The organism is Nonomuraea wenchangensis (assembly GCF_900111685.1).
Classification (GTDB): Bacteria; Actinomycetota; Actinomycetes; order Streptosporangiales; family Streptosporangiaceae; genus Nonomuraea; species Nonomuraea wenchangensis.
In genome coordinates this window covers 56285-112418 of sequence record NZ_FOHX01000014.1, presented here as the reverse complement: position 1 = coordinate 112418, position 56134 = coordinate 56285, and the positions used below count along the sequence as shown (strand labels likewise).

Here is a 56134-nt window from a genome sequence, read left to right as displayed (position 1 = left end):
CGTCCAGTTGCTTCGCGCTGGCGATCGTCCTGTGCCTGCCGGAGACCAGGACCCTCTTCAAGTGGGTGCTGGAGCCACGCCTGACCTGGCTCTACCGGCGGCCGTCGGCCAAGCTGAGCGCCGGAAGTTAGGCGAGCGTTCCACCCGCGTTCACGCCTGTGACCGGGTGGGCGCGGAGCATCGACACATGCGCGCATGTGTCGCCACCACCGTCCACCATCCCGAGGACGCCCGGATCATGCACCGGCAGATCCGGGCGCTGCTCGACGCGGGCCACGAGGTGACCTACGTCGCGCCGTTCACCTACCACAACGTGACCCCGGCGGCCGGGCTCACGCCGGTGGACGTGCCGCGCCGCGCCTCGCTCCGGCGGGCCCACTCCGCACTCAGGCGCGCGCTCAAGGACGCGGACCTGCTCGTCGTCCACGAGCACCGGCTGCTGCGGGCGCTGCCGCACCGGCGCCCACCGGTCGTCTGGGACGTACGCGAGCGGGTCACGCCCCGCCGCCTCGCCCGCGCCGAGCGGCGGCACCGGATCGTCACCTCCGCGGACGTGCCGGAGGCCACGTTCGTCGCCGCCGAGCCGCCGCCGTCCGGTGACGCCCGGGTCGTGCACCTCGGCCGCCTCGCCGCCGACCGCGGCGTGACGGAGCTGATCGCCCTGGCCGAGCGCCTGGCCCCGTACGGCGTCCGGCTCGACCTCATCGGCCCGGCCGAGCCCGGCGTGCGCCCGCTGCTGCGCGACGCCCAGCGGGTCGGCCTGCTCGACTGGTACGGCTACGTGCCGCTCCGCCACGCCCTGCGCATGAGCGAGGGCGCGCTCGCCGGCCTGTCGCTGGCGGACGAGACGGTGCCGTGGCTGCCGACGAAGATCCTCGACTACATGGGCCGCGGCCTGCCGGTCGTCACCACTCCCCGGGGCGCGGCGCCGGTGGAGTCCGCCGGGTGCGGCCTGGTCGTGCCTCGGGACGTGGACGCCGTGCTGAACGCCGTGCTCGACCTCAAGGAGGACCCGGCCCGCCGGGCCGAGCTGGGGGCGCGCGGGCACGCCGAGGCCAGGCTGCGTCACCACTGGCCCGACCACGCGGCGGCCTTCGTGCGCCACGCCGAGTCATGGGCGGGCCTCGGCGCCGCCCGCGTCCTCACGCCCGGGGTAGGCATGAGGGGCGCGGCGGGAATGGCGGCCCGGCGTGGCGGTTGATGTACTGAAGCCATGGCATCGCAACTGATCCAGGGCCGGACGGTCGAGTTCCCCGTCCGGGTGCGGGACGCGCAGGTGTGCAGTGCCGTCTACCCGGTCCGTGCCGACGCCGCGCGGGCGGTGATCGCCTACTCCGGCCTCGACGTGGCCGAGGCGCTGCCCGGCAAGGCCGTCTGCGTGCTGCTGTTCGTCGACTACCGTGACGGCGACCTCGACGCCTACCACGAGTTCGGCATGGCGTTCCTGGTCCGGCCGCCGGGCGTGGCGGGCTCCGCGGGGCCGGCCGAGGTGCGGCGGGCGGGGGTGTTCGTGCACTGGCTGCCGGTGGACCAGGGGTTCACGCTGGAGGCGGGGCGCACGCTGTGGGGGTTCCCGAAGGAGCTGGCGGACATCGACCTGCGGCTCGGGTCGCCCTACAAGCGGTGCGTGCTGCGCAAGGACGGCCGGCTCGTGCTCGACCTGCTGATCAAGCCCGGCGTTCCGGTGCCGGGGGCGACGGCGATGGCGCCCATGGACGCCTACACGCACCGCGACGGCGTCACCCGGCGGGTGCCCTGGTCCGTACGGGCTCAGGGCGCGCGGGTGCGGCCGGGCGGGGCGCTGATCCGCCTGGGCAACCATCCCATCGCCAAGGAGCTGAGCGAGCTGGGGCTGCCCAAGCGGGCGCTGTTCAGCACGACGGTCGCGCGGGCGCAGATGAGCTTCGGCGAGCCGTCACCGGCCTGAGACGGACGGGCCTCAGGCGGGTCGGGGACGGACTGCGGGGCCGGCTCGGACTGCGGGACGGGCTCAGACCGCGGACGGGCTCAGACGATCGGCGGGCGGCCGAGTTTGACCATGCGCCACGCCGTGCGCCAGGCCATAGGCCGCCGCTCGCCGGCGGGCGTGCGCAACCCCTCGGCGAAGCCGCGGAACCACGCTTTGATCGCGGTCGGCGAGCGGCGCTCGCGGATGAGCGTGAGCACGACCCAGTTGGTCAGGTAGAGCACCGCCAGCGGCCACGGCAGGTTGCGCCGGGCCAGCCAGACCCGGTTGCGGGCGTTGAGCCGGTAGAACTCCGCGTGCCGGGTGGGCGGCACCTGCGGGTGGTACATCACCGTCTCGGCGTCGTACTCGATGCGGTAGCCCTCGCCGAGCAGCCGCCAGGCCAGGTCGGTCTCCTCGTGCGCGTAGAAGAACCGCTCGGGCAGGCCGCCCACCTGGAGGAACGCCGAGCGCCTGATGGCCGAGGCGCCGCCGAGGAACGTGGTGACGGGCGAGGAGCGCTGCGGATCGCCGGCCCGCAGCCTGGGGACGTGGCGCCGCTGGCCGATGCCGCCGTCGGGGTCCATCACCCGGAAGGAGATGACCGCGAGGTCGGGCTCGGTGGCGAAGCGGTCGCGCACGTGGGCGACGACCTTCTGGTCGGCGTACCAGCCGTCGTCGTCGAGGAACAGCACGACGTCTCCGGAGCACTCCTCGACGCCGCGGTTGCGGCCGGCGGGGATGCCGGTGTTACGGTCGAGCCGGATCGATTTGACGACCGCGGACGACCCTTCGGGTGGCGTCGCCGACACCTCGGGCACGTCGGCGCCATTGCCCACGATCACCACCTCGACGTCGCCGTCGATCTGGTTGAGCGCGGACTCGACCGCCCGGTTCAGCTCGGCGACCCGGTTGCCCATGGTGAGGATGACGCACGAGATCTTCAACGAATCACTGTCCTGACGCGTTGAGAACACGGGCGGAGCATTCTTTCATGATCACCGAGTCTGGTCGCATGGTCCTGAATCTAGGGTGAGCTAAGCGTATCGGAACCGAGGGTGAACCCCCACCGAACCGACGACGTCCGATCAATACGACGGACGAGCGGCCGTTACGGTTCCGACATCGGATCACGCCAGCCGCCTCGATGCCAGGATGCTGACCAAATGCAGGACGACTTGTAGGCAAGCGGCGACGAAGCAGGCCACCAGCAGCACCCTGGTCGCCGCCAGGTCGCCCCGCACCGCGTCGATCACGGCCGTCGCGAGGGCCAGCAGCGACAGCTCGATCGGCTGCACGATGCGGTGGAACTTCGTGGCGGACAGGATGCGCCGCCCCAGCCCGAGCAGCCCGGAGCGGAACTGCACCGCGCCCGACTCCCCCGCCGCCGGCAGGCCGCCCTTGGCCCGCGCCACCTCGACCAGGTCGGTCTCGGCCTTGATGAGGATGGCGCCGAGCGCGGCCCCCACCCCCAGCACGGTGTACCAGTCGGGCAGCACGGCCGAGGCCCGCCAGCCCAGCCCGGCGAGCACGGCCGCCTCGGCGAAGTAGGCCCCCACCCGGTCGAGGTAGACGCCGGTCAGCGAGGTGCGGCCCGTCCAGCGGGCCAGCTCGCCGTCGGAGCAGTCGAGCAGCAGGTAGACCTGGATGAGCAGGGCGGCGGCCACGGCCGCCCAGAGCCCGGGGACCGCGATCACGAACCCGGCCAGCACCCCGGCCACCGTCATCACCCAGGTGAGCTGGTTGGGGGTGACCCGGGTGCGCGCCATGAGCCAGGTGACGTAGATGGACAGGCGGCGCATGTAGAGCACGCCGGCCCAGTGCTCGCCGTTCCTGCGCTCCAGATGACCGGCGGGCTGGGCGACCCGCCGCAGGTCAGCTACCGAAGGTCCGGACATAGTCCGCCACCCGCTCACGGATCTCGTTGTCCTGCATGCGGAGGTGCTCCAGGATCGTGTAGCGGCCGGGACGGGTGGACGGAGCCAGCGCCACCGCCTCGGCGAACTGCTCGACGCTCAGCCCGATGTCCGCCGGCACCACCGGCAGCTCGTGCCGGCGCAGGCAGTCGGCGATCTGCCTGGCCCGCGCCTCGTCCTCGCGGAGGAAGAAGCAGAAGACCGTGGCGATGCCGGCGAGCTCGCCGTGGTTGGAGGTGCCGGGGAAGAGCTGATCCACGGCATGCAGGATCTCATGGTCGCCGCCGCTCGCGGGCCGCGACGACCCGGCGATGACCATGGACATGCCCGACAGGATCAGGGACTCGGCCAGCACGGTCAGGAACGCGTCGGACTCGATGCCGTCCTGCCGGCCGACGAGCGCCTCGGCCGCGGTGCGCGCCATCGAGCAGGCCAGGCCGTCTATGGGCTCGCCGCGTTCGACGTTGCTGAGCTGCCAGTCCTCGATCGCCGACAGGTTGCTGACCACGTCGCCCACCCCGGCCCTGACCAGGGTGGGGGGCGCGGCGTGCACGAAGTCGAGGTCGACCAGGATGGCGAGCGGCATCGGCACGCCGAACGAGCCCTTGCCGCCCTCGTAGACGAGGGAGGCGGTGGGCGAGCAGATGCCGTCGTGGGAGAGGTTGGTGGCCACGGCGACCATCGGGATGCCGGCCAGCGAGGCGGCGTACTTGGTGGCGTCGATGGTCCTGCCGCCGCCCACGCCGACCACGACCTCGAAAGCGCTCTTGCGCAGGTCGGCGCCGAGCGAGACGGCGGCGTCCACCGTGCCGTCGGACACCCGGAACACCTCGGCCTCGTCGAGCTGCGGGGAGATCAGACTCTCTATGTGGTCGCCCTGCCCCGGGCCGACCGCTATGGCGACCCGGCCGGAGGTCGCCACCCTGCTGTCGGCCAGCAGAGCGCCGAGCTCCGCCACGGCGCCCCGCCTGACCTGCATGGTCAGCGGCGCCGGCAACATCCTCGCGAGAAGCGGCATGCCCGGCTCCTCAGTAGCGTACGGCGATGGTGCGGGCCTTGGCCAGGTCCTCGTGGTTGTCCACCTCGACCCAGTCGACCTCGCCGATGGACGCCGCGTGGATGGTCTCGCCACGCTCGACCAGCTCCTGGTAGCCGTCCTCGTAGTAGAGCTGCGGGTCGCGCTCGAAGGTGGCCTTGAGCGCGTCGGCCAGCCGCGCGGCGGCGGCGGGGCGGATCAGGGTGGCGCCGATGTACTCGCCGTACGCCTCGGCCGGGTCCATCAGCTTGGTGATGCGCCGCAGCGAGCCGCCCTCGTCGAGGGTCACCTTCATCTCCTCGTCGGCGAGCTTCTTGACGTTGTCGACGGCGAGCAGGATGTCGCTGGTCTCGGGGGCGGCCAGCAGCGTCTTCTCGACCGAGACCGGGTGCACGGTGTCGCCGTTGACCAGCAGCGCGCCCTGCGCGAAGTGCTCGCGGGCGCACCACAGGGAGTAGGCGTTGTTCCACTCCTCGGCCTTGTCGTTGTGCACCAGGGTGAGCCTGACGCCGTACTTCTCCTCGAAGCCGGCCTTGCGCTCGTGCACGGCCTGCGCCGCGTAGCCGACGACGATCACGACGTCCCGCAGGCCCACCTCGGCCAGGTTGCGCAGCGAGATGTCCATGATCGTGGTTTCACCGTCGACCGGCACGAGCGCCTTGGGCAACGTGTCGGTGTAAGGCCGCAGGCGTCGTCCGGCCCCAGCGGCCAGCACCATTCCCAGCAACGTGCACTCCTCAGTCGAGCATGACTACATGTGGGCCAAAGGTTAGTTGCCTTTGGGCCCTCCGCGGGTAATCCGGTGTCAGTCTTGCGTTCGCGCATCGGTCGCCTCCACCCGTACGGTGGGCGCGGCGAGCCAGCGGGTGAGGCTCTCCCAGCCGAACAGCCCCCACAGGTAGAGCGCCAGCAGCGTGTAGCCCACGGTCAACGGCCCCATGAGCGCGACCAGGGAGACCACCATCATCCGGCCGTCCCAGCCGAGCCCGGCCGTGGCCAGCCACGAGGGCGGATGGACCCGCTCCCGCAGGCGGTAGACCAGATCGTAATGATGGAAGGCGAGCGCGCCGAGCAGCACCATGATCAGCAGCGGGTGCAGCCCGTGGGCGAACCCGACGGCGGCCACGAAGGTGTACTCGATCAGCCGCAGGATCGGCGGCACCAGCCAGTCGAAGCGGCCGTCGTGCGGATGCGTGCTGCCCGGACCGGCCAGCAGCAGCGTGACGGCGGGCGCGAAGACCGCCAGCCCGTCGGCGCCGGCCACGCCGAGCAGCAGCAGCACGCCGGTGACGAACGTGCCGGCCAGCACCGGCGGCAGCGGCGGCAGCTGACCGGCCACCAGCAGGCCCATCGCCCGCGAGAGCGGCCCGTCGTCGCGCTGCGCGACGACGGCGCTCCTCGGCACCGGCGCCATGTGCACGGGCCTGGCCACCCGGCCCCCGGCCTGTCTCCCCGCCGGCCTCCCCATCGGGCTCCTCATCGCGCCGACCTCGCCATCCGTCCGACCAACTGGTACGTCATAGCAACCCCGCCCCAGGCCAGCAGCGTCACGAACGTCGTACGCGCCCCCCATCCGGCGGCGGTGACGCAGATCAGCGCGGTCCGCTCGCCGATCGGCAGCACGATCATCCGCTTGAGCCAGCGCACGACCGGCATCCGCTCGACCCGCCGGGCGAGCGCGAGCAGGCCACGGGGCGAGGCGGCGTCGGCCGACTCGCGCAGCGACCGCGCCGGGCGGGACCAGGACGCGCCGCCTGCCCCGTCCGCGCCCGCCGCCGCGCCGGCGAAGGAGTGGGCCATGGCATGCCGGACGACCTGGAGGATCATCGCGGCCACGGCCAGCCGCCAGACGCCGGGGCCGGGGACGCCGAGGGCCAGACCGGCGTAGACGAGGTATTCCTTCAGCCGGTCGGCCATGCCGTCCACCCACGCGCCGAGCGGCGAGAACGTACGGGTGTAGCGGGCGAGCTGCCCGTCGAGGCAGTCGAGCGCGAACGACAGGTAGAACAGCACCGCCCCCAGCAGGAGCCCGCCCGGCGTACCGGCCGAGAACCACACCGCCGCCAGCACCGCCAGCCCGACCGAGATGCCGGTCACCGTGTTGGGGGTGAGCTTGAGCCGGGCGGCCGGCCTGATCAGGTGGCGGGTCCAGGTCGAGACGAGGAACGTGGCGAAGAAGCCGTCGTCGTCCTTGACCGAGGTGTCCAGCCGGACGCGGTCCTCGTCCACCTCGGCCAGCCGCGCGACGGCCACGTCGGCGGCGTGCTGCCCGGCGACCCGGTCGGCGTGCAGCGGCCCGAGCGGGGCGGCCCGGACCTTCACGCCGCTGCGGACGAGCCCGACCAGCAGCAGGTCGACGGTCTCGACGGGGGTGACCGGGCCGAGCTTGCCGGTGTCGGCCAGCTCGGCCAGCTCCTCGGCGACCTCGGCGAGCGTGCCGAGGTCGGGCGCGGCGACCTGGAGCAGGCCGCGGAAGGTGGCGTTGGCCTCGGGCACGGTGTGGAACGAGCTGCCCGCGGCCACGACCGTGCCGCCCTCGACCCGGACCGGCGGCCGGAGCGGGCCCTCGGCCGGGTCCAGCGCGACCAGCGCGCCCGTGTCGTGCGCCGGATGGTCCAGCAGCAGTGCCAGGGCCTCGGTGTGGGCCACGAGGTCGGCGGGCACCAGGGCGAGCGCGCTCACGGCCGTCCTGGCGATCTTCGCGACGCCCCTGAGGTCGGCCGCGAGTCCGACCCCCTGCGTCAGCACCTGCACGTCGCGGACGGGCAGGAGGTCGAGCTGCGTGCCGAGGCGGTCGAGCAGCGTGCCGTCGGAGCAGGAGAGCCTGCTCGCCGGCGTGGTGGCGAGGACGACGGCCGCCGTGGCCGGATGGTCGTGCCTCGGATCGTCGTGCGCGGTCAGCGAGTCGGGCAAAGCGCAGGTCTCCTACCGGTCGGGCGGAGGTGCGTGGACTTGAGGGGTGCGTAGCCTCAGCGTAGCGACCGGTCAACGCGATATCACGGAACAGGACCGTTATGCCGGTCAGGTGACCCCGTACACCTCGTCCTTGGTGACCACCTCTTTCGTCCCGCAGGCGGGGCAGCGGTCGAGCCTGGGCAGCAGGACGCCGTACCAGCGCAGCACGCTGAGCTCGTCCACGCCGGCGCCCATGGGCGGGAGGTGGGCGTGCGCGGCCTCGCGCCGGTTGATCCACTGGAACATGGGGGCGACCAGGTCCTGGTTGAGGCCGCGGAAGGCGGGCGAGGCGTCGCCGAGCAGTTCCAGCAGGGCCAGTTTGGCCATGAGCAGCGCGATCGGGATGACGTCGGTGGACAGGCCGGGCTGGGGCAGGACCGCCCGGTCGGTGTAGGAGAACCGGGCGGCGTCGGCCTCGCTGCTGATCTCGGTGTCGCCGGCCTGGCCGGGAAGCGAGTCGACGAAGCACTGGTAGCAGGCGGTCAGTCCGGGGATGACGCGCTGGACGATGCCGCCGTACGCGCGTTGGAAGACCCCGCCGAGGATCATCGGCAGCTCGTTCTGCAGGCAGAGCCGGTTGATCAGCAGGCGGCTCTCCCGCGTGTCGGTGGCGCAGATCACCACGTCGGCGCCGAGCTTCCTGATGTGCTCCAGGACCTCGTGCTTGGTGTCCCCGTTCACGTGGAGGGTGCTGGTCACCACCTCGGCCGCGGGATTGTGCCGGTGCACCAGGTCCCGCATGGCGAGCGCCTTGAACCGGCCGACGTCGTTCAGTCCCAGCTCGTGGCGGGAGACGTTGCCGGGTTCGAGCCGGTCGTGGTCGAGGAGCAGGAAGCGGCCCACGCCCGCCTTGGCGAGCTCGCGGACGATGAAGCTGCCGCCCGAGCCGAGCCCGAGCACGGCCACGGCGCGGTCACGGAGCACGTCCGTCTCGAAGATGCCGCGTACGCGGTCGAAGAGGTCCATGGAGGCGGGGATGACGGTGCTCTCGACCTCCTCGCCCGGCTCCCCGCCGGTCACGCGGTAGCACCGCACGCTGTCCGCCTCCACCTGGCACACGAGCACGGCGTCCTCGACCGGCGCCGAGGGGGCCGCTCCGCGTACGACCACGACGTCGGTGCCTTCGGTGCCGTCGATCACGCCCAGGTCGCCGTCGTCGAGCCGGCGCAGCGCCAGCCGGTCCGCCCCCGCCGACAGGGCGCTCGCGTGGACGACGACGTGCCGCGGGGCGCTCATGCGGCGAACGCCTTCATGTCCTCGGCGTCGATCTGCGGAACCATGTCGCCGGCCCGTTCCCCCGAGGAACGCACCTCCCACTTTCCGGTCTGCGGGTTGAAGACCATCTGCTTCCCGCGCGGCATGGTGCCCTTGGCGGCCTGTTCCATGAACGCGCGAATGTCGTTGTGTCGATCAGAAGCCACGGGGCTACTTCCTTTCAAGCGTCCATCAGGAATCGGGAAATGGGGCTGCCGTCCTGCAGGTGGCATTCGTACGCGGTCACCCAGAGCATCGCCTTGCGCACGATCTTGACGATGGAGATGGCGGCCGACCACATCTCCGGGCGGTAGGTGCAGACCTTCACCCAGCCCTCGCGGTCGCTCGCCCAGGTGTGCATCTCGTGGCTCGTCCCGTAGGCGACGATGGGCTGCGTGTAGCCCATGAGGGGAAGGGGCTCGGTGACATAGGTCGTCGGGCACTCGTCGGGATATCCGGCGGGAAGGTAGATGCGTATCCCATAAGGGTGGCCGGTGTTGCTGTGATAAACGCCGTAGACGAAGGTCCTGCCGAACGGGTTGAAGAAGTCGAAGCCGGGAAACTGCTGGAGCAGAGCCTGGCGATCGGCGGCGAGGCGATAGCGCTGCCATTCATCCCATACCAATGGTCTCCCCTTACTCTCACTGCCCCCGAAGGTTCTGAATTCCCCACTCGAAGACCTCGCGCAGGAGATAACGCTCCTCCGGCCCTCGGGGGACCCAGTCGAGGCTCTGCCGGTGCGCCTGGATGGACGCCGCCCACACGAAGGCGTATCTGCCGTCCCACGCGAGGATGTAGCGGAAGTCCGCGCGGTGGCGGTGGCCGCGGACGACGACGCAGATGAGCTGGTCTCCCATCGGGCACAGCTCCGCCATGTGCCCGCTCCCGTGCAGCAGGGGGTTGAGGTACTTCTCCAGGAAGACGGTGGGGTCGGGGATCGGCTCCCGCCGGGGGTCACCGGCCGGGCCCGGCCGCGCGGCGAGGTCCGCGGCCGGTGCGCGCGGCTCTTCCAGGGCGGGGCGGGCCGGCGTACGCGGCTCCTCCAAGGCCGGGCGGGCCGGCAGGTCCTCCCGTTCGCCCACGGGCCCGCTCCCCCGCCGCGCCGTGGAGGTGCCGAGCTGGTAGCGGGTCCGCGCCTGGGAGCCGGCCTCGCGCAGCAGGCCGGGCCCGATGCCGGAGGGCAGTTCGAGCCTGGCGGCCTCCTTGCGGATCGGGCTCTCCCCCGGGATCACGGCGAACGAGGCCGCCGCCCGCTCCGACCTCGCGACATCGGGATAGAAGAACGGCGTGAGCCGGACGACGGCGTCCCCGGAATGGTCGCGCCGCCAGGGCAGCCGCGGGCGCTGCGGCGCGGCGGTGCCCTCCCCGTTGACGAAGTTGGCGAGTATCTCCACGTGACGGAGCCGTTCGGCCTTGGCCGCGAGCCCCCGGGCCCGGCTGAGGTCGCCGGAGCTCGGCTCGAACAGGCCGATCCAGTGGTGGGAGTGCCACATGCCGAGGCTCTGCAGCCCGAACGTCGTCCACATGCCGTTCTCCATGGCCCTCGCGACCTCGGGGTCGAGCTCCAGCGTGGCCTCACTGCGGACGACCTGGCCGGCCGGGCGGGTGGCCAGGAAGACCGTGGCGCTGCCGCCGTGGCTGAAGAGGCCGTAGAGGCCGCCGCCGGTCTCGATGTCCTGGTGCTCGAACGTCTCGTCGCAGATGGTCTCGAGCTCGGACTCGTAGATCCTGATGTGGTAGTGGTCGGTCATCGGAGGCTCTCCACGATCTCCAGAAGGGTGCGGTCGGGTGACCACCCGGACGCGTCGAGGTCCAGGCACTCGCCCTCGGCTCCTGACTGCACGAGCACCAGAGGAGGCTCCGCGGGGTAGGCCGCGGACACGACGAGGGCGACCTGGCACTCCTCCAGCTCGACGATCACGGCCACCTGGCTGTCGGTGAAGGCCGCGATCTCGGGGGCGTATCCCGCGTGGATCAGCTCGCCGAGCTCGGTCTCCATCCGATAGCCGAACACCTCGCCCGCCGGTGGTGCGGGCACGGCCGCGGCGGGCGCCACCGCGGCGTCCGGCACGGCTCGCAGCACCTCGTCGAGCAGGCCGGGGTCGTGCACCCCCCGGATCCGCCAGTGCTGGTCCAGGCAGGCGAGGACGAACCAGGCCAGCACCGCGGCGACCACCCTGTCCGCCGGCTGCGGGGCGGCCGACAGGTCGACGTACTGCCAGGTCGGCAGGTCGCCGTCGCCGGGCCGGCTGTGCATCGTTCCAAGGGGCGGGTCCCATCCGAAGGTGGCCACCCGCAGGCCGAATCCCGAAGCGCCGTCCACGGCCGGGAACAGCGCGTTCAGAAAGGCGAAGACGGACAGGCGATCGCCGTCCCTCTCGAAATAGAGAATGATCGCGGGACGCCCGGGGAACTCCAGCGCGGCGATCTCCTCCGCGCCCACCGATCCCGTGATCGTCCGCGGCACGCCGTTGTCGGAGACGAAAGAACCGGTGCGGAGTTTCGCGAACCGCGGGAAAGCCGTGACGCCGCGAAGAGCCTCGTGAACGAGTCCGGGGATCCGGTGCCCGGCCAGTTTCCCGCCGGGGGCGACCGGCGAGACCAGGACCGACGGGAGCGAATTCGACGTCGTCCGGTGCAGCCTGCCGACCACGCCGAGCGGGTAGTGCGCATTCTGCAGCCGATAACGCTCAAGAAAGAGACCGCGTTCGTACTGCTCGCGGGAATGCGCCTGAAGGGTCGCCGCCAGCCGCTGCTCGGCCACGCTGTCCAGCGAGGCCCGCTCCGCGGCCGCCCGTCTTTCGCCGGCCCTGTCGATGATGAGTTCCGGGATTTTCCCCGCCAGCCCGCCCAGGACGGAAGTAATGATCGCCACGAGCCATTCCATCGTTCCCCCACCCGCCGCCGGACGGAGGCCCCCCTGCCTCACGGTGACGCCATATGTATCACAGCCATCACGCTGAGTCAGCTGAATAATCGGAGAATGTGGAACGGTGCAAATTCCGGCCGTCCGGAATGGCGGGCGGGCCGCCGCCCGTCCCGTGCCCTGCCGCACCTGCCCTACGCTCGCGGTATGGATTCGCGGTCGGTTGGCGTGCTCCTGGCGGGCGGCGTCGGGCAGCGGGTGGGCCTGGCCCTGCCCAAGCAGCTCGTCGAGGTGGCGGGCAGGACGATTCTCGAGCACTCGCTCGCGGTCTTCGAGTGCGCGCTGGAGATCGACGAGATCGTGGTGCTGATGACGCCCGGCTACACCGACCGGGTGGCGGAGATCGTGGAGCGCGGCGGCTACCGCAAGGTCACCCAGATCGTGGAGGGCGGCGCGAGCCGTTCTGAGAGCACGTGGCGGGCGTTGCGGGCGCTCGGCACCGAGGAGTGCGACGTGCTGCTGCACGACGCCGTACGGCCGCTCCTGGAGCCCCGGATCATCTCCGAGTGCGTCCGGGCCCTCCGCACCCACCAGGCCGTCAACGTGGCGATCCCGAGCTCCGACACGGTCTTCGTGGCCGCGCCGGCGGCGGACGGCGAGGTCGTCGGCGAGATGCTGGACCGCGCGGTGCTGCGGCGCAGCCAGACGCCGCAGTGCTTCAAGCTGTCGGTGATCAGGGAGGCGTACGAGCGGGCGTTCGCCGACCCGGAGTTCGCAAGCCGCCCGGCGACCGACGACTGCGGCGTGGTGCTGCGCTACCTGCCGGAGGTGCCGATCCACCTGGTGGCGGGGAGCGAGCGCAACATCAAGGTCACCCATCCGGCCGACCTGCGGATCGCCGAGTTGCTGTTCAAACTGGCCGCAGAGGCGTAGCAACGGCATAAGGGCGCAATCGCCGCTATCAGGGCACGCGACAGACGGGTACGTGGACGGCGCTTGACCCTGAGCTTGTTACCGTGCGATCACATGAGGGGACTCATCGTGATCGCGGCGCTGCTGGCCTCCTACCCCGTCCTGCTGGCGGCGGCGCTCTGGCCGGCTCCGCTGGTGTTCGGGGCGGCGGCCCTCGTGTCCTACGCCGCCGAGTACGCCGCGCCACGCCTGGCCCGCCGCCCGCTGGAGCTGCTCGCCCAGGTGCACCTCGGCGTCACGATGCGCTTCGCGGCCCGCGAGACGGCGGCGCTGCTGCTGGTGGCGCGGGCGGCCGGCCCGGACTCGGCGTGGTCCGGCGTGTGGGCGGCCGGGCCGGAGTCGGCGTGGTTCGTGGCGCTGGCGGTCTCGATGTTCGGCGTCCACGGGATGCGGGCCCTGCACACGACGCTGGCGCTGCGGCTCAGGCAGACGCTCAGCCGGATGCCGGTCACCACCCGCAACCTCGACGTGTCGGCGCTGCGCATCCCCAAGCTGCCGCCGGGCTGGCTGGGCGACCCGCGCGGCCTGCGCTTCCTCTACCTGGACGCGCTGCCGGTGCTCGGGGCCGTCTGGGGCGCGGTCGCGGCCTGCTGCGGGGCCGCCATGGCGATCGCCCTGGGCGCGGCCGGCGCGCTCGCGCTCCTCCCGTACGTGCGCCGCACCCGCCCCCTCACCGACCGGGTCCGCGTGCTGGAGGTCGTCGGGGCCCAGGTGGCCGCCTACCGCCCCGAGGTCATCCTGTACTTCTCCGGCGCGACCGCCGCCGCCTACCAGGCCCGCATGTGGCTGCCCGTGCTGGAGCGCATCGACCGGCGGGCCATCGTGGTGCTGCGCGAGCGCGGCATGGCCAGGCACCTGGAGCCGTCGTCGCTGCCGATGGTCTGCATCCCGTCGTCGGCCGACCTGATGAGCTTCCGCGCCCTGTCCAGCGCCAAGCTCTGCCTGTACGTCTCGAACGTCGGCCGCAACGTCCACATGCTGCGCATCCCGACGCTCCGCAGCGCCTTCCTCAACCACGGCGACAGCGACAAGGAAGCCTCGTTCAACCCGTTCTCGCGGGTCTACGACGAGGTGTGGGTGGCCGGGCCCGCCGGCCGCGACCGCTACAGGAAGGCCAAGGTCGGCGTACGCGACGAGTGCGTCCACGAGGTCGGCAGGCCCCAGTTGCAGGGCATCTCGACGGAGGGGCCCGGCCTGCCGTACCGGACCGTGCTCTACGCGCCCACCTGGGAGGGCTGGAACGACGACCTGTTCCACACCTCGCTGATGACGATGGGCCCGCGCATCGTGCGGGCGCTGCTGGAGCACGATCCGCCGCTGCGGGTGATCTACAAGCCGCACCCGCTGACCGGGCACCGCGACAAGGCGGCCCTGCGGGCGCACCGGAGGATCGCCGCCATGATCGAGAAGGCCGAGCTGGCCAAGTCGAAGGCCCGGCATCCCTCGCGGGCCGAGGGGCCCGCCACGTACGTCAGGCACCTGGTCGTCACAGGCCCCGAGCCGCACCTGTACGCCTGCTTCAACCAGTGCGACCTGCTGATCAGCGACATCTCCAGCGTGGTCGCCGACTTCCTGGCCAGCGAGAAGCCGTACGCGGTGACGAACGTCGCGGGGCTGCCCGAGCACGCCTTCCACGAGCGCTATCCGAGCACCGAGGCGGGCGTGCTGCTGGGCGAGGACCTGGCCGGCCTCGCGGAGTTCCTGGACGGGGAGGACACCCTGGCCCGGGCCCGGGTGAAGCTCAGGAGCTATCTGCTCGGGCCGGAGTATCCGGATGCGCTGACCCGCTTCAACGCGGCGGTGGAGCGGGTCCTCACGGGGTCATGACGATCCTGGTGGCCTCGCCAGCCTGCGCGGGCTGGTGAGGAAGCCCCAGCCCCAGGAGCAGTGCATGGCGGCGTACACCAGCGGGAGCCGCACCCGGGCGGCCATCGGCAGATGGCTGCCGGTCACGGCCGAGCCGGCGACGATCGCGAGGGCGTAGCCGCCGGGGATGACGAGCCCCAGCGGGAAGAACGGCGAGACGACCAGCCCGAGGATCATCGCCAGCACCGCGGCGGGCGGGGCGAGGTAGCGCAGGTTGATCGTGCCCTCGTGGGTGCGCGCGACCACCCGCCGCCAGCGGCCGTAGTGGAAGTACTGCTTGGCGAGGGCCTTGACGTTGGGCCGCGGCCGGTAGGAGACCCGCATGCGCGGCTGGAACCACACCAGGCCGCCGCTCTGGCGGATGCGGTGGTTCATCTCCCAGTCCTGGGCGCGCTGGAAGTGCTCGTCGTAGCCGCCCACCCGGTCGAGTGCCGAGCGGCGGAAGACGCCGAGGTAGACGGTGTCGGCGGGGCCCGCGGTGCCTCCAACGTGGAAGGCCGCGGCGCCCACCCCGATCTTGGAGGTCATCGCGCAGGCCACGGCCTGCTCGAACGGGCTGATCCCCTCCGCGGCCATGACGCCGCCGACGTTGTCGGCGCCGGTCTCGGCCAGGGTCTCGACCGCGATGCGCAGGTAGTCGGGGGGCAGCATGGCGTGCCCGTCGACCCTGGCGACGATGCCGCTGCGGGAGGCGGCGATCGCGGCGTTGAGCGCGTTGGGGGTGCGGCCGGTGGGGTTGGGCACCACGGTGACCCGGCGGTCGGACGCCGCGATGGCGTCGGCGACCTCCTGGGTGCGGTCCTGGGACGGGCCCACCGCGAGCACGACCTCGATGTCACCGGGGTAGTGCTGCGCGAGGACCATGTCGACGGCCTCACGAAGGTGCCGCTCCTCGTTGAGGACCGGCATGATGACGGAGATGGGGGGCCAGGCGCGCGTCTCCGCGGGCGCGTGCGGCGAGTCGGGGAACTGCTTCATGGCGGGGCTCACGCTACTGTACCGGCGAGGGAGTCGGGCAATCGAAAGCCCGATCCCCGGGGTGAGCTGGGAGGGGACGGGGCATGCACGACCCGGGCGAGGAGGAGGACGCCGGAGTGCTCGTGGGCGGCGACGCCTACGGGGGCGTCAGGCTCACGCCCAGCCGCGCGCGCAGGCCGTTCAGACGCAGCGCCAAGGCGCGGCGGCGCAACGTGCTGGTCGCCGGGTTCCTGTCCACCTGCGTGCTGGTCACGACCGGCGTGGTGTGGGCGACCCCGCGGCAGATCGGCACGGTGGACGCGGGCGTCGGCGAGTCGGTGGCGCGCGGCGGCGCCGAGAACATCCTGCTCGTCGGCGTGGACAAACGCGACGACCTCACCCGGCAGCAGCAGAACCGCCTCAAGCTGGGCCGTGAGGTGGGCCAGCGCACCGACACGATGATGGTGATCCACCTGTCGGAGGACCACCGCCAGGTCACGGTGGTGAGCCTGCCGCGCGACACCTGGACGACGATCCCCGGCCAGGGCGAGCACAAGATCAACTCGGCTTACCAGTTCGGCGGGCCGAAGCTGGCCAAACAGACCGTCGAGGCGGTCACCGGGCTGCGGATCAACCGCTACATCGAGGTCAACATCCTCGGCTTCATCGACGTGGTCGACTCGCTCGGCGGCGTCACCGTCTGCACGCCCGTGCCGATCGACGACCAGAAGATCGCGCTCAACCTGGCCGCCGGCACCCACCAGCTCGACGGCGTGCAGGCCCTCCTCTACGCCCGCACCCGTGCCACGGCCCGCTCCGACCTCGACCGCATCGACCGCCAGCAGCAGGTCATCTCGGCCCTGCTCAACCGGGCGCTGAGCGCCGAGACGCTGAGCAACCCGGCCAAGCTGGCCTCGTTCGTCAACTCCACGCTGGGCACGGTCAAGGTGGACCCGGACGACGGCCTGGTCGACCTCGCCGTGCAGATGCGCGACGTCTCGCTGCAGAACGTGCGCTTCGTGGACGTGCCGCTGGCGGACGTGAACTACCGCGCCCCCACGGGCGAGTCGGCGGTGCTGTGGGACAAACCGGCAGCCAAGGACCTGTTCACCAAGATCGACAACGACCAGGACGTCACCAAGCCGACGCCCACGGTCGTCGCCACGCCCTCGGCCAAGCCCTCCGCGATCGCGCCCGGCAGCGTCACGCTCAAGGTCAAGAACGGCACGCTCATCACCGGGCTCGGGGCGCGGACGAAGGCGGGGCTGGTCGCGTACGGCTTCAAGGTGCCCGACGAGCCCGGCAACACCGACAAGAAGGACTACAAGCGGACCCTCATCCGCTATCCCGAGGGGCAGGAGGCCGCCGCCCGCGTGGTCGCCGCCGCCGTTCCCGGCGCGGAGCTGAAGAAGGCGGACGTGAAGGGCATCGAGGTGATCGTCGGCAGCGACCAGCCGAAGATCGCCAAACAGAAGACCTCGTCCGACGCCACTCCGAAACCCGCTGTTACACCAACCACCAAAACGGCAATGCAGAACATATGTAAGCAATAGGCATATCTTTTCGCTCGTCGGGCAGGTCCTGGTCATGGTGGTCAGATACTGGCGGGAGGACCCCTGCACCGTCCTGCACGTCGTCGGCGACCTCGACGTGGCCGCCGCTCCCCGGCTGCAGGCCGAGCTGGAGCAGGCCATCGCCGAGGCCGACCCCCCGAACCTCGTGCTCGATCTCAGCGAGGTGCCGTTCTGCGACTCGGTCGGCCTGGGCGTCCTGGTCGCCACGCTCAACCAGATCCAGCACATGCGCGGACGCCTCATCCTGGTGCTGGCCCCCGGCATGATCAAGCACCTGCTGACGATCACGAACCTCGACCGGCACTTCGAGACCACGGACTCGATGAACGCGGCCCGTACGGCGCTCGGAACGGCGGCCTGACCCGCTTCCTCCCGTGCTGGATACTCGGTGTCGGCCGGGTGTTCCGCAACTGCTGGAGGAAGCCGTGAGACTTGGCGTGATGTTCGACAGGGGCCTGCCGCCCGAGCGGCTCGTGCCGTTCGCCAGGGAGCTGGACGACAGCTCCGCCGACGACCTGTGGGTGGTCGAGGACCTCGGCTGGGCCGGCGGCCTCACCTCGGCCGCCACCGCCCTCGCGGTCACCTCCCGCCTGCGCGTCGGCATCGGCATCACCCCCGCTCCCCTGCGCAACCCGGCGCTGCTGGCCATGGAGCTGGGCAACCTCGCCCGCATGCACCCGGGGCGGCTCGCCGCCGGGATCGGGCACGGCGTACGGGAATGGATGCGGCGGGCGGGGGCGGCCCCCGCGTCGCCGCTGGCGCTGCTGGAGGAGACGATCACGTCCGTACGCTCGCTGCTGCGGGGCGAGACGGTGACGCTGGAGGGCCGGGCGGTCCGGCTGGACGGGGTCTCGCTCGTGCACCCGCCCGCCACCGTCCCGCCGCTGCTGGCCGGGGTGAAGGGGCCGAGGTCGCTGGCGCTGTCCGGGCGGGTGGCGGACGGCACCATCCTGCCGGAAGGGGTCGGGCCCGCGCAGCTCACCGCCATGCGGGAGACCATCGGGGCCGGGGACGGGCACGAGGTCGTGATGTTCACCTTCCTCGGCGTCGGCGACGGCTACACCGTCGATCGCGGGCTGATCGAGGAGCAGGCGGCGTTCCTGGGGGTGGCGCCCGAGGACGTGGTGATGGCGACCGGGACGGCCGAGGAGGCCGCCGAGCGCATCAAGTGGCTGGCGGCGACCGGGGCGGACACCGTCGTCGTACGCCCGCTGGACCTCGCCGACCCGCTGCGGCACGTCCGGGCGCTCCTGGCCGCCCTTTAGCCGGGTTCGTGGCCATCTGGCCGATGGTGGTCGGTCAGATGGCCGATGAGGGCGGCGGGCGCCCGCCGCGAAGATCGAGCCCATGACGCGACTCGCTGCGATCGCAGCCTCCACCGCCGTCGCGGCCCTGACGGCTCTCACCACGGCCGGATGCGGCGGCCTCGACGCCGAAGAAGTACGCGCCACCCGCGCGTTCCCCGTGACCGGCGCCGAGCTGAAGATCGTCTCCTCGCTGGGCGGCGTCCGCGTCCTGCCCGGCACGGCCGGCTCCGTCCAGATCGAACGCTGGGCACGCGGCAAGGCGGCCCGCGAGGGCAACGCCACCTGGTCCCTGCGCGACGGCGTGCTGCGGCTCGGCGCGGACTGCACCATGATCGTCGGCGACTGCGGCGCCCGCTACCACGTCAAGGTGCCGCCCACCGTCCACGTCACGGTCGAGGCCCCGGACGGCGTGATACTCAAGGAGCTCAAGCAGGACGTGGACGCGGTCTCGCGCGAGCACATCCAGGTGGACACCGCCTCGGGCCGCCTGCGCCTGCGCAGCGACGGCCCGATCACCGGCACCGGCCTGACCTCGGCGGCGGTACGCGCCCGCACCGTGGACGGCGCGATCGACCTCACCTTCGTCACCGCCCCGGCCGACCTGGACCTGGAGTCCGCCGACGGCCGGGTGACGGCGACGGTGCCGAAGGGCTCGTACGCGGTGACCGCCCGCAGCAGGGACGGCTCGGCCGCCTCCGAGGTCAGGAACGACCCGAAGGCGTCCGCCGCCATCGTCGCCCGCAGCGGCACCGGGAACGTCCGGGTCCGCGTGCGGTGAGCGTCAGTTCGGCGACTGTCACTCCCATACGGCGGCGTACCTGCCGCCCTCGGCGTTCACCTGGACCGGGTGCAGCCCCTTGCCCTTGAGCTGGTCGAACCGGGCCTGGTAGCCCGCCGCGCTCATGTCGATGTAGTGCGCCCACGACTTGAGCCCGTCCTTGCGCCACACCGCCGCGTACGTGCCGTCGGGCGCGACGGCGACCCTGACCGGACGGAAGCCCTTGTCCTTCCTGGCGTGGAACTCGGCCTCGTGGAGTGAGCGGCTCTGGCCGTAGGTGAAGGACCAGGCGCCGCCCGGGTTCGTGGCCCAGACCGCCACGTAGCGGACGTCGTCCGACGTGCCGTACGCGTCCACGGAGGTCAGGGCGAGTCCCTGGCCGGTGGCGTACTTGTCGGCCGCGGCGAACTCGCTCCCCGTGAGGTGGTGGCGAGCGTAGAACTTGCCGGCCTTCTTCTCGAAGACCGCTGTGAACACCGCCGAGCCCGCCGGGCCCGTCGCCGACACCGACACCGGCTGGGCGCCCTCCTTCAGCGCGGCGTCGAAGCGCTGCCGGTAGTCGGAGACCGACAGGCCCTGCCAGACGCTCCACGACGACGACCCACCCTTGGTCCAGATGGCGGCGTACCGTTCGCCGTCGGAGACGTTCACGGTCAGCGGGCGGTAGCCCTGGTCCTTGAGCCGGCGTACCTGCTTGACGTTCTCGGCGGCGCTCACGTCGTGATAGGCCACGTAGGCGGGCGCCGTCCGCGCGCTCGCCGCCGCCGGAGCGGCGCCCGAGGCGACGAGCACGGAAACGACGACGGCGATCTTGCTCGTGGTCCGCATGACCCTCCCCCTGCATGACGGAATGCTCTAGTTGATCAAGAGAATGGGCACGACCCTAACAGCGATCGGCCGTACTAGATCTCCACCGTCTGGAAATCGTCCGGCACCAGGCAGCGCTCGATGTGCCCGGCCTCCACCTCGGTCCCCAGGTGCGTCAGCACGAACGGCAGGCCGGGGAAGCGCTCGCGCAGGGCCTCCACGTGCGCGACCTCCATGTGCCCGGCGGCCGGATGGTGCGGGCCGTTGCACTCCAGGATGAGCGTGTCGCTGGCCGCCGCGATCGCGTCGAGGCCGGGGCCCGGCCGGGTGTCCCCCGAGTAGCCGACGGTCGCGCCGTCCCGCTCGAAGACGTACCCGTAGCAGTCGAGATGCGCCACGTGGTCCACCTCCACGGCCCGGAACCTGAGCGGGCCGGCCACCTGCCACGAGCAGTCCACCTCGACGTAGCGGATGTCGAGCTTCTCGTGCGCCTCCTCATGGATGCCCGGAACGCCGGCGACGTCCATCATCGTCCGAAGGAACTGCTCGACCCTGGGCGGCCCCACCACGTGGAGCGGCGTGGCGACGTGCCGGTGCAGCAGTTCGAGCAGCAGGAAGGGCCAACCGAACGTGTGGTCGGCGTGGAAGTGCGAGATGGCCACCACGTCGAGGCCGGCGGCGTCGATCCCGCATCGGCGCAGGTGGGGCAGCGCGGTGGGCGACGGCTCGACCAGGATGTGGTCGTCGAGCACGAACCCGTTCCAATAGCGCTCGATGCCCTTGAAATTGCCGGTCCCCAGAAATGTGACCCTGGTCAATACGCACCCCGTCGTTTCCGTTCCGAAGAAGCTCACACCGGATATACGGGAGAGAGGCCGGCTTCAGCCTTTTCCGTACGCGATCAGCTCCACCTCATAGCCGTCCTCGTCCGCCAGATAGGCCGCGTAGTGCCGCTCGCCGCCGGCGTACGGGTGCCGCTCGGGGAAGAGCAGCGTCCAGCCGTGGGCGGCGGCCCGCTCGGCCAGGGCGTCCACCTCGGCCCGGCCGCCCGCGTGGAAGGCGAGGTGGTTCAGGCCGGGACGCAGCCGGTCGTGGCTGCCGGCGGTGAGCGCCGGCGACCGCTCCAGCACCAGGTAGGTCGTCCCCAGCCGCCAGCTCCGCCCGTCCGGCCACTCCTGGAACACCTCGTATCCCAGCTCCGTCAGCAGCCACCCCCAGCTGCGGACCGCGCGGCCGAGGTCGGGCACCCAGATCTCGACGTGGTGCAGGGACCCGGTGACGGGCTCGTTCGCGTCCTCCATGCCGCGACCCTAACGACCCCGCCCGGCCTTATCATCCTCGGATGATCAGCCGATCGGCCGTGACCTGTCTGGTGGTGGCTCTCGCCGCCCTCGCCCCCGCCTGCGGCCTGACCCTGGAGAGCCGGTCCCCCGGTGTGGTCCCGCCGGGGGCGAGCGTCCAGGGGTGCTGGTGGACGTGGGCGCACTCCGCGGACGACAGCGTCAGCCCCGTACGCGACACCACCGGCGAGTTCTGCGACCACGACCAGCCGGAGGACCTCTGGTTCCTGGCCGGCACCCACGGCGGCACCGTCCAGCGGACCTGCCGGATCCCGGCGGGCAGGCCGCTCGTGTTCCCGCTGGTCAATTTGCAGGGCGATGCCGCGGGCTGCGCCACGTTCATGGCCGCGGCCGAGGGGAAGGCCGTCCTCGACGGCAGGCCGGTCGAGCCGGAGCGCCTGGACGAGGCCGACGTCACCGTGGCCGGCGTAGGGACCGTCCACGCCTGCGGCCTCTGGGTACGCCTCGCGCCGCTGCCCGCCGGACCCCACACGCTGACCATCCGCGGCTCGTCGGGCACCTTCCGGACGGGCGTCGACTACCGGCTCGTCGTCGAGTCCGTCCCGCAGGCCTGACCCCCTTGATCAGTCGATGCCGTTGGGGCAGAGGAACGACTTGACGCGGGCGGGCGCGGCCGCCAGCAGCTTCGAGCCGTAGTCGCGCGAGCAGAGGTTGCTGCCGATGTCGCCGTCCAGGAAGCGGGTGGCGTCGCGCGTGGCGATCAGGTCGATGCCGCCGACGCTCGGGGAGTCGATCCTGGCCGCCACCCACTTCCCCACGCACAGCCGGGCCGCGACGGCGGCGTCCGGCGGCAGGCTGCCGCCGTTCAGCGCGGCGACCTGGCGGAGGATCGAGCTCTCGGACGCGCACGGGACGGGGGCGGTGGAGCGGCGCGCGCCGGCGGTCGGCTGGTTGCGCGGGGCGGACGTCTTCTCCGGGGTCTCGGTCTCCTCGGGGGTCTCGGTCTCCTCGGGGGTCGTCTCCTCCTCCGTGGGCTTGTCCGTGGTGGCGTCGTCCGTGGGCTCGTCGCTCGTGTCACCGCCCGGGGTCTCGGTCTCCTCGTACGTCGCCGTCGCGGTCGGGCTTTCGCCCGGGCTCAGCAGCGCCTCCAGCAGTCCTCGTCCGGAGCTCGCCGCCAGCGCCGCTCCCCCGGCCACGACCGCCACGACGGCGACGGCCACCGCCGCGGCCGCCCATCCCGGCACCGTCAGCCGTTTGCCTGGCACCGCCGGAGGCGGCAGGACCCTCGTACGCGTCAAGGGCAGGGTGACCGGCGTCGGGCCCGTGCCCGACGTGATCGCGGCGATCCGGGCGAGCACCTCCTGCGCGGGCGGCCGGGCCGTACGGTCCTTGGCGAGCGCGCTCCGTACGAGCCGGCGGATCTCCTTCGGCACCCCGGACAGATCGGGATCGACGCCCATGACCCGATAAGCGAGGACATCGGGAGCCCCGGTGCCGAAGGGCGGGCGCCCCGTGGCCGCGTACGTCATCAGCGCGCCCCACGCGAACACGTCGGCGGCGGCGTCCGCCTGGTCGCCCCGGTACTGCTCCGGGCTGATCCAGCCGGGCGTGCCGATCAGCGCGCCCGTGCCCGTGAGCCCGCTCTCGTCGAGGGCCCGCGCGATGCCGAAGTCCAGGACCTTCGCGCCGGAGTCCGCGAGGATGACGTTCCCGGGCTTGAGGTCGCGGTGCACGATGCCGACCCGGTGGATGTCGGTGAGCGCCTCGGCGATGTCCACGCCGAACGAGAGCAGCCTGTCGGGCGGCAGCGGCGCGTTCTGCTGGACGTACGTGCTGAGCGTCGGCCCAGGAACGAACTCGGTGGCCAGCCAGGGCGGCATCGCGCCGGTGTCGGCGTCCAGCACCGAGACGACGCAGCGCCCCCGCACCCGCGACAGCAGCTCCACCTCACGCACGAACCGCGCCAGGAACTGCGGATCCGCCGCCAGCCCCGGGTGGATGACCTTGACCGCGACCCGGGCGCCGTCGGCCCCGATCCCCGCGTAGACGACCCCCATGCCGCCCGCGCCCATCCTGCCCACGATCCGGTAGGGGCCGATCGACTCGCGCTCGTCCATCGTCAGGGGGCCGAAGCCGCCGGAGTCGCTCATCCAGCGATCTTATTGTCGCCTCTCCGGCCATTGCCGCATGATGAGGCGATGCGCTCATCGCTTTCCCCAGAAGGCGCGAATGACTTCCGCGACCGCGCGCAGCACGCGGGCGCGCTCGCCGGGGGTGCATCCGCGAATGGCGATGGCGACCATCAGCACGGCCGCGAAGGTCACGCACATCGGCAGCAGCATCAGCGTCTCGGGTTTCATGGGCGTCAGTTCAGCGTGGGCTTCGTGCCGGGTGAAGACTTGTTGGAGGGGTTGGATCGGGGATCTGAATTCCCAGCTCACGGCGCTGTCCGAGGGTTGCGGAATTGGACGCGTTGGATTGGACCGGGCATATGACGGCGCTGGGGCGTCAGCTGAGGCTGCTGGAGGAGCGGGCGAAGGCGAAAGTCCCCGGGCTGGACCGTGTGGAGGCCATCAGGGAGGCGAACAAACGGCTCTCCGAAGACCAGCGGCTGAAAGGAACCACGGTCTCGCAGTGGTTCGCCAAAAATCGGGTGCCGAAGGATTTCCCGCCGCTGTGGGAGCTCGTGAAGGTGCTGCTGGAGATGACCGAGGGCGAAAAGGAGCAACCTTGGTGGAACGCCCGGCGAGCCTCCTGGCATGAGCTTTGGGAAGAGGCCGCCCGGCACAGATCGCCCAAGGAGCCCGCCCCGTCGAACCCGCCGGTGATCAGTCTGCCTGCCGAGCCTGAGGGGTTCGTGGGCCGTGAGCGTGCTGTCGGGAAGGTGCTGGCGGCACTGGACGAGCGGCGGACAGTGGTGCTGACGGGCATGCCCGGGGTCGGCAAGACCGCGTTGGCGCTGCGGGTGGCCCACGAGGCACTGCGCAGTGGCCGTTTTCCCGGCGGCGCGTTGTTCGCCGACCTCGACGGTTACGCCGCGGCACCTGGATCCGCGCTGGAGGGCCTGCTGTGGCCCTTGGGCGTGCGCGACCTGCCCGCCGGCGAGGCCGCGCGGGCCGCGACCTTCCGTTCCACCTTGGCCGAGCGCTCCGACGCGCTCCTGATCGTGGTCGACAACGTGGCCTCCGCCGCCGCGCTTGAGTCACTGCTGCCCGGGCTCGGTGGCCATCGGGTCCTGGCCGCATCCCGGCACTCACTGCCGTCCCTGGCCGGCGCCTACACGTACGAGCTCGGCGTACTGACGGTCGATGAGTCGATCGCGCTCCTCGCAACCGCGTTGCGCCTTGCCGACGAGAGTGACCTGCGCATCGAGGAGAACGCCGAGCAGGCCCGCCGCCTGATGCGGCTGTGCGGACGGCTGCCACTGGCCCTGCGGATCGCCGCCGCCCTGCTGAAAGGGGACAGGTTCGGATCGCTCGCCGCATTGGCCGACGACCTTGCCGACGAGCATGGACGGCTGGACAAGCTGAAATACCCGGACAAGAGGCAGCGTGGAGTTCGGGCGGCTTTTCGGTTGTCGTACCGACAGCTGCCGGAGAAGCTGCGGCGCCTGCTGGTGCTGCTGTCCTGGAATCCGCGTTACACGGTCGACGAGGACATTCTCGAACTCTGGCGTCTCACCGGCACCCCGGTGAAGCCATATCTGACGACCGAGGGCGCGGCGGTGCTGTGCCGTACCACTCCACCGGAGATCCGGCCGCACCTTCTGGAATTGCGCCGAGCCCATCTGCTGGAGCAGCACAGATGGGAGCACGGCATTCCGCCCGAACGATGGCGCCTGCACGACCTGGTCATTCTCTTCGCCCGCGAGCGTACGGACAAGGACGGGTTGCGGGAAGAGGCCGGCGAGGCGATTCACCGGTTCCTGCACTACTGCCTGGAACAGGACTTCGCGAACGACAGCCAATTGCACCTCGAGGCGGACGGAGTGCGTTTCGCGACCGTCAGGTTCCACGAGGAGCTCGGCTGCTTGGTGCTGGTCCCGACTGGAGAGTTTCCCGAGGGTCTGGTGCCCGGTGGCACCTGGAACGACGAGCATCAGGTGTGGATTCCGGCCGACAGCGAGGAGGCGCGGGCGAGTCTTCGGGCGGCCTGGAAGAAGGACATGGAACGGCGTTGGGCCGTCCGCCCTTTCGCGGCGCGATGCGGGCACATCCAATGCCGGCTCAACGCGGAAAGAGAGCTGCTCGCCGTCGTTCAGCTCCTCAAGAGGACATTGAGCGGCCGGCGTATGGTCCGCGAATTGGTCTGCGAGGACCACCACTATGCGACCGTACGGTTCGACGAAGGGCTCGGCGTCTACGTGCTCAAGGTCGAGCAGGACGCCGTGGACGGCATTCCGGAGATGCGCAGGCTGCTGGACCGCGTGCTGGATTGGGACGAAAGCCATCAGCTTTGGCTGTTCACCCCCAAAGGATGACAGGCCGCTTGTAGCCCGGTACCGCGCTAAGCTCGCGTGCCGTGCCTTCAGATCATTTATGGCGAATTATCAGGATTGGCTTAGTAGGTCTGGTTCTTGCGGCGACCGTCGCGGGCCTGGTGTTCGGCGACGACTTGCTTTGGACGGCCGTCCAATGGGCGCCCCCGTACGGCGAGCGCGCCGGACTCGACACCTCGACGACCCTGATGCTGCTCGTGGCCGCCCTGGTGAAGGCCGCGTTCCTGTGGTTGATCCTGCGCGCTCCCCTGCCGGGACCGCTGGACCGCCGGGCGAGAGCGCTGCGCCGGCTGCTGTATCTGGCGGTGGCGTACGCCCTCGTGCTGTGGTACCCGATCGGGCTGCTCCCCGACGCGGTCGACACGGCATCCCAGCTCGCGCTGTGGACCGCGATCGACGTCCTCTACCTGCTCGTCATCCGCTGGCGGTCCCGCCTTTTGCGCGCGGCAGCCGCAGCGCTGTTCGCGGTCGAGCTGGCCGGGGTGGCCGACCAGCTGCTCGACGACCTCGACCTCCCTCAGGTCCACCTGGGCGAGGTCGTCGGGCTGGGCTTGATGCTGGGCAGTGCGGCGGCGACCGTCCTCACGGTCGTCGGGCAGTGGCGCGACGGCCGATGGAGCCGCGGCACGCTGATCGCGGGGTGGGCGTCCATGGGTGTCTACGCGCTGGTGATCCCGCTCAACCTGCTCGCCGGACCGTTCCCGGGCGGCGTTCTGGTGTTGCCGATCATGCTGGACGCGATGGGGCTCGTCACCACCGTGTGGATGGCGGCGACCGCCCGCGAGTTGCCCACCGAGAACTCCGTACCGGATCTTCCGCCCGGCAGACTGAGGGTGATCCGCGTCGCGGTGGCGACCGTGGCCGTCCTCCCGATCATCGCGATGATCCACCCGGAGCAGGCCGCGCACCTCACCTACACCGGCTGGTCGATGGACTGCTATGACCGGCCCAGCTTCGGCGACCTGAAACCCGCGAAACGCGACGCCACGTTCCTGTGCGTGGCGCGAGGCATCGACGGAGGAGGCCCGCCCATGTTCCCGGACAGCATGTCGGACCAGGCGATCCTCGCGTACGGGCGGGAGCTGTGCCGGGCGAAGGACCGCGACGAGCAGGAGGCGATCCTGACGCGCGCCGGGAGCGCGCGGCCGTCCTGGGGCGTGGACCCGTGGGACCTTGTCTACGTCTGCCCCGAGATCATCGGCGCGACCCATCCCGAACTGCTGCGCTCGACCGAGGAGACGCAGGCGGCGAACGACGCCTACATCGCCGAGGAGAACGCGAAGTGCCGCGACCCATGGCCCCGGACGAAGGGCGTCGTCCAGGCCACGGCCAATTACTTCCTGTTCGTGGACGGCGATCCCGGCTATCTGGTCCACGACCCTGGGGACGAAGCGGCCGAGGAGGAGGCGGACGAGCTGTACGGCGGCGGCGACGACCTCGTCACCGTCGATGGCAGCTCCGCGCTCGTCGGGCACATCGCGGACGTCTCCGACCTGTGCCTCACCGTGAAGGCGTTCCGCACCGCGCCGCCCCGGCGGACGGCCGGGTGGCAGGAGGTCGAGGAGGTGCCGATCGTCAGCCGCACCGGCCGGCTCACCGTGCCGGAGATGGACGGGGGCGAGGTGGGCGCGGGCGCCCCGATGCCGAATCTGGCGATCAAGGGCAAGGGCCGCTACCGGCTCCGCGTCTACGTACGGACCGACGCCGCAGGCGAGGAGCAGCACCTGGTCGTCGTGTTTCCGGGTACGTCGAAGAAGAGGCTCACCCTGAAGCCGTGAACGGCAGTGATCTTATCGATCGACACCGTTCGCCGGCCTCCCGAACATTCCGGTATTCGGGGTACCCGTCTTCCGCGCCATCCCACTGGTGATGGGTGTCATCTGCATGGCCTTCGGGTGGTACGTCGTGGCCGGCGCCCCGGACGCCGACCACTTCGTGGCCGGGCACGTGACGATCGCCCTGGCCGCGATCTGCTACGCGCTGTTCACCACCGCGGCCACGATCATCCGTCAGTTGATCTCCCGCTACGGCCGGGCCTGGCAGTTCATCCTGCCCCTGACCGGCTACGCAGCCGCTCTCATCGCCGTCGTCTACGGGATCGTCATCCTCACCCGGGGCGCCGAACCCCAGTACGTCGTGGCCGGCCACGTGATCGTCGGCATCGGCCTGATCAGCAACTGTGTCAGCACCGTGGCCGCCTCCTCGACCCGCTTCACCCTCATCCCGGTCAACGCCGCCCGCACGCCGGAGGACGAGCCGCCCGACGAGGCGTACTCGCCGGTCACGGGCAAGGCCCTCATCGCGGTCCCGGCCCTCTGCGCCCTCGCCGGCTTCGTCTACGCCTTCGTCCTCATGGCCAAGGGCGGCGGCACGAGCGCGGAAGGCGGCGCCTACTACACCGCCGGTCACGTCCTCTTCGGCCTGGCCGCCATCTGCGCCAGCCTGATCGCCCTGGTCGCCAGCATCGTCCGCCAAGTGCGCAACAGCTTCGGCGAGCCCGAACGCTACCGCTGGGGCTGGCTCGTCATCGTGATGGGCACCATCGACATCCTGCTCGGCGCCTACGTCCTGGCGAGCTCCGACCACCCCTACCGCATCGCGCCCGGCTGCATCCTCATCGGCCTGGGCCTGGTCTGCTACAGCATCCTGTCCAAGGCCCTGCTCCTGGCCCTGGTCTGGAGGCAGTCCTTCCCCCTGGCCAACCGCATCCCCATGATCCCCGTGGTCACGGCGCTGACCTGCCTGTTCTTCGGGGCCTTCCTCTTCGAGGCCGCGGTCACGGACCCGTCCTTCTTCATCCCCGCGCGGGTCCTCGTCGGCCTCGGCGCGGTCTGCTTCACCCTCTTCTCCATCGTCTCCATCCTTGAGGCGGGGACGTCGAGCTGAGCCGCGTCACGAGAGCGCGGGAGCGGGAGCCCGGCCGTACGACGCCGCGGACCGCAGGAGGACGACCGAGTACAGTAGCCCCGCCACCGCCGACGCCACCGCCGCGACCAGCACGGGGACGCGCACGACGCCGTCGTGGCTGAGCGCGATGAAGGTCGGCCCGGACAGCGTCGCCACCCCGCACCCGGTCCAGGTCATCACGACCGCCCAACCCGGGTGGCGGCCCACGAAGCCCCGCGCCCACGGCGTGACGTACCCGACCGCGACGAGGAGACCGGTGACGGCCAGCACCGTCCGCTGCGCCGGACTCTCGAACCCGGCCGGTCCCCCGCCCTCGGGACCCGTGACCGCCCAGACGATCAGGGCCAGGGCGTAGCCGAGCAAGGGGACCGCGCAGCTCCCCGCGATCCCCCGGCCGGCCGGGGGCCGAGGCCCGGTGGCGAAGGTCCGGGGCCAGCGCTCCATGGCGTGCAGCAGGACGAGAACGGCCAGGCAACAGCCCATCACCCCGAAACCGCCGTAGATGACGGCGAACACCCACCCGGCCAGCCCGTCCCCGCTGCCGGCGGGCGCCGCCGTACCGGTGACCCCCTGGACCAGCAGCCCCGCCGGGAGGCCGAGCACGATCGGCGCCAGCAGCCCGGTGGCGACCCAGGCGGGCACCAGCAGCAGCCAGGCCGGCAGGCGATGACCGATCGGCCGCCCCAGCACCACCGCGAGGGCGATGGCGGCCAGGTCCATGGCGACGGTGATGTAGTTGCCGACCACGTGGCGCGGATCGTTCATCAACGCCTGGCCTCCGGCGTCGGTGATCCCGATCGTGGAGCCCGCCAGCCAGGCCACCTTGAAGATCAGGTACGGCAGGCAGGAAGCGACCGCGACGACGAGCACGGTGGTCCTTAAGACGCTTCTGTTCATGATCCACTCCCCCAATTAGAGAACGTTCTCTAGAACAACCGTAGCGGATACACTCACGCCGATGGCCAGGAGTCCTTCGTTCACCCACGAGCAGATCCTCGACGCGGCGCGGGACGCGGCGTACGAGCACTGGCGCTCGGCCACCGTCGGCCACGTCACCGCGCTGCTCGGAGCGCCCTCAGGCTCGATCTACCACCGCTTCCCGTCGAGGGACGTGCTCTTCGGGACGGCGTGGATCCGCTCCGTCAAGGCGTTCCAGGCCGGCCTGACCACGGCCGCCGACACCGACGAACCCATCGAGGCCATCGTGCGCACGGCGCTCTGGATCCCGGCCTTCTGCCGCCGCCACCCGCGCGACGCCCGCATGATGACCGTCTTCCGCTACGCCGACCTGGTCGCCACCGGCCCGCCCCAGCTCCAGGACGACCTCCGCGACCTCAATGCCCCCGTCGTGGCCCACCTGCGACACCTGACCGAACGCCGCTACGGCCGGATCACACCGCACGGCATGGAAGTGATCGCGCTCGCCTGCCGCGACTCCCCTTACGGCATCGTCCGGCCGATCATCGGCGAGCCCATCCCGGCCTGGATCGACGACGCCGTACGCGTGACCAGCACCGCCCTCGCCCACCTGAACGACTAACCAACTACGCTCGCGCCCATGCGGAAAGTTGGCGTGGCACTGACAGCACTGCTGGTCCTGACCGGATGCGGGCAGAACGCCGGCGAAGGCGGCCTGAAGGACGCGATGGCCGCCGTCTCAGGAGAGGGACCCGCCGCCGCGTACTTCGAGTACGGCGAACCGGCTTGGTGGCGCGACCTAGGCGTTAAGGCAGGCGCCGAGCAGGCCCGCCGCTGGTTACCCGCATCCGTCTCCGGCCTGGGCAGCCTCGCCACAGCCGCAGCGGCCCTGCCCGAGGCCACGGGCATGACCCCCACGGCCGGTACGCGGGCGATCTCCATCGGCGTGCCACCGCAGCAGGCGTTCCGGTTCGACGGTGACGTCGACGCGGACGCCGTACGCGAGAAGCTGGCCGCCCTCGGCGCCAAGCCTCGCGAGATGGGCGGCCACGACGGCCTCTCGTTCTCCCCCGGCGACGAGATCGACCTGTCCCGGGCGCTCGTCCCCGGCGTGACCAACCAGCTCAACCAGGTCGTGGTCACCGACTCACTGGTCGCCACCGCCTCGGCCCCCGACCCGCTCACGTCCGTCCTGGGCGGGGACGCCACGCTGGCCGACAAGCCGGCGTACGCGGCCATGGCCACGTGTCTCGGCGACGTCGCCGCCGCCACGATCATGACTTCGCCGAGTAAAACCGTCACCCTGTACGGGGTGGGGCTGCGCCGCCCGGCCGACCTGAACGACCGCCCCGTCAACGTCATCTGCGTCCTGCCGGCGGCACCCGCCGCCGCCGACGTCGAACGCGCCCTGACGACCCGCCTCACCCCGGCAGGGACGTACGGGAAGCATGCCGCGCAGATCGCGCACGACCGGGTCACCTCGGACGATCACACGGTGCTGCGGGCCGTCCTGACGCTGAACGACACCACGAACGCGATGTTCGCCAACCAGATGCTGGTCCGGGGCGACCTCCAGACCCTGACCACCTCATGAGGCAAGGCCCACGATAAGCACCGACGCAAGCGCGCCAGGCGCGCACGCTGCACTGGCCCGCCACGACAGGTGACGCTCAGAGGGTCGGGCCGCGCAACGGCACGAGCCCCCTACCTTGTGTGCATGCAGCCCGGAGCCGGACGGTGGGCGACGCCGGCGAGCACCCGGTCGAGCTCCGCCAGCGAGTCCTCCAGCGCGGCGCGCTGGTCCGGGGCGCGGGCGATGTCCAGGGCGATCTCGCAGATCCCCCCGTACAACAGTGAGGTGGCGGGGTCCAGCGGCCGGTCAAGGATGCACCCGGCCTCGATCGCGATGGCCAGCCCGCGCCGCATCTGCTCCTTGCATCCGGCCTGGATGTCTCGCATGGCGGACCAGCCGAGCGCGCCCGGCGCCTCGACCAGCGTGATCTGGCGTACGGCGGGTTCGAGGGACGCCTCCAGCAGGCGCCGGCAGCCCGCCGACACCCCGTCCCACGGATCCCGCTGGGCCTGGAACGCCTCCCGGACGATCATCGCGAGCGCCTTCTGGTCCGCGGCGTAGACCTCGCGGAAGATGTGCTCCTTGTTGCTGAAGTGATGGTAGAACGCGCCGCGGGTCACGCCGGCCCTGGCACAGATCTCGTCCACCGCGGTGGCGGAGAAACCGTCGCGGACGAACAGCTCGCGGGCCGCCGCGACCAAGGCGCTCGTGGTCGCCTTGGTGCGCTCGTGCTGGCTCCGTCGCACATGCGTGTTCTCTGCCACCCGCGTATCTCCTCCTGCTCTCTGCACCCGAGGTTAGAAGAACATACGTGCCTCCAGGGCCCTCACGGGTGCCCGTGCAGGTGGAGCAGCGGCAGGACCTGGCCCGCGACCTTCTCCAGCGCCGCGTGATGGTCGTCGGCGGCCGACCGGATGATGACGTGCCGGGCTCCCGCCCGGATGTAGGCGTTCAGCCATTCGGCGGCGTCCGAGGGCCGGCCGGCGAACATGGCCTGGATCTTCGCCACCGCCTCCAGCGGGGCGTTGTAGTAACGCTCGACACTCCTCCGCAGGAGGACGCGCGCCTTCGCCGGGTCGTCGTCCAGGGACACGGTCGCGTACAGGGCGCTGGTGACCGGGCGGGCCGCCATCCGCCCGATGGCGGCCCGCTCGCGGGCGTAGTCCGTGACCGCGGGAGGATAGGGCAGCCAGCCGTCGGCCAGGCGCGCCACCCGCCGCAGCGCCGGTTCGCCGCTGCCCGCCAGCCAGATCGGCGGGCCGGCCGGACGCGCCGGCATCGGCGCCAGGGTGACGTCGCGGAAGTCGAAGTGCCGTCCCGTGAACGACCCGCCTTCGCCGCTCCACAGCCGCCGCATCGCCTCGATCGACTCCTCAAGCCGGCTGACACGGCTCCTGAACGGTACGCCGATCGTGTCGAACTGCGCCTCGGTGCCCGCGTTGGGGAAGCCGCCGCCCATGCCTACGATCAGGCGCCCCCCGGCGATCCGATCCAGGCTGGCGAGCTGGTGCGCCAGCAGAATCGGGTGACGGAGCGCGGGCAGCAGCACCGCGGTGCCGAGCGTGAGCCGCCGGGCCGCGACGGCCACGGCGGACAGCAGGAGCAGCGGATCGACACGCGGCCGGGTCAGCGGGCTGTCACCGGCCCACACGGAGTCGAACCCGAGTGTCTCGGCGTGCCGGGCCAGGGCGATCATCAGCGCCGGATCGTCATCGCCGCGTACGGCCTGGTCACGGGTCGGCAGCAGGTAGCCGATCTTCACCTCGGCCATCTCAGGCCCCGTCCGGCTGCCGCAGCAGGACGCCCGCCAGCGCCCGCGGCGCGGTGACCATGGCGTCATGCCCGGCGTCCAGGACGGTGACCGCCCAGCCGTGCTCGCCGGCCAGCCGCGGGAACGGCATGGGACCGCCGGGCGTGCAGAGCACCGCCCGGCACGCGATCGTGTCGACGGCCCCGGACAGCCGGGTCGGCTCGGAGAATGTCCGCCGGGGATGGGCCGTCAGCAGGGGCTCCAGCCATGCCACCTGATCCGGTTCCGTCACGCCGACGGCGGCTGCCGGAGCGGGCGGGATCAGGCCGTTCGCGGTGACCGACTCGATCCAGTCGAGAAAGAACGCGGGAGCCAGATCGTCCAGCGACTCCCCGTCCCGGCCCGCCCAGGCGTCGACCATGACGATCTCGGAGACCCGTTCGGGCATGCGGTCGGCGGCCTCGCGCACGACCAGGCCAGCGTAGCTGTGCCCGACGAGCACGACGTCCCGCAGGTCCTCGTATCTCAGCAGGCCCAGCAGGTCGTCCACGTGCGTCCGCAGGCCGATCCCGGGGCCGGCCAGGTGGGCCCGCTCGCCGAGACCGGTCAGCGTCGGAGTGTGGACCTCATGGCCGGCCTCCCGCAGCCGCGCGGACACCTGCCGCCAGCACCAGCCGCCGTGCCAGGCCCCGTGAACCAGCACGTACGCCGTCACCGCGCCACCGCCGCCGCCCGCTCCCGCCAGGCGGCGAACCGCGCCGCCGCCTCGGCGGTGGACAGCCCGAGCTGCTCGCACATCTGGTGGAAGTCGAAGAAGAACCGCTCGTGGGCGACCAGCCCGTCGCGCACTCTCCAGTGGCAGGCGAACGGCAGCGCGAAGGCCCTGCCCGTGGGCTCGATCCCCACCAGACTCTCCACCATGGTGGCTCGGATCGTCCCGGCGCCGACGACCAGGTCACCCGTCGCGACGAGATATTCGAGCTCCACGCCGTAGTCGGGAAAGGTGCGCAGGAACGCGGCGGTCTGCCGGGCGACCTCGTCGATGCCGGTGGCGACGGCCTGGAACGCGATCGTCTCGAAGACGGTGTCCGGGCTGCAGTACCGCAGGGCCTCCCGGACATCGGCGCGGCTCTTGGCCCGCGCGTAAGCCCGGACCACGTCGGCCGGTGTGGGGTGCTGTTTCGACACTGCTCCTCCTCAGTCCGTCTCGCCGACGGCGAGCACGACCTTGCCCCTGGTACGCCCCGAGCCGAGGAGATCGTGCGCCTCGGCCGCCTCCGCCAGCGGGAACACCCCGTCGACGTGCACCTTCAGCCGCCCCTCGGCCACGAGGCCGGCCAGTGCGTCGAGCCCGGCGCCGTCGGGATCGACGAGGTAGGCCGCGGCGCGCACGCCGAGCTCGCCGGCGCGCTCGTACAGGCCGGGGGTCCAGGCCGCCTGCCCGCTGACGAGGACGCCGCCCGGCCGCAGGCACTCCAGCGCTCTGAGCCCGGCCTCGCCGCCGAACATCTGGATGACGACGTCCATGTCCCGCGCGACGGCGGACACCTCCGTCGTGGTGTGGTCGATCACGTCGTCCGCCCCCAGGCCGCGGACGAAGGCGTGTTTGGCGGCGCTCGCCGTACCGGTCACGTGGGTGCCGCGGGCTTTGGCGATCTGGACCGCCAGGTGCCCCACGCCCCCGGCCGCGCCCACCACGAGGACCCGCTGTCCGGGGGCTACGGCGGCGACCTCGGTGAGCATCTGCCACGCCGTCAGCCCGGCGAGCGGCAGCGCCGCCGCCTCGGTGAAGCTCAGGCTCTCCGGCATGCGGGCGAAGTGGCGGGCGGGGGCGGTGACGTACTCGGCATAACAGCCCGCGGCCCGGGGGAACCACGGCATCCCGAACACCCGATCGCCGGGACGGAACCTGGTCGTGCCGTAGCCGATCCTCACCACCGTTCCCGCGACGTCCCAGCCGTTGATGAACGGCAGGTCGAGCACCCGGTTGTACGCCTGCCCCCGGCGCGTGAAGACGTCCACCGGATTGACCCCGGCCGTCATGACCCTGACCAGCACCTCGCCGAACACCGGCGCAGGCTCCTCCACCTCGACCAACGCCATGGTCTCGGCCTCTCCCCACGCCGACTGCTGCATCGCTCTCATGCCAACGCAGGTTACATACGTACACCATGTTTGTAAATGTGCGCGAAGAGGTGCCCGCGTGCTGTGTTCGCTGGCAGGAGAAGGGGGTGCGTCGTAGCCTGAGGAGGTCACCTTCCGGGAGGCAGGCTGTGGACGACGGCACCAGCGGTTCCAGCGCACCGGCACGCACGATCGGCCAGCGCATCCAACACCTGCGTGAACGTCGTGGCATGACCCGTGAAGTCCTCGCCGGCCTGGTCGGCAAGTCCGAGAGCTGGCTGAAGGCCGTCGAGCACGGCCGCCGTCAGCAGAATCCCCGGCTGCCGATCCTGCTGCAACTCGCCGAGGCACTGCGCGTACGCGACCTGAGCGAGCTCACCGGCGACCAGTCCATACCTGTCCGGATGTTCACCGGTTCCGGTCATCCAGCGCTGAGCCCCGTCCGAGAGGCCCTCAACGCCGTGCCGATCCAGCCGGGCGGCACCGTGCAACCACTCACCAGCCTCCGGGCGCGACTCGATGCGGGGTGGCGGACCAGGCACGCCTCTCCCGATCACCGCACCGCCCTCGGCAAGATGCTGCCCGACCTGATCCGCGACGTGCAACTGGCCGCCTGGATGTACCGCGGAGAGCATCGGCGGACCGCGCAGGCGCTGCTCGCGGAGACGTACGGCCTGACGCAGATGTTCCTCGCCTACCAGCCCGCGCCCGACCTGCTGTGGCGGGTGGCCGATCGGGCGTTGATCGCCGCACAGGAGTCGGAGGATCCGCTGGCGTTGGCGTGTGCGGTGTGGTTCCTCGTACAGGCGCATCGGGACGCGGCCGACTTCGACGCCGCGTACGAGATCAACAGCCAGGGAATGACGGCTATCGAGCCGCACCTGGATGACGCCCCGGCCACTGACCTGCTCGCCATGTGGGGGGCGCTGTCGTTCGAGCTGGCGTTCACGGCGGCACGTACGGGTGACATCGGCGAGGCGTGGCGGCATTGGGATGAGGCGGCGCGGGTCGCGGACCGGCTCCCCGACGATTACTACCAGCCCTGGACGTCGTTCTCGCGAGTGATCATGCGTCCGCACGCCGTCACCATCGCGGTCGAGCTTCATCAAGGCGGGGAGTCTGCGCGGCAGAGCGATCATGCCGAGGCGGTGCCCATCCCCTCCCGTCCGCGGCGCGGCCGGCACCTGATCGAGGTGGCCCGCGCCCACCTGCTCCAGCGAGACCACGCGGCGGTCCTCGGTACGCTGCAGCTCGCGCACCAAGCCGCACCGGAGACCATCCGCTACAACGGTTACGCGCGCCGGATGACCCTCGACCTGTGCGAGACGGGTCCGGCGAATCTGCGGCCGCAGGCGCGCGAGCTCGCGGACCATATCGGCCTGATGACCTGACGGCGCGAGGGGATACGTAGCGTATCCATTCGCTCACGCTACGGCCTTTACGGTCGCGGCATGTCACTCGAACAGGTCCCGAACGAGCACTACAACCTCGACATTCTCTGCGCGACGTTCCCCGCCTGGTCGCTGTTCCGCAGCGACGCGGGCGTGTTCTAAGCGACCCGGCGTGGCGTCCACCTCAGGGATGCCGATATCGACAAGGGGCTGCGGCAGACCGTGAGCGCGGACGACGCGGAGGTCTTCGTGTCGCTGCTCCGGGACCGGACGCGGATGGTGGTGGGGTCGTGAGCGACCGTCGGCCTCCGCATGCCGACTATCACGGTCCGCACGTGGTGCCGCCCCAGGCTGGCGCTGTGCGCGTGAAGTGGAGACCGAGCCGGCGTCGAGCTGACCGGCTGCGGGTCCGCGACCACACGTGCGCGTGTACGTACCCTGTGCTCGAGTTGTGCGCGGCCGGCGGGTTGTGGTTCGTCCGGTGTCATCCCGGTGGGGATTCTGAGGGCGCCCTGGAGAGTGCATGGACGTCCGCTCCGGCCGCGCGTGAGTTGTGGGCGCAGATCCTCAGTGGTCAGGCGCGGTGAGCGGACTCTCGGTCGCGAACTCGCGACTCCGTCCCTGAAGCCCGGTACACGAGGTTGAGGGGGCGAGAGGGCCCGCGCCGCATGGAAACAACCCGAGCTGCATGCTCTATGCGCGAAGCGCCCCGCCCCTGGGCTTCACGCGCCGCGTCTGCGCCCACATGGGTTTGGGTGCTGTACCCGCCTATAAGAACTGCCCGAGTCTCAGGCGCGAAGCCCCCCTCTGCGAGGACCGTGCCTTTGGGCTGGGGGTTCGGGGGGCTGTGCCCCCCGGTGAGAATTGCCCTATCGAATTTCGATAGGTTGAGCAATGGTTTCACACGTAGAGTGGGCGGCGGTTTCGTACCGTGGTGGGACGCCGCCGCCCGCATGGCGTTCGCGCGAACCGTCTTGATCTTGTCTAAGTCGGCCTCCGGAGACGACGCTGGAGGAGCTCACCGAGCCCATCACTCGAATGATCACGAGGTCAGGCGTCACCCAGCGACAGAACGTCCAGGGGCAGGAAGCCGGTGCCGGCCATCGGGCCCGTACCGCGCTACGAACCCGACCGGGCCTGCTGATCAGGTACGCCCGCGGCCTGCCGGAACCGGCCCGGTGATACACCGTACTCGCGGCGGAACGCCCCGGCGAAGGCGAATTCCGTCGAGTAACCGACCTGCCGGGCGATCGCGGCCAGCGACGCGTCGGTCTCCCTGAGCAGGCGCGCGGCACAGTTGAGCCGCCAGCCGATCAGATACGTCATGGGCGGCTTACCGACCTGCGAAGTGAAGCGCCTGGTGAACGTCGTCCGAGACATGCCCACCATCTCGCCGAGTCGCGAGACGGTCCACTGCGTCCGCGGACTGTCATGGATCGCGTCCAGGGCGGTGACGATCGCCGGGTCGGTGATCGTCGGCCGGCCTTTCGGGTGCTTCTCCTCCAGCCATTGGCGCAGCACACTGACGAGCATCAGATCGAGCAGCGCCGACCGCGTGACCTCGGTGCCCGGCTGTGCCAACGACTCTCCTTCGACGAGCAGGCTGATCAACGACCGCCACTCAGGGTGCCGTTCATGGTCTGGAGACACCACGATCAGATCCGGCATCCCGGTGAGGTACGGGTGCACCTGCCCGTGGTCCAATCGGTAGGAGCCGCAGAGAAACTCGAAGTCGGCGGGGCCTGGGGCCGACTGGTCCAGATTCATGACATTCAGCGGCATCTCATGCAGAGCGCGCCGGGTGATGCTGAGCCCGTGGTCCGCTCCGGCAGGGACCAGGACGACATCGCCGGGACGCAGGGCGATGGGCGGCGCGTCGGCGCTGATGAGCCAGGCACTGCCGTCGAGGACCAGATGGAAGCCGCTACCGGGCTGGCCGCCCAGGCGCAGACCCCACGACCCCTGCTGCCGGAACCGCCGGATGGCCCGCCGGCCGACCCGGAGGCTGGAGACCGCCTGGCTGATCATGTCCACCCTTCGATGCTAACCGTCACAGACTCGTATTCACCCGCGCCAACGGCGTATGGCCGCATAGGTGGGTGCCTGGTTCAGTGGGTCGATATGACGAGACGTACGACCGGACCGTGGGATTGCGTCGTGGTCGGCGCGGGCGCCGCCGGGCTGAGCGCCGGGCTCACGCTCGCCCGAGCACGGCGCACCACGCTGATCATCGACGCCGGACAACAGAGCAACCTGGCCGCGCCGGACATCGGGGGCCTGCTAGGACATGATCGACAAGCTCCGGCGCGGTTCTACGCCGCAGGGCGGGTGGAGCTGGCGGCGTACCCGTACGTCGAGTCACGGCCGGGAGAGGTCGCCCGAGGCGAGCATGAGGACGACGGAGGCTTCGCGGTGACGTTGAGCGACGGCCGTCGCGAGCGGGCACGGAGCATCGTCCTGGCGCCGGGCATGGACTACCGCTACCCGCGGCTGCCCGGCATGGACGAGCGATGGGGAAGCTCGGTCTTTCACTGTCCGTTCTGTCGCGGTTGGGAGGTCAGTGATCGCCCGCTGGGTGTGCTGGCGGACGGCGCGGTCGGCGTACACGGAGCGCTGAACCTGCGGGCCTGGAGCGATCGGATCACGCTGCTGACCAACGGCAGCGGCAAGCTGACCGATGAGCAGCGTGAGCGGCTGGTCGCCGGTGGGGTGGGCGTCGACGAGCGGCCGATCGCCGCTCTCGACGGTCCGGGCGCCGAGCTGCGGAGCGTGGTCTTCGCCGGCGGCGGCGAGCTCGCCGTCGGAGCCCTGCTGGTGAAGACGGTGCTTCACCAGCGCTCGTCGCTGGCCGGGGACCTCGGCGCGACCGTGATCGAACCGGACGAGATGCTCAGCGTCGAGGCGATCAAGGTGGACGCGATGCAGCGGACCGGTGTTCCCGGGCTGTACGCGGCGGGGGACGCGGCCACCTCGGTCCCGCCGTCCATGGCTGCCGCCGTCGCGTCGGGCCACCTGGCCGGCGCGAGCGCCGCGGTGGGCCTCGCCGCGGGCTACTGAACACCTCGTGCCACCGGCCCGCGGTGACACGAGGCACGTCGTCACCGCGAAGCGGGGCAGCCGCGTACGGCGTAGGCAAGGAACTGGGTCACCTCGCGCTCGTCGACGTTGTCGTCGGAGCCGATCACGAGCGTGCCTTCTTCTGGCAAGGCGGCGTCCCGTCCTTCGCCCTGTCCCGCGAGCCCGTCGCCGAGGCCATCTGCTTCGCCCTCGGCCAGCCGGCCGACGTCGACCTCAACACCCTGACCATCCGGCCGGTCGGCCAGCCCGTCTGAGGCAAATCTGACATCCTGTGACGTCGCTGCCGGTCGTGAGCCGTGGTGTTCCCAAAGGACTCGATATTGTCGCTGACAAACAGAAAGCCCCTGACGGCATAACGCCTGTTCAGGGGCTTCCACATGCAGAGCCGACGTGGGGGATCGAACCCCAAACCTTCTGTTTACAAGAGACTTCGAGACTGTCCACCGACGTCCATCGCCATCATGGACGCCTGCTCAGAGCCTTTCCTGGAGCGTTCCTGCTCCAGAAGAATCCAGGGTTGTCCACGGCGGTTGTTAGCATCCGCGTCAGCAAGATCACTCACCTCGGCGCTGTGCGTCGATGCACGTCTCAAAGTAGGGTTTCTGGCCGAAGTACCTCGCTGCGCAGGATGCGAAGGATCTCGCCGACATCTGCATTGTGGTTCGTCTGACGTCGCAGTTCCTTGCGTACAGCCTCGGTCACCACGTCGGACAGGATTACCTGGGCCAGGGACTTGGGCGACGTCGCGGCGCGAGCCCTCCACAGGTCGTCGATCAGGCGGCGTTTGAACGCCTCCTTGGTCAAGTAGAAGAGCGCGTCCGTCTTTGCGCTCAGACCGGTGTCACTGAGCAGGTCCACTTCAAGGGCCAGGTCGATGACCACGGGGAGGCCGGCGGTCATGTGGTAAGCCTGCCACACTTGTCCATTGGACAGGATCATCCACTCAACGCCCTCGTTCACGGCGTACATCTGCACCTGCCGCAGATGTTTGGCGTTGAGCTTCTGGCTGCAGCGCTTCACCTCGATGAAGGCGACGAGTTGTTTGTCAATGCGAATGCCGTAGTCGGCGAATTCGCCTTTGACCTGATATTCCGTAGTGAGATCGTCGTACTTGTCGTAGCCGAGTCCTGCGCACAGGAAGTCGGTGATGAGCAGCCGCGTGTCTCCTTCATTTGCATCACGCGCTATAAGATCGGTCAGCGGCTTGGAGTAGCGCCGTATCGCTGCTCGAACGCGGTCCCGTGCGTCCGTCTCCCACTTCGGGGCCACCCGGGTCCCCGCCGGCTTCTTCGTTGGGGCGTTTACGACTTCCCTGGCGACCTCAGCCTGCTCGTTGCCGACGATCGTCTGTCCGGACTGCTCGCTCATGCCATCCACCCGCCTATCCAGTAGGGACAAGGCAGGTTAGGTCCATTCGGAAGATCAACACATTGACTCGTTGAGATCGATACGAAAATGACTCCATGGCGTCACTCTGAGTGCACAGGACAAGAGCACACATATAGTGCGAACTTCTTGAGTGGCCACTCTGCTGATTAATAGGACATTCGAGCGACCGTGCATTGAACCCAAATAGGGGAATTTGACCGACCTTTTTTGGGCCTAGCGATCACCCCGCTTCCCAGCCGCCACCAGCAGCCGTCAGCCATACGCGGCGTCCTTCGTGTGTGAGCTTGATGACCGACATTGCCGTCACGGATCCCACGGTGCTCGATGGCAAGGACCGACGAAGTCGGTCCGCGGCAGCCGATCGCCCCGCTCGGATGGCAAGTACCGAAGTAAGCGATCGCCACGGCCTCTGCCGAACACTTCATTACGAGTGAAGCGGAGGGCCATGGTCGAGAGCCGGCGCTGCTGCTCAACCGTTGTGGACCAGGACAGTGGGGGACCAGGACGGCAAGCCACGAAAGGTCAAGACCGCACGCCATGGCACGGGCAAGCGCTGGCTCGCCGTCTGGGTGGACCCCGACGGTAAGGAGCGCTCGACCGCTTACGACCGCATGGCCGACGCCGAGCGCAAGATCGCCGCCATGGGCGCCGACATCGCCCGCGGCGACTACATCGACCCCAGCGCGGGCAAGGTGCTCTTCGCCGACCTTGCCGAACGGTGGCTCGCCTCGCGCATCGTGGATCCAGCGACCAAGATGCGGTATGAGTACGTCCACCGTCTCCACGTCGCGCCGACCTTCGCCAAGCGCCAGGTCAAGAGCATCAAGCCATCTCAGATCCAGGCATGGATCAGTAGCCTGAGCAGCCGCTTCGAGACCTCCACCGTACAGACGGCCTTCCTGGTCCTCCAAGGCATTCTCGACCTGGCCGTCGCCGATGAAGCGATCAAGCGCAGTCCCGCGAAGTGGCCGATCGTCCAGGTGCCGAAGCGCGCCGCCGAAGAGATCACGGCGTGGTCGGACGAACGGGTTCACGCCCTGATCGACGCCCATCCCGCCCTGTTCCGCCTGCTCCCTGTGCTCGGGGCAGCGTGCGGGCTTCGGCAAGGTGAGCTGTTCGGCCTGGCTTTCGAAGACATCGACTTCGAGGAGCATGTCCTCCGGGTGCGGCGCCAGATCAAGAAGCTCGGAGCCGACCATGTCTTCGCGCTGCCGAAGAACGACCGTGAGCGCGTCGTGCCGCTACCTGCCTGGGCGGCCGAGGCCAACAAGCGACACGTCTCGTCCTATCCCCCGCTTGTTTGTTCTCTGCCTTGGGAGAAGGTGGACGGCAAGCTCCGTACGCAGAACCTGCTGTTCCGCTGGACGGACGACCGTTTCATCAAGGCCAGAAGCTACAGCGAAACCGTGGGGAAGCCCGCTCTCGTGGCCGCGGGCGTGATCCCGGCACCGGACAAGGACGCTCGTCAGCGGAGCCGCTACGCCACCTCGCGCAAAGAAGGGCTGCACCAGCTCCGCCACTACTACGCGAGCGTCATGCTGGCCGGCGGTGTTTCGGTCAAGGAACTCGCCGAGTATCTAGGCCACGCCGACCCGGGCTTCACCCTCCGGGTCTACGCCCACATGATGCCCGGATCTCATGACCGCGCCCGCAGAGCGTTCGACGAGCGTTTCTTCCGCCCGCATCCGCCCGCCACACCGGCGTAGAGCGACCGTCACCGATCCCGGAAGCGGGCTATCCGCGGGAGCCTGCGAGCAAGTTCGCTTTCATCGTCCAAGTCCCACCGCTCTCCGTGGGGGACGCTGCCGAGCGCCGGGTTCAGGGAAAAACCCCCTGAGATGCCCCGAGCAGCCACGGCATCGACGAGGGTGTCCGAGTCCTTACCGGACACCCGTTCGTAGGCGTCGTACGGCGCGTAGGCCAACGACTCGAACTCGGGGAGTTCTTCTCTCATCTGCTCCGGATCCTGCGGCCGGGGCTTGAGAGCATTGTTATACGACTCCTCCAGCTCCAGCAGGTGAAGCACCTGAGGCTGCTTGATCAGCCGATCTGGGCAGTCGGCGACGGCCTCGAACGTCTCGCGCCCCAGACTGATGAGCCAGCTCACGAAGTACTCGAAGCCGTCCAGCGAGCCCGAACCGAACACGCACCGGTACGCCGCGTAGAGATCGGTGGTGCAGCCTCGATTGTGAGTCGTGATCCACCAGACGTCATAGTCGATGATCTCTTCAACCGGTCGGCGAGAAAGCTCGTCCACCAACCACGCGACACGCGTGCTCCTCGTGTCGGTCTCGCGTCCGGAACGCTCGATAAGGTCCCAGAACTCATCGACATCCATGCCGCGTGATGCTCGCACCCCTGGGCCACCGTGTAAAGATCACGGAACAGGGACGGAACAGACCAAGCCGACGGTCGGCCAGCACCTCGGCGGACCCGGCCCACCCCGCAGGAAGCGCCGGGTTTCCGCACGTCAACGCCTACTTGAGGAGTTGGCGGGCCATGACCATGCGCTGGATCTGGTTCGTACCCTCGTAGATCTGGGTGATCTTGGCGTCGCGCATCATGCGTTCCACCGGGAAGTCCTTCGTGTACCCGTACCCGCCCAGCAGCTGCACCGCATCCGTGGTGATCTCCATGGCCGCGTCCGAGGCCGCGCACTTGGCCGCGCTCGACAGGAACGTGAGGTCCTTCTGGGGTTCGCCGTTCATGGCGCGCTCGGACTTGGCCGCCGCGTGGTACGTGAGCTGCCGCGCCGCCTCTAGCTTCATCGCCATGTCGGCGAGCATGAACTGCACGCCCTGGAAGTCGGCGACCGGCCGGCCGAACTGCTTGCGTTCCTTGACGTACCCCACCGCGTAGTCGAGGGCTCCCTGGGCGATGCCGAGGGCCTGGGCGGCGATGGTGATGCGGGTGTGGTCCAGGGTGGCGAGGGCGGTCTTGAACCCGGTGCCGGGGGCGCCGATCATGCGGTCCGCCGGGATGCGGACGTTGTCCATGATGACCTGGCGGGTGGGCGAGCCCTTGATGCCGAGCTTGCGCTCCTTCGGGCCGAAGGAGACGCCTTCGTCCGACTTCTCGACCACAAAGGCGGAGATGCCGCGGGCGCCGGCGGAGGGGTCGGTCACGGCCATGACCGTGTAGTACTCGGAGACGCCCGCGTTGGTGATCCACATCTTGGTGCCGTTGAGCACGTACGAGTCGCCGTCCGCGACCGCCCGCGTCTTCATGGCCGCCGCGTCCGAGCCGGCCTCGGGCTCTGACAGCGCGTACGAGAACATGCCCTCCCCCCGCGACACCGGCTTCAGATAGCGGGCCTTGAGCTCCTCCGACGCCGACAGCAGCAGCGGTACGGTGCCGAGCTTGTTGACGGCCGGGATCAGCGAGGTCGACGCGCAGGCCCGCGCCACCTCCTCGATGACGATCACCGTGGCCAGGGCGTCGGCCCCGGCGCCCCCGTACTGCTCGGGCACGTGCACGGCGTGCAGGTCCGCCGCTACCAGCGCCTTGTAGACGTCCCACGAGAACTCCTCGTTCTCGTCGGCCGCCGCGGCGTACGGGGCGATCTTCTCGTCGGCCAGGGCGCGGACCGTCTCGCGGAGCATGTCGTGCTCTTCGGCCGGTGCGTACAGAGGGAAGCTCATGCATCAAATACTAGGACGTCCGAGCTTCTTGTTACCAGCCGGTACGGTTTGCGGCGGAATGCACGTGGCACGTACGGAGCAGCGGGGGGCCGATAGCATGCGTGCGCGATCGAAAGGAGCACCCTCGTGCCATATCGCCTCACGGTGATCGGGACCGGATACCTGGGGATCACGCATGCGGCCTGCATGGCGGACCTCGGTTTCGAGGTCCTCGGCCTCGACATCGACGCCGACAAGGTCCTGCGGCTCAACAGCGGCGAGCTCCCCATCCACGAGCCGGGCCTCGAACCCGTGCTCCGCCGCGGCCTCGAATCCGGGCGCCTCCGCTTCACCACCTCCTACGAGGACATCGCCGCCTTCGGCGACGTGCACTTCATCTGTGTCGGCACCCCCCAGAAACGCGGCGAGTACGCCGCCGACGTCTCCTACATGGACGCCGCCGTCGAGTCCCTCGCCCCGCTCCTCGATCGCGAGTGCCTGGTCGTCGGCAAGTCCACCGTCCCCGTCGGCACCGCCGAGCGCCTGGCCGACAAACTCGCCCGGCTGGCCCCTGCCGGGGTCCTGACCGAGCTGGCATGGAACCCCGAGTTCCTGCGCGAGGGCCACGCGGTCCAGGACACCATGCGCCCCGACCGGCTCGTGTTCGGCGTGCGCAGCGAGCGGGCCGAGAAGGTGCTGCGCGAGGTGTACGAGCCGCTCGGCGACGTTCCGATCGTGGTGTCCGACTTCGCCACCGCCGAGCTGGTCAAGACCGCCGCGAACGCGTTCCTGGCCACGAAGATCTCCTTCATCAACGCCATGGCCGAGGTCTGCGAGGCGGCCCACGCCGACGTGCAGAAGCTGTCGGAGGCGCTGTCGTACGACGACCGCATCGGCGGGCGCTACCTCAACGCCGGGCTCGGCTTCGGCGGCGGCTGCCTGCCCAAGGACATCCGGGCGTTCATGGCCCGCGCCGGGGAGCTGGGGGCCGACCAGGCGCTGACGTTCCTGCGCGAGGTGGACGCCATCAACATGCGGCGCCGCGCCCGGATGGTCGACCTGGCCAGGGAGCTGGCGGGCGGATCCTTCCACGGGTGCGTGGTGGGCGTGCTGGGGGCGGCGTTCAAACCCGACTCCGACGACATCCGGGACTCGCCGGCGCTGGACGTCGCCGTGACGATCGGCCACCAGGGCGGCCGGGTCACCATGTACGACCCCATCGCGCTCGACAACGCCCGTAAGGCGCATCCCGAGCTCAGCTACGGCGAATCGGTCGTCGAGGCGGTGCGCGGCGCGCACGTCGTGCTGCTGCTCACCGAGTGGCAGGAGTTCGTGGACCTCGATCCCGAGCAGCTCGGCGGGGTCGTCGCGGCGCGCCGCATCGTCGACGGGCGCAACGCGCTGGACGCCGAGACGTGGCGCTCGGCGGGCTGGCACTACCGGGCGCTCGGCCGCCCCTGAGGCCGGCTTCCGACGTCACACCCCCAGGTGGCGTACCCACTGGGTGTAGAGCGGGCGGTAGCCGCGACGCGCCCAGAACGGGGTCGAGAGCGGGTTGGGCAGGGCGTGGTGGAGCAGCATGGTCCGCACGCCCTGCGCCGCCGCGTACCCGTGGGCCACGTCCGCGAGCAGCGCCCGCCGAGCGGCGTGCCGTCGGCCCCCTCGGCCAGCCAGCACCACTCCGTCGGCATGACCTCCGAGGCCAGGAACGCCCTGATCCGCGCGGCGGTCGAGGCGCGCACCGCCACCCAGCCGAAGTGGGCGTCGTAGGCCACCAGCCGCTCGTACAGGCGGGCCAGGGTCTCCAGGTCGTCGGGCGTGGCCCGGCGGACGCCCGCGCCCTGCGCCGTTCCCGCGATCCCGGCGCGCACCGCCTGCGCCACGACGGGGGCGAAGTTGCGGGCGGCCAGCGCGCGTACGGGTGCGACGTCGCGGCTCGGCCAGGTCACGGTGAGCGCCTGCCCCTGCTCGTCGAGCGGGATCCCGGCCAGCCAGGTGTCGAGCAGCGCGCCGAGCGCCGCCTCAGGGGACGGTCCCGCGACGCGCGCCTGGAGGCGGTGGACCACCAGCGGGGACCAGGAGGCGCGCATGCTGCCGGGATCGACGCGTTCGACGGTGGCCCACCCGACGGCGCCACGTGCCTCGACGTGGCCCTGGCCCCGTAACTCGCCCCTACCCCGTGACTCGTCCTTGCCCCGTAACTCGTCCTGGCCCGCGACCAGCGGATCCGCGGCCCGGACGCGGGCGGCGTGCGCCCGGATCACGGCGTCCATCCCGGCACGATAACCGCTGACGCCCGCCCCGGCTACAGTTCCTTCGCCTCGGCGCGCAGGCGTTCGCCCTTCGCGTACGCCTGCTCCTTCAACCGCTGCTGGAACTCCTCCATCCGGGCCCGCAGGGCGGGGTCGGCGGCGGCGAGGATGCGGATGGCGAGCAGCCCGGCGTTGCGGGCGCCGCCGACCGCGACCGTCGCCACCGGCACCCCGGCCGGCATCTGGACGATGGACAGCAGGGAGTCCATGCCGTCGAGGTGCTTCAGCGGCACCGGCACCCCGATGACCGGCAGCGGCGTGACGGAGGCCAGCATGCCGGGCAGGTGCGCGGCCCCGCCGGCGCCGGCGATGATCACCTGGAGGCCGCGGGAGGCGGCCTGCCGGCCGTAGTCGATCATCTCGGTGGGCATGCGGTGCGCGGAGACGACGTCGGCCTCGAACGGCACCCCGAACTCGGCGACCGCCTCGGCCGCCGCCTTCATCACCGGCCAGTCGGAGTCCGACCCCATGACGATCCCGATCGTCACGCTGCCTCCTTCGTCGGCAACGTGACGATCACGATGCTGTGTCTGATGGTTCGTTCGCTGCGCTCACTCACGTGTACTCCCCTGTCATGAGGTGGACGGCGGCGTGGCGGGCGCGGGCGCGGACCTCGTCGAGGTTGGAGCCGACTGCCGTGACGTGGCCGATCTTGCGGCCCGGCCGCACCTCCTTGCCGTAGAAGTGCAGCTTGATGCCGGGATCGTGGGCGAGCACGTGCTCGTAGCGCTTGAACAGGTCGGGGTCGTCGCCGCCGAGCAGGTTGGCCATGACGACGACCTGCGAGGTCATCGTGGGCGAGCCGAGCGGCAGGTCGAGCACGGCCCGCAGGTGCTGCTCGAACTGCGAGGTGCGGGCGCCCTCGATCGTCCAGTGGCCGCTGTTGTGGGGGCGCATGGCCAGCTCGTTGACCACGAGGCCGGAGGAGGTCTGGAACAGCTCGACCGCCAGCAGCCCGGTGACGCCCAGCTCGTGGGCGATGGTGAGCCCGATGCGCTGGGCCTGCGCGGCCTGCTCGGGATCGAGGCCGGGCGCGGGGGCGAGCACCTCGACGCAGATGCCGTCCTGCTGGACGGTCTCGACGACGGGGTAGCTGACGCCCTGGCCGTGCGGCGAGCGGGCCACCACGACGGCCAGCTCCCGCTCGAACGGCACGAACGCCTCCGCCATGAGCGGCACGCCCGTGGCCATGGCCTCCTCGACCTCGGCCGCGTCGCGGCACACCCAGACGCCGCGGCCGTCGTAGCCGCCGCGCACGGCCTTGAGCACGACCGGCCAGCCGTTCTGCTCGGCGAAGGCCGTCACGTCGGCCGCGGACGACACCCGCGCCCAGGCCGGGCAGGGCACGCCGATGGCGCTGAGCCGTTCGCGCATGACCGCCTTGTCCTGCGCGTGGACGAGCGCCGCCGCCCCGGGGTGCACGGCGTGGCCCTCGGCGATGAGCGCCTCGATGTGCTCGGTGGGGACGTGCTCGTGGTCGAAGGTGATCACGTCGCAGCCCTGCGCGAACTCGCGCAGCACGTCGAGGTCGCGGTAGTCGCCGATGCGCGTGTCGACGATGACGCGGGCGGCGCTCTCGTCGGGGGCGTTGGCCAGCACCCGCAGCTCGACGCCGAGCGCGATGGCGGGCGGCTGGGACATTCTGGCCAGCTGACCTGCGCCGACGATGCCGACGACCGGACCGATGGGGCGGTAATCACTCACGCCAGGTGAGCTTACCGGGACGTCCGGACCACCCGTTTGCGGACCCGCGCGGCCGAAGGGGGCGCTGGACGGCCGTTCCGGGTGCCCTCGCGGGCGCGGCCGCCCAGCGGCCCGCCTCGCAGGGTAGTCCTCAGGCCGGAAATACGCCCGACATTGCTGGATATTTCATGAGTACGTCGTGACCGGGTAAGTTCATCCGTCTGACACCGGCCCTACGACCCGACCGGTACGCTGGACAGATCGAGCCCGGCTGACGAGCCGTGAAGCCGGGCAGCGAAGAAGGGACCGAAACAGACCCGTGGAAGTCGTCAAGCGCCTCTACGAGCGGTTCTCGTCCCTGGTTCACGAGCTGGCCAAGTTCGGCAGCATCGGCGCGGTGGCCTTCGTCATCGACACCGGTCTGCTCAACTTCTGCCACGTCGTGATCGGCCTGGGCCCGCTGACCTCGAAGCTCGTGGCGACGGTCGTCTCCACCACGTTCGCCTATCTCGGCAACCGCTACTGGACCTTCCGCCACCGCGAGCAGACCGGGCTCGGGCGCGAATACTTCCTGTTCTTCCTGCTCAACGGCATCGCGTTGCTGTTCGGCATCCTGGCCATCGGCTTCACCACCTACACCCTCGGCCTCAACGACACGCTGTCGGTCAACATCGCCAACATCGTCGGTGTGGGGCTCGGCACCCTCTTCCGCTACTGGTCCTACAAGAAGTGGGTGTTCCTGGAGGCCACCGAGCCCATCCCGGTCGAGCTGCCCGGCCAGGGCGTCAGGCAGGACCGCTGACCACCCTGTTGCCCCGGCCGTCGTCCTCGGCCGGCCGCAGGAAGACGGCGAACGTCGCCGGCCGCCGCCGCACCAGCTCCAGCCGTCCGCCGTCCGCGGCGGCCAGCGCCCGTGCCAGGGTCAGACCGAGACCGGTGCCCCCGCCACCGCTGACGTTCCGCTCGAAGATCTTGGGGGCGATCTCGTCGGCGATGCCGGGACCCTCGTCCGACACCTCGACCACCACGTAGTTCTCGCCGCTGGTGCTGGTGACGGTGACCGTGCCGCCGCCGTGCCGCAGGGAGTTCTCCAGCAGCGAGGCCACCACCTGGCCGAACCCGCCGGTGGTGGCGAGGGCCTTCAGCCCGCGCGCCCCCTCCAGCCGCAGCTCGCGGTGGGCGTCCTTGAACACCGGCGCCCACTCCCTCACCTGCTGGATCAGCACCTCGTCGATGGCCACCGGCTCGGCCTGGGCGTGCCGTTGCCTGCGGGCCGCGGCCAGCAACTCGTCGATGACCGCCGTCAGCCGCTCGGCCTGGACGATCGCCGCCTCGCCCTCCTCGCGTACGACCTCCGGCTCGCCGGCCGAGGCCACGATCTCCTCCAGACGCATGGTGAGGCCGGTGAGCGGCGTACGGAGCTGATGGGAGGCGTCGGTGGCGAACTCGCGCTCCCGCGTCAGCAGGTCGGAGATGCGGGCCGCGCTGCGGTCGAGCACCTGCGCCACGCGGTCGAGCTCGGGGATGCCGTAGCGGTGTTTGCTCGGCCGCGCGTCGCCGGACCCCAGCCGCTCGGCGATCTTCGCCAGGTCCCGCAGGGGCAGCGTCAGGCGGCGGGACTGCACGACGGCCAGGCTCACGGCCACCGCGAGGGCGGCCACGGCCAGGGCGACGATGAGCAGCAGACGGGCCCGTACGTCGCGCTCGACCTGGTCGCGGTCGCGACTGATGCGTACGTAGACGCCGGTGTTGGTCTGGGCGTCCTCCGTCATGAGGTGACCGGACGCCGGTGCGGTGCCGACGACGGTCACCCGGAGGGGGGTTCCGCGTTCCCAGATCTGGATGTATCTGCCCGGGTATTTCTGCTCCAGTTGCTGGGGATCGAGCGGCGTCTCCTGGACGCGGGCGTACTCGACCTCTCCCACGAGACGTTTGGCCTCCGCCCCGAGCTCCTGAGCCGCCTCGTCGACGATCAGGCGGCTCACCACGACGCCCAGGGGGACCCCCAGCAACAGGACCGCGATGACCGCGACGACCAGGGTGGAGGTGAGCAGTCGACGGCGCATCCGCCTACTCGCGTTCGAACCGGAAGCCGACTCCCCGGACGGTCGTGATGTAGCGCGGTTTGGCGGCGTCGTCGCCGAGCTTGCGCCGGAGCCAGGAGATGTGCATGTCGAGCGTCTTGGTGGAGCCCCACCAGTTGGTGTCCCACACCTCGCGCATGATCTGCTCGCGGGTGACCACCTTGCCGGCGTCGCGGACCAGCACCCGCAGCAGGTCGAACTCCTTGGTCGTGAGGTGCAGCTCCTTGTCGCCCATCCAGGCGCGGCGGGAGTCGGCGTCGATGCGCACCCCCTGCACCACCGGGGTCTCGGAGGTGCCGCGGCGCAGCAGCGCGCGTACCCGGGCCAGCAGCTCGGCCAGCCGGAACGGCTTGGTCACGTAGTCGTCGGCCCCAGCGTCGAGCCCGACGACGGTGTCCACCTCGTCGACGCGCGCCGTGAGGATCAGGACCGGGGTCCCGTGGCCCTCGGCGCGGATGCGGCGGGCCACCTCCAGGCCGTCCATCTCAGGCAGCCCGAGGTCCAGAACTATGAGATCGATGCCGCCCGACAGGGCCCGCTCCAGGGCTTGCGGGCCGTCGGGGCTCACCTCGACCTGATAGCCCTCGCGACGCAGGGCGCGCGCGAGCGGCTCAGAGATCGAGGTGTCATCCTCGGCGAGAAGTACGCAGGTCATAAAGCGATCGTAGGACCTTAAGCGATCGTTTCCCGGCTACAGCGCGCGGTTTGACTCGTCGTTGACCTATCCATTGACCTGGGCAAACACGACTAAAATACGGTTGGTCGTGATTAAATTACCGCGCTTTCCGGCGCAAGGGGACCGACTCATCATGCCCACCGCCGGAATGCCCAACCCTGCCGCTCGGAAATTGCCGGGAATGGCCGGTGTCGGGAATATCGCGATCACCGGCGAGAGCCGCGAATCCCGCCCGCCACGACGGGTACGCGGGCGTCCAGCCGAGGTCCCGCCGCGCGTGCCGGTTGTCCGCGCCGCGCGCGGCCGGGTTCGCCGACGCGCCGGACACCGATGGAGCCGACGCGCCGGACACCGGCGGTGCCGGCGCGCCGACCGCGCGGCAGAAGGCGGGCACCCAGTCGAGCCCGGCGGCCGGCTCGTCGTCGCAGACGTTGACGTGGCCCACCGGCCAGTCCAGGGCCGCCAGGGCGGCCGCCGCGGCGTCGTCCACGTGCACGAAGCTCGTCACGTCGGCGCCCGCCACCAGCCGCCCTTCCCGCGCCTCGGCCGCGCGCAGGCCGCGCGGCTCGAACCAGGTGCCCGGCCCGTACAGCAGGCCGTAGCGCAGCACCACCCACTCGGGCAGCTCGGCCACGGCCGACTCCATGGCCGCCACGCCCGCGACGGTGGTGCGGCGCGGCTCGGGCGCGCCGAGGTCCAAGGGCTCGCTCTCGCGGGCCGGACCCTCGCCCGGCACGTACGTCCAGCAGATGCTCTGCGCCACGATCCGCCGCACCCCGGCGGCGAGAGCGGCGTCGACCAGGTTGCGGGTGCCGTCGCGGCGCAGCGCGGCGTTGGCGGCCAGGTCACCCCCGGCCAGGTCGGTGAGCTGGTGCATGACCACGTCCGCCCCCGAGTCGCGGACCGCCGCGGCCAGGGCGGCGGCGTCGAGGACGTCCACGCGCGCGGGCGTGGCGCCGAGGTCGCGCAGCGGGCCCGTACGCGCCTCGTGCCGGGTGGTGGCGACCACGGTGTGTCCCGCCGCGACCAGCAGCGGGATGATCCGCCGGCCGAGCACCCCCGCGCCGCCGGCCAGGAAGATGCGCAGGCCGGAAACGTTCTTGCTCGTCATGCCGACCACCCTAGGACCGGAGCGGCCCCCCGAAGCGGGCCACTTCCGGGGGATTCGGTCAGACCACTCCGCGAGCAGGAACAGGCCGGGACAGGGTCAGAATTCCTTGTCCTTGGGCTCGGTCTTGGCGTAACGGGCGAGGTAGAGCTGGATGCCGAGGCTGCCGATCAGGCCGATCTCGGTCTCCAGGTAGTCGATGTGCTCCTCCTCGTCGCGGAGGATGTCCTCGAAGATGTTGGCCGAGGTGATGTCGCCCTTCTCGCGCATGAGCGCGATGGCCGGGCGCAGGCGCTGGACGACCGCCAGCTCGACCTCGAGGTCGGCGTGGAGCTGCTCCTCGACGGTCTGCCCGATGTGCAGGGTGCCGAGCCGCTGGTAGTTGGGCAGCCCCTCAAGGAAGAGGATGCGGTCGGTCAGCCGCTCCGCGTGCCGCATCTCCTCGAAGGACTCTTCGCGGGTGTGGTCGGCCAGCCGCGTGTATCCCCAGTTCTCCTGCATCTTGGAGTGCAGGAAGTACTGGTTGATGGCGGTGAGCTCGGCGGTCAGCTGCTCGTTGAGCAACTCGATGATCTGTTTGTCGCCCTGCATGACGGGGCCCCCTGCTATCCGGCTATGCGGTCGTCAACTCTTCAGACCGCTTCAGGATCGCACAGATCTTCCGCACACAACGGGCACAGTCCCCGCCCGCACCAGTGGTGTCGCGAATCTGCTTCGCACTTTTCGCCCCGGCGGCGATGCAGTCGTGCACCTCATTTTCTGTCACAGCACGACAAATACACGCATACATTCCGGGGCTGGCCTCTCAACGGGAGCTGGCGCCTAAGGTTAGGCACACCTAAGAGTAGCCCACTGTGGTTAGGCTTGCCTATGTAAGCTGAGTCACAGTGAGCTACCTCCCGGTGATCTTCAGTGACCGCGCGCGATCCACTCCTCCAGATGCGGCGCCTCGGCGCCGATCGAGGTCGACTCGCCGTGGCCCGTGTGCACGACCGTCTCCGGCGGCAGCGTCAGCAGCCGGTTCCTGATCGAGTCGATGATCGTCTCGAACGACGAGTAGGACCGCCCCGTCGCCCCCGGCCCGCCCTTGAACAGCGTGTCCCCGCTGAACAGCACGCCCAGCTCCGGCCCGTGGACGCACACCGCGCCCGGCGCGTGCCCCGGGGTGTGCAGGATCTCCAGCACGCAGCCGCCCACCTCGATGCGCTCGCCGTCGGCCAGCGGCTCGTAGCCGAGCTTGTCGCCGTATTCCTGCTCCCACAGCACCTGGTCGGCCGGGTGCAGCCGGATCGGGGCGCCGGTGCGCTCGGCCAGCTCGCGGGCCGCGTTGATGTGGTCGTTGTGCGCGTGGGTGCACACGATCGCCTTGACCTCGCGCCCGTTGACCCGCGCGGCGATCGCCTCGGCGTCGTGGGCGGCGTCGATGACGACGACCTCGCGGTGGTTGCCCACCAGCCAGACGTTGTTGTCGACCTCCCAGGTGCCGCCGTCCAGCGAGAACGTCCCCGACGTGATGACCCGGTCGATCACTGGAAGGTCACCACCGAACGCAGCACGTCGCCGCGGTGCATCTTGGCGAACGCCTCCTCGACCTGGTCGAGCGCGATGGTCTCGGTGACGAACTTGTCCAGCGGCAGCCGGTTCTGCAGGAACAGGTCGATGAGCATCGGGAAGTCGCGGCTCGGCAGGCAGTCGCCGTACCAGGAGGACTTCAGCGCGCCGCCGCGGCCGAACACGTCCAGCAGCGGCAGGTCGAGGCGCATCTCCGGGGTCGGCACGCCGACCAGGACCACGGTCCCGGCCAGGTCGCGGGCGTAGAACGCCTGCTCGTACGTCTCCGGCCGGCCGACCGCGTCGATGACGACGTCCGCGCCGAACCCGCCGGTCAGCTCGCGGATCGCCTCGACCGGGTCGTTCTCCCGCGAGTTGACCGTGTGGGTGGCGCCGAAGTCGCGCGCCCACTCCAGCTTGCGCTCGTCCACGTCCACCGCGATGATCTTCGACGCGCCGGCCAGCGAGGCGCCGAGCACGGCCGCGTCGCCGACGCCGCCGCAGCCGATCACCGCCACGCTGTCGCCGCGGGTGACGCCGCCGGTGTTGATCGCCGCGCCGAGCCCGGCCATGACGCCGCACCCGAGCAGGCCCGCGACCTGCGCCGGAGCGTCGGCCGAGACCTTCGTGCACTGGCCGGCGGCCACCAGCGTCTTCTCCAGGAACGCGCCGATGCCGAGCGCCGGCGACAGCTCGGTGCCGTCCTTGAGCGTCATCTTCTGCCGGGCGTTGTGGGTGTTGAAGCAGTACCACGGACGGCCGCGCAGGCAGGCCCGGCACTGGCCGCACACCGCCCGCCAGTTGAGGATCACGAAGTCGCCCGGCGCGACCTCGGTCACGCCGTCGCCGACCGCCTCGACGACGCCCGCCGCCTCATGACCGAGCAGGAACGGGTAGTCGTCGCTGATCCCGCCCTCCCGGTAGTGCAGGTCGGTGTGACAGACCCCGCAGGCCTGTACGTTCACGACGGCCTCGCCCGGCCCCGGGTCCGGGACGACGACGGTTTCGAGTGAGACTTCCTGGCCCTTACCTCGGGCGACGACGCCCTGCACTTCGTACGGCATGCCAGCCATCTTGTGTCAGAGGGATGATCTCCGCAAGACAAAGGGCTGCACCACGCCGAGCCCTCTGGCCGGGCGTTTCCTGATCCTGTGCAGGGCGAAGCCGTGCGGCTCGCCGTCCAGCTCGGCGGCGAGCGCGGCGTCCACGAGCACGGAGCCGGGATGCGCGATCGCGGTGAGCCGGGCGGCCAGGTTGACCGTGGTGCCGAACACGTCGCCCATCATCGGCACGACCGGCCCGTACGCCAGCCCGATCCGCAGCTCGTCGGCCTCGACCAGGTCGAGCGCGATGGAGGCGGCCTGGGCCGCGCCGGGCGCGGTGAACAGCACCTCGTCGCCCAGCGTCTTGACCAGCCGCGCGCCGTGCGAGGCCACCACGTCGGAGGCCCGCGACTCGAACCCCTCCACCAGCGCGGCCAGCTCCCGCTCGTCCAGCTCGCGGGAGCGGCTGGTGAAGGAGACCAGGTCGGCGAAGCCCACCGCCATCGGCACCCGCGTGAGCAGCGGCTCGTCGCTGAGGTCGGCGAGGGCCAGCAGCCGGGTGCCGGCCGCGGCGAGCTGGGCCCGCCAGACGTGCACGAGCACGCGCTCGAAGTCGGGCAGCAGGCCGCGCGTGGCGTCGAGGATCCGGGCGAGGTCGTCGTCGCCGGGCTCGGGCGGCAGCATCGCGCTCGTCATGATCTCGGCCTGCCACTGCGCGAGCCTGGCCGTGGTCTGGCCGAGCGCGCGGGCCATGCGCACGACCGTCTCCTCGTCCAGCAGGCCGGTGTCGAGCAGGTGGCGGACCCGGCGCAGCGCCTCGACGTCGGCGTCGGTGAACGCCACGGCGTCGTCGGCGCGCTGGGCGAAGCCGAGCGCGCGCCAGATGCGCGCGGCG

59 protein-coding genes (2 of these 59 cut by a window edge) are annotated in these 56134 nt (G+C 70.6%); 21 read left to right on the top strand and 38 right to left on the bottom strand.

The genetic code is table 11. The annotated features are described in order from the left end of the window. The 3 genes in view from BMW85_RS33970 to BMW85_RS33960 are tightly spaced (at most 56 nt apart) and all read left to right on the top strand, a layout consistent with a single transcriptional unit that may run on beyond the window. On the top strand, positions 1-131 hold the final stretch of the coding sequence (locus BMW85_RS33970; protein WP_091089806.1) for an acyltransferase family protein. 1459 nt of this gene lie to the left of the window's left edge; 131 of the gene's 1590 nt are visible here — the last part of the coding sequence; its start codon lies beyond the left edge, outside the window; the stop codon is at positions 129-131. A 56-nt stretch (positions 132-187) separates the two neighbouring features. After that, the gene (locus BMW85_RS33965) at positions 188-1201 is read left to right on the top strand and encodes a glycosyltransferase (RefSeq protein WP_091089804.1); all 1014 of its coding nucleotides are present in this window, start codon (positions 188-190) and stop codon (positions 1199-1201) included. Between the two features lie 12 nt (positions 1202-1213). Then, positions 1214-1927 carry an acetoacetate decarboxylase family protein gene (locus BMW85_RS33960; RefSeq protein WP_091089802.1) on the top strand — a complete coding sequence of 238 codons (714 nt, stop codon included), beginning with the start codon at positions 1214-1216 and terminating at the stop codon, positions 1925-1927. Positions 1928-2007: 80 nt separating this feature from the next. On the opposite strand, the gene BMW85_RS33955 is transcribed toward BMW85_RS33960, so the two are convergent. The 11 genes from BMW85_RS33955 to BMW85_RS33910 form a co-directional block, all read right to left on the bottom strand. Next, positions 2008-2892, bottom strand: coding sequence for a glycosyltransferase family 2 protein (locus BMW85_RS33955; protein ID WP_091089800.1), 885 nt, complete (start codon positions 2890-2892; stop codon positions 2008-2010). A gap of 183 nt (positions 2893-3075) precedes the next feature. Beyond that, the gene (locus BMW85_RS33950; RefSeq protein WP_091089798.1) at positions 3076-3843 is read right to left on the bottom strand and encodes a CDP-alcohol phosphatidyltransferase family protein; all 768 of its coding nucleotides are present in this window, start codon (positions 3841-3843) and stop codon (positions 3076-3078) included. Next, complete coding sequence (locus BMW85_RS33945; protein ID WP_091089795.1) at positions 3821-4879, bottom strand: iron-containing alcohol dehydrogenase family protein; 1059 nt, start codon at positions 4877-4879, stop codon at positions 3821-3823. Before BMW85_RS33945 ends, BMW85_RS33950 begins: the two co-directional genes overlap by 23 nt. A gap of 10 nt (positions 4880-4889) precedes the next feature. Next, a complete protein-coding gene (locus BMW85_RS33940; RefSeq protein ID WP_091089794.1) occupies positions 4890-5624 on the bottom strand; it encodes a phosphocholine cytidylyltransferase family protein in 735 nt (244 codons plus the stop codon). A 78-nt stretch (positions 5625-5702) separates the two neighbouring features. Next, positions 5703-6365 carry a DUF5941 domain-containing protein gene (locus BMW85_RS52130; protein WP_091089791.1) on the bottom strand — a complete coding sequence of 221 codons (663 nt, stop codon included), beginning with the start codon at positions 6363-6365 and terminating at the stop codon, positions 5703-5705. A gap of 8 nt (positions 6366-6373) precedes the next feature. Further along, positions 6374-7810 carry a CDP-alcohol phosphatidyltransferase family protein gene (locus tag BMW85_RS52125; RefSeq protein WP_177241023.1) on the bottom strand — a complete coding sequence of 479 codons (1437 nt, stop codon included), beginning with the start codon at positions 7808-7810 and terminating at the stop codon, positions 6374-6376. Positions 7811-7918: 108 nt separating this feature from the next. Further along, complete coding sequence (locus BMW85_RS33925; RefSeq protein ID WP_091089790.1) at positions 7919-9088, bottom strand: ThiF family adenylyltransferase; 1170 nt, start codon at positions 9086-9088, stop codon at positions 7919-7921. Continuing rightward, positions 9085-9273, bottom strand: coding sequence for a hypothetical protein (locus tag BMW85_RS48765; RefSeq protein ID WP_143082500.1), 189 nt, complete (start codon positions 9271-9273; stop codon positions 9085-9087). The genes BMW85_RS33925 and BMW85_RS48765 overlap by 4 nt, the downstream gene beginning before the upstream one ends. Positions 9274-9287: 14 nt before the next feature. Next, entirely contained in the window at positions 9288-9731 is a 444-nt protein-coding gene (locus BMW85_RS33920) for a hypothetical protein (RefSeq protein WP_091089788.1), read from the bottom strand. Positions 9732-9747: 16 nt separating this feature from the next. Next, complete coding sequence (locus BMW85_RS33915) at positions 9748-10857, bottom strand: hypothetical protein (RefSeq protein ID WP_091089785.1); 1110 nt, start codon at positions 10855-10857, stop codon at positions 9748-9750. Then, positions 10854-11981, bottom strand: a complete 1128-nt coding sequence (locus BMW85_RS33910) for a hypothetical protein (protein ID WP_143082499.1) — start codon at positions 11979-11981, stop codon at positions 10854-10856. Before BMW85_RS33910 ends, BMW85_RS33915 begins: the two co-directional genes overlap by 4 nt. A 198-nt stretch (positions 11982-12179) precedes the next feature. Here BMW85_RS33910 and BMW85_RS33905 point away from each other — a divergent pair, with 198 nt between their 5' ends. Beyond that, on the top strand, positions 12180-12905 hold the full coding sequence (locus BMW85_RS33905) for an IspD/TarI family cytidylyltransferase (RefSeq protein ID WP_218156054.1): 726 nt from the start codon (positions 12180-12182) through the stop codon (positions 12903-12905). Between the two features lie 93 nt (positions 12906-12998). Further along, on the top strand, positions 12999-14771 hold the full coding sequence (locus BMW85_RS33900; RefSeq protein ID WP_245775221.1) for a CDP-glycerol glycerophosphotransferase family protein: 1773 nt from the start codon (positions 12999-13001) through the stop codon (positions 14769-14771). Here the strand turns inward: BMW85_RS33900 and BMW85_RS33895 are convergent. Next, positions 14766-15788, bottom strand: a complete 1023-nt coding sequence (locus BMW85_RS33895; RefSeq protein WP_091089774.1) for a glycosyltransferase family 2 protein — start codon at positions 15786-15788, stop codon at positions 14766-14768. The two genes, BMW85_RS33900 and BMW85_RS33895, sit on opposite strands and share 6 nt — an antisense overlap. An 83-nt stretch (positions 15789-15871) precedes the next feature. On the opposite strand from BMW85_RS33895, the gene BMW85_RS33890 reads away from it, so the two are divergent. The 4 genes from BMW85_RS33890 to BMW85_RS33875 all read left to right on the top strand — a co-directional run bounded on the left by BMW85_RS33890 (position 15872) and on the right by BMW85_RS33875 (position 19426). Beyond that, entirely contained in the window at positions 15872-17320 is a 1449-nt protein-coding gene (locus tag BMW85_RS33890; RefSeq protein ID WP_091089772.1) for an LCP family protein, read from the top strand. A gap of 34 nt (positions 17321-17354) precedes the next feature. Beyond that, positions 17355-17702 (top strand): STAS domain-containing protein, encoded by a 348-nt coding sequence (locus BMW85_RS33885; protein WP_091089770.1) that lies wholly within the window; start codon positions 17355-17357, stop codon positions 17700-17702. 64 nt (positions 17703-17766) lie between these two features. Then, complete coding sequence (locus BMW85_RS33880; protein WP_245775220.1) at positions 17767-18606, top strand: LLM class flavin-dependent oxidoreductase; 840 nt, start codon at positions 17767-17769, stop codon at positions 18604-18606. 82 nt (positions 18607-18688) lie between these two features. Then, a complete protein-coding gene (locus BMW85_RS33875) occupies positions 18689-19426 on the top strand; it encodes a DUF4097 family beta strand repeat-containing protein (protein ID WP_091089763.1) in 738 nt (245 codons plus the stop codon). An 18-nt stretch (positions 19427-19444) separates the two neighbouring features. On the opposite strand, the gene BMW85_RS33870 is transcribed toward BMW85_RS33875, so the two are convergent. From BMW85_RS33870 to BMW85_RS33860, 3 genes are all read right to left on the bottom strand, one after another. Continuing rightward, positions 19445-20254, bottom strand: a complete 810-nt coding sequence (locus BMW85_RS33870; protein WP_091089761.1) for a hypothetical protein — start codon at positions 20252-20254, stop codon at positions 19445-19447. 74 nt (positions 20255-20328) lie between these two features. After that, positions 20329-21051, bottom strand: coding sequence for an MBL fold metallo-hydrolase (locus tag BMW85_RS33865; RefSeq protein ID WP_177241022.1), 723 nt, complete (start codon positions 21049-21051; stop codon positions 20329-20331). A 63-nt stretch (positions 21052-21114) separates the two neighbouring features. Further along, positions 21115-21534 (bottom strand): VOC family protein, encoded by a 420-nt coding sequence (locus BMW85_RS33860; protein ID WP_091089756.1) that lies wholly within the window; start codon positions 21532-21534, stop codon positions 21115-21117. A 41-nt stretch (positions 21535-21575) separates the two neighbouring features. On the opposite strand from BMW85_RS33860, the gene BMW85_RS33855 reads away from it, so the two are divergent. Then, positions 21576-22148, top strand: coding sequence for a signal protein (locus BMW85_RS33855; protein WP_245775219.1), 573 nt, complete (start codon positions 21576-21578; stop codon positions 22146-22148). A 9-nt stretch (positions 22149-22157) separates the two neighbouring features. Here BMW85_RS33855 and BMW85_RS49925 read toward each other — a convergent pair whose 3' ends face one another. Then, a complete protein-coding gene (locus tag BMW85_RS49925) occupies positions 22158-23684 on the bottom strand; it encodes a serine/threonine-protein kinase (RefSeq protein WP_177241021.1) in 1527 nt (508 codons plus the stop codon). Positions 23685-23738: 54 nt separating this feature from the next. Continuing rightward, complete coding sequence (locus BMW85_RS49920) at positions 23739-23894, bottom strand: hypothetical protein (protein ID WP_177241020.1); 156 nt, start codon at positions 23892-23894, stop codon at positions 23739-23741. A 104-nt stretch (positions 23895-23998) separates the two neighbouring features. On the opposite strand from BMW85_RS49920, the gene BMW85_RS33845 reads away from it, so the two are divergent. The 3 genes from BMW85_RS33845 (at position 23999) to BMW85_RS33835 (ending at position 28918) form a co-directional block, all read left to right on the top strand. Next, complete coding sequence (locus BMW85_RS33845) at positions 23999-26014, top strand: ATP-binding protein (RefSeq protein WP_143082498.1); 2016 nt, start codon at positions 23999-24001, stop codon at positions 26012-26014. Between the two features lie 119 nt (positions 26015-26133). Further along, complete coding sequence (locus tag BMW85_RS33840; RefSeq protein ID WP_091089752.1) at positions 26134-27810, top strand: hypothetical protein; 1677 nt, start codon at positions 26134-26136, stop codon at positions 27808-27810. 46 nt (positions 27811-27856) lie between these two features. Further along, positions 27857-28918: a DUF2776 family protein gene (locus BMW85_RS33835; RefSeq protein WP_342743471.1), complete on the top strand. Its 1062-nt coding sequence runs from the start codon at positions 27857-27859 to the stop codon at positions 28916-28918. 6 nt (positions 28919-28924) lie between these two features. On the opposite strand, the gene BMW85_RS33830 is transcribed toward BMW85_RS33835, so the two are convergent. Further along, positions 28925-29836: a hypothetical protein gene (locus tag BMW85_RS33830; protein WP_143082497.1), complete on the bottom strand. Its 912-nt coding sequence runs from the start codon at positions 29834-29836 to the stop codon at positions 28925-28927. A gap of 61 nt (positions 29837-29897) precedes the next feature. On the opposite strand from BMW85_RS33830, the gene BMW85_RS33825 reads away from it, so the two are divergent. Both BMW85_RS33825 and BMW85_RS33820 read left to right on the top strand, forming a co-directional pair. Continuing rightward, a complete protein-coding gene (locus tag BMW85_RS33825) occupies positions 29898-30479 on the top strand; it encodes a TetR/AcrR family transcriptional regulator (protein WP_091089745.1) in 582 nt (193 codons plus the stop codon). Between the two features lie 18 nt (positions 30480-30497). After that, on the top strand, positions 30498-31451 hold the full coding sequence (locus tag BMW85_RS33820; protein WP_143082496.1) for a hypothetical protein: 954 nt from the start codon (positions 30498-30500) through the stop codon (positions 31449-31451). Between the two features lie 110 nt (positions 31452-31561). On the opposite strand, the gene BMW85_RS33815 is transcribed toward BMW85_RS33820, so the two are convergent. The 5 genes from BMW85_RS33815 to BMW85_RS33795 form a co-directional block, all read right to left on the bottom strand. Next, positions 31562-32194: a TetR/AcrR family transcriptional regulator gene (locus tag BMW85_RS33815; RefSeq protein WP_218156052.1), complete on the bottom strand. Its 633-nt coding sequence runs from the start codon at positions 32192-32194 to the stop codon at positions 31562-31564. 62 nt (positions 32195-32256) lie between these two features. After that, positions 32257-33201: an LLM class flavin-dependent oxidoreductase gene (locus BMW85_RS33810; protein WP_091089738.1), complete on the bottom strand. Its 945-nt coding sequence runs from the start codon at positions 33199-33201 to the stop codon at positions 32257-32259. Position 33202: 1 nt separating this feature from the next. Continuing rightward, positions 33203-33895, bottom strand: a complete 693-nt coding sequence (locus tag BMW85_RS33805) for an alpha/beta fold hydrolase (RefSeq protein ID WP_091089735.1) — start codon at positions 33893-33895, stop codon at positions 33203-33205. Continuing rightward, complete coding sequence (locus BMW85_RS33800; RefSeq protein WP_091089732.1) at positions 33892-34368, bottom strand: ester cyclase; 477 nt, start codon at positions 34366-34368, stop codon at positions 33892-33894. Before BMW85_RS33800 ends, BMW85_RS33805 begins: the two co-directional genes overlap by 4 nt. Positions 34369-34377: 9 nt before the next feature. After that, a complete protein-coding gene (locus BMW85_RS33795; RefSeq protein WP_091089730.1) occupies positions 34378-35325 on the bottom strand; it encodes an NADP-dependent oxidoreductase in 948 nt (315 codons plus the stop codon). A 128-nt stretch (positions 35326-35453) separates the two neighbouring features. On the opposite strand from BMW85_RS33795, the gene BMW85_RS33790 reads away from it, so the two are divergent. Further along, positions 35454-36695: a helix-turn-helix domain-containing protein gene (locus tag BMW85_RS33790; protein ID WP_245775218.1), complete on the top strand. Its 1242-nt coding sequence runs from the start codon at positions 35454-35456 to the stop codon at positions 36693-36695. Between the two features lie 1119 nt (positions 36696-37814). Here the strand turns inward: BMW85_RS33790 and BMW85_RS33780 are convergent. Continuing rightward, on the bottom strand, positions 37815-38723 hold the full coding sequence (locus BMW85_RS33780) for an AraC family transcriptional regulator (protein ID WP_091089722.1): 909 nt from the start codon (positions 38721-38723) through the stop codon (positions 37815-37817). Positions 38724-38816: 93 nt separating this feature from the next. Between BMW85_RS33780 and BMW85_RS33775 the strand changes: the two genes are divergently transcribed. Next, entirely contained in the window at positions 38817-39752 is a 936-nt protein-coding gene (locus tag BMW85_RS33775; protein ID WP_091089720.1) for an NAD(P)/FAD-dependent oxidoreductase, read from the top strand. Positions 39753-39775: 23 nt separating this feature from the next. Then, positions 39776-40027, top strand: a complete 252-nt coding sequence (locus BMW85_RS50570) for a hypothetical protein (RefSeq protein WP_218156051.1) — start codon at positions 39776-39778, stop codon at positions 40025-40027. 334 nt (positions 40028-40361) lie between these two features. Here BMW85_RS50570 and BMW85_RS33765 read toward each other — a convergent pair whose 3' ends face one another. Further along, the gene (locus BMW85_RS33765) at positions 40362-41141 is read right to left on the bottom strand and encodes a type I restriction enzyme HsdR N-terminal domain-containing protein (RefSeq protein ID WP_143082495.1); all 780 of its coding nucleotides are present in this window, start codon (positions 41139-41141) and stop codon (positions 40362-40364) included. A 512-nt stretch (positions 41142-41653) separates the two neighbouring features. Between BMW85_RS33765 and BMW85_RS33760 the strand changes: the two genes are divergently transcribed. Then, entirely contained in the window at positions 41654-42868 is a 1215-nt protein-coding gene (locus BMW85_RS33760) for a tyrosine-type recombinase/integrase (RefSeq protein ID WP_091089716.1), read from the top strand. An 8-nt stretch (positions 42869-42876) separates the two neighbouring features. Here the strand turns inward: BMW85_RS33760 and BMW85_RS33755 are convergent, their stop codons facing one another. Both BMW85_RS33755 and BMW85_RS33750 read right to left on the bottom strand, forming a co-directional pair. After that, on the bottom strand, positions 42877-43500 hold the full coding sequence (locus BMW85_RS33755) for a DUF4240 domain-containing protein (protein WP_091089713.1): 624 nt from the start codon (positions 43498-43500) through the stop codon (positions 42877-42879). A 139-nt stretch (positions 43501-43639) separates the two neighbouring features. After that, positions 43640-44803, bottom strand: coding sequence for an acyl-CoA dehydrogenase family protein (locus BMW85_RS33750; RefSeq protein WP_091089711.1), 1164 nt, complete (start codon positions 44801-44803; stop codon positions 43640-43642). Positions 44804-44929: 126 nt separating this feature from the next. On the opposite strand from BMW85_RS33750, the gene BMW85_RS33745 reads away from it, so the two are divergent. After that, on the top strand, positions 44930-46243 hold the full coding sequence (locus tag BMW85_RS33745; RefSeq protein ID WP_091089709.1) for a UDP-glucose dehydrogenase family protein: 1314 nt from the start codon (positions 44930-44932) through the stop codon (positions 46241-46243). Here the strand turns inward: BMW85_RS33745 and BMW85_RS33740 are convergent. The 3 genes from BMW85_RS33740 to BMW85_RS33730 form a co-directional block, all read right to left on the bottom strand. Further along, on the bottom strand, positions 46219-47055 hold the full coding sequence (locus BMW85_RS33740) for a hypothetical protein (protein ID WP_091089706.1): 837 nt from the start codon (positions 47053-47055) through the stop codon (positions 46219-46221). The genes BMW85_RS33745 and BMW85_RS33740 overlap by 25 nt on opposite strands. Before the next feature lie 32 nt (positions 47056-47087). After that, entirely contained in the window at positions 47088-47564 is a 477-nt protein-coding gene (gene purE / locus BMW85_RS33735) for a 5-(carboxyamino)imidazole ribonucleotide mutase (RefSeq protein WP_051112759.1), read from the bottom strand. Between the two features lie 85 nt (positions 47565-47649). Continuing rightward, positions 47650-48798 (bottom strand): 5-(carboxyamino)imidazole ribonucleotide synthase, encoded by a 1149-nt coding sequence (locus BMW85_RS33730; RefSeq protein WP_091089703.1) that lies wholly within the window; start codon positions 48796-48798, stop codon positions 47650-47652. A gap of 298 nt (positions 48799-49096) precedes the next feature. Here BMW85_RS33730 and BMW85_RS33725 point away from each other — a divergent pair, with 298 nt between their 5' ends. Continuing rightward, positions 49097-49579 carry a GtrA family protein gene (locus BMW85_RS33725; RefSeq protein ID WP_091089700.1) on the top strand — a complete coding sequence of 161 codons (483 nt, stop codon included), beginning with the start codon at positions 49097-49099 and terminating at the stop codon, positions 49577-49579. On the opposite strand, the gene BMW85_RS33720 is transcribed toward BMW85_RS33725, so the two are convergent. The 8 genes from BMW85_RS33720 to BMW85_RS33685 form a co-directional block, all read right to left on the bottom strand. Next, the gene (locus BMW85_RS33720) at positions 49563-50843 is read right to left on the bottom strand and encodes an ATP-binding protein (RefSeq protein WP_091089699.1); all 1281 of its coding nucleotides are present in this window, start codon (positions 50841-50843) and stop codon (positions 49563-49565) included. The two genes, BMW85_RS33725 and BMW85_RS33720, sit on opposite strands and share 17 nt — an antisense overlap. Positions 50844-50847: 4 nt before the next feature. Continuing rightward, the gene (locus BMW85_RS33715) at positions 50848-51516 is read right to left on the bottom strand and encodes a response regulator transcription factor (RefSeq protein ID WP_012888073.1); all 669 of its coding nucleotides are present in this window, start codon (positions 51514-51516) and stop codon (positions 50848-50850) included. Positions 51517-51634: 118 nt separating this feature from the next. Next, positions 51635-52648 carry an NAD-dependent epimerase/dehydratase family protein gene (locus tag BMW85_RS33710; RefSeq protein ID WP_218156050.1) on the bottom strand — a complete coding sequence of 338 codons (1014 nt, stop codon included), beginning with the start codon at positions 52646-52648 and terminating at the stop codon, positions 51635-51637. Between the two features lie 96 nt (positions 52649-52744). Beyond that, positions 52745-53236, bottom strand: a complete 492-nt coding sequence (gene bfr / locus BMW85_RS33705) for a bacterioferritin (protein WP_091089696.1) — start codon at positions 53234-53236, stop codon at positions 52745-52747. 22 nt (positions 53237-53258) lie between these two features. Further along, positions 53259-53435, bottom strand: a complete 177-nt coding sequence (locus tag BMW85_RS33700; RefSeq protein ID WP_091089695.1) for a (2Fe-2S)-binding protein — start codon at positions 53433-53435, stop codon at positions 53259-53261. 119 nt (positions 53436-53554) lie between these two features. Further along, on the bottom strand, positions 53555-54175 hold the full coding sequence (locus BMW85_RS33695; RefSeq protein WP_091089692.1) for an MBL fold metallo-hydrolase: 621 nt from the start codon (positions 54173-54175) through the stop codon (positions 53555-53557). Beyond that, positions 54172-55260 (bottom strand): S-(hydroxymethyl)mycothiol dehydrogenase, encoded by a 1089-nt coding sequence (locus BMW85_RS33690; protein WP_091089690.1) that lies wholly within the window; start codon positions 55258-55260, stop codon positions 54172-54174. The genes BMW85_RS33695 and BMW85_RS33690 overlap by 4 nt, the downstream gene beginning before the upstream one ends. 15 nt (positions 55261-55275) lie before the next feature. Further along, positions 55276-56134: the 3' portion of an adenylate/guanylate cyclase domain-containing protein gene (locus BMW85_RS33685; RefSeq protein ID WP_091089688.1), read on the bottom strand. The gene runs 113 nt beyond the window's last position; the window shows 859 of its 972 coding nt (coding positions 114-972); the start codon falls outside the window, past its right edge; it ends in the stop codon at positions 55276-55278.

Coding starts and splice junctions, on each gene's coding strand:
- BMW85_RS33900 (WP_245775221.1), top strand. CDS start 12,999: ATGAGGGGACTCATCGTGATCGCGGCGCTGCTGGCCTCCTACCCCGTC.
- BMW85_RS33710 (WP_218156050.1), bottom strand. CDS start 52,648: ATGACGAGCAAGAACGTTTCCGGCCTGCGCATCTTCCTGGCCGGCGGC.
- BMW85_RS33715 (WP_012888073.1), bottom strand. CDS start 51,516: ATGACCTGCGTACTTCTCGCCGAGGATGACACCTCGATCTCTGAGCCG.
- purE (WP_051112759.1), bottom strand. CDS start 47,564: ATGGGGTCGGACTCCGACTGGCCGGTGATGAAGGCGGCGGCCGAGGCG.
- BMW85_RS49925 (WP_177241021.1), bottom strand. CDS start 23,684: ATGAGCGACTCCGGCGGCTTCGGCCCCCTGACGATGGACGAGCGCGAG.
- BMW85_RS52130 (WP_091089791.1), bottom strand. CDS start 6,365: ATGGGGAGGCCGGCGGGGAGACAGGCCGGGGGCCGGGTGGCCAGGCCC.
- BMW85_RS33750 (WP_091089711.1), bottom strand. CDS start 44,803: ATGAGCTTCCCTCTGTACGCACCGGCCGAAGAGCACGACATGCTCCGC.
- BMW85_RS33885 (WP_091089770.1), top strand. CDS start 17,355: ATGGTGGTCAGATACTGGCGGGAGGACCCCTGCACCGTCCTGCACGTC.
- BMW85_RS33895 (WP_091089774.1), bottom strand. CDS start 15,788: ATGAAGCAGTTCCCCGACTCGCCGCACGCGCCCGCGGAGACGCGCGCC.
- BMW85_RS33690 (WP_091089690.1), bottom strand. CDS start 55,260: ATGCCGTACGAAGTGCAGGGCGTCGTCGCCCGAGGTAAGGGCCAGGAA.
- BMW85_RS33915 (WP_091089785.1), bottom strand. CDS start 10,857: ATGACCGACCACTACCACATCAGGATCTACGAGTCCGAGCTCGAGACC.
- BMW85_RS33825 (WP_091089745.1), top strand. CDS start 29,898: ATGGCCAGGAGTCCTTCGTTCACCCACGAGCAGATCCTCGACGCGGCG.
- BMW85_RS33810 (WP_091089738.1), bottom strand. CDS start 33,201: ATGGCCGAGGTGAAGATCGGCTACCTGCTGCCGACCCGTGACCAGGCC.
- BMW85_RS33855 (WP_245775219.1), top strand. CDS start 21,576: ATGATCAGCCGATCGGCCGTGACCTGTCTGGTGGTGGCTCTCGCCGCC.
- BMW85_RS33765 (WP_143082495.1), bottom strand. CDS start 41,141: ATGAGCGAGCAGTCCGGACAGACGATCGTCGGCAACGAGCAGGCTGAG.
- BMW85_RS33875 (WP_091089763.1), top strand. CDS start 18,689: ATGACGCGACTCGCTGCGATCGCAGCCTCCACCGCCGTCGCGGCCCTG.
- BMW85_RS33820 (WP_143082496.1), top strand. CDS start 30,498: ATGCGGAAAGTTGGCGTGGCACTGACAGCACTGCTGGTCCTGACCGGA.
- bfr (WP_091089696.1), bottom strand. CDS start 53,236: ATGCAGGGCGACAAACAGATCATCGAGTTGCTCAACGAGCAGCTGACC.
- BMW85_RS33700 (WP_091089695.1), bottom strand. CDS start 53,435: ATGTATGCGTGTATTTGTCGTGCTGTGACAGAAAATGAGGTGCACGAC.
- BMW85_RS33945 (WP_091089795.1), bottom strand. CDS start 4,879: ATGCCGCTTCTCGCGAGGATGTTGCCGGCGCCGCTGACCATGCAGGTC.
- BMW85_RS33965 (WP_091089804.1), top strand. CDS start 188: ATGCGCGCATGTGTCGCCACCACCGTCCACCATCCCGAGGACGCCCGG.
- BMW85_RS33860 (WP_091089756.1), bottom strand. CDS start 21,534: ATGGAGGACGCGAACGAGCCCGTCACCGGGTCCCTGCACCACGTCGAG.
- BMW85_RS33870 (WP_091089761.1), bottom strand. CDS start 20,254: ATGCGGACCACGAGCAAGATCGCCGTCGTCGTTTCCGTGCTCGTCGCC.
- BMW85_RS33780 (WP_091089722.1), bottom strand. CDS start 38,723: ATGATCAGCCAGGCGGTCTCCAGCCTCCGGGTCGGCCGGCGGGCCATC.
- BMW85_RS33795 (WP_091089730.1), bottom strand. CDS start 35,325: ATGAGAGCGATGCAGCAGTCGGCGTGGGGAGAGGCCGAGACCATGGCG.
- BMW85_RS33925 (WP_091089790.1), bottom strand. CDS start 9,088: ATGAGCGCCCCGCGGCACGTCGTCGTCCACGCGAGCGCCCTGTCGGCG.
- BMW85_RS33890 (WP_091089772.1), top strand. CDS start 15,872: ATGCACGACCCGGGCGAGGAGGAGGACGCCGGAGTGCTCGTGGGCGGC.
- BMW85_RS33775 (WP_091089720.1), top strand. CDS start 38,817: ATGACGAGACGTACGACCGGACCGTGGGATTGCGTCGTGGTCGGCGCG.
- BMW85_RS33830 (WP_143082497.1), bottom strand. CDS start 29,836: ATGAACAGAAGCGTCTTAAGGACCACCGTGCTCGTCGTCGCGGTCGCT.
- BMW85_RS33755 (WP_091089713.1), bottom strand. CDS start 43,500: ATGGATGTCGATGAGTTCTGGGACCTTATCGAGCGTTCCGGACGCGAG.
- BMW85_RS33720 (WP_091089699.1), bottom strand. CDS start 50,843: ATGCGCCGTCGACTGCTCACCTCCACCCTGGTCGTCGCGGTCATCGCG.
- BMW85_RS33950 (WP_091089798.1), bottom strand. CDS start 3,843: ATGTCCGGACCTTCGGTAGCTGACCTGCGGCGGGTCGCCCAGCCCGCC.
- BMW85_RS33905 (WP_218156054.1), top strand. CDS start 12,180: ATGGATTCGCGGTCGGTTGGCGTGCTCCTGGCGGGCGGCGTCGGGCAG.
- BMW85_RS49920 (WP_177241020.1), bottom strand. CDS start 23,894: ATGAAACCCGAGACGCTGATGCTGCTGCCGATGTGCGTGACCTTCGCG.
- BMW85_RS33960 (WP_091089802.1), top strand. CDS start 1,214: ATGGCATCGCAACTGATCCAGGGCCGGACGGTCGAGTTCCCCGTCCGG.
- BMW85_RS33740 (WP_091089706.1), bottom strand. CDS start 47,055: ATGGACGCCGTGATCCGGGCGCACGCCGCCCGCGTCCGGGCCGCGGAT.